Below are 57,671 nucleotides of genomic sequence, written 5' to 3'. Positions count from 1 at the left end.
AGGATGCGGGTGAGACGATCCTTCGGCGCGTGGTGATCCTTCAGCAGCAGCGCCGAGAGGGCCGGCGAGAGGGTCAGCGAGTTGATCGCCGAGATCACCGTCGAGATCGCGATGGTGAGGGCGAACTGCTTGTAGAACTGGCCCGTCAGGCCGCTGATGAAGGCCAGGGGCACGAAGACCGCGACCAGCACGAGGGCGATGGCGATGATCGGGCCCGAGACCTCGCGCATGGCCTGGTAGCTGGCGTCCCGCGGGGACAGGCCGCTCTCGATGTTGCGCTCGACGTTCTCGACGACCACGATCGCGTCGTCGACGACGATGCCGATGGCCAGCACGAGGCCGAACAGGCTCAGCGCGTTGATCGAGAATCCGAAGACGTGCATCACCGCGAAGGTGCCGACGATCGAGACCGGCACGGCGAGCAGCGGGATGATCGAGGCCCGCCACGTCTGCAGGAACAGGATCACCACGAGCACGACGAGGGCGATCGCCTCTAGCAGCGTGTGGATGACCGCCTCGATGGAGGCGCGCACGAACTGCGTCGGGTCGTAGACGATCTGGTAGTCGACGCCCTCCGGCATGGTCCGCTTGATCTCCGCCATGGTGCGGCGGACCTCGTCGGAGATCTGGATCGCGTTCGAGCCCGGCGACTGCGAGATCGGGATCGCCACCGCCGACTTGTTGTCGAGGAGCGAGCGCAGGGCGTAGTCGGAGGCGCCGAGCTCGATGCGCGCGACGTCGCGCAGGCGCGTGATCGCCCCGTCGGCGCCGGTCTTGACCACGATGTCGCCGAACTGCTCCTCGCTGCTCAGGCGCCCCTCGGCGTTGAGCGAGAGCTGCAGGTCGAGGCCCGGAACGGCCGGCGACGCGCCGATCACCCCGGCCGCGGCCTCGACGTTCTGGGCCTGGATCTCCCGCACGACGTCGCCCGCGGACAGGCCGTGCTCGGCCACCTTCTGCGGGTCGAGCCAGATCCGCATCGCGTAGTCGCCGGAGCCGAAGAGCTGGACCTGGCCGACGCCGTCGAGCCGCGCCAGCCGGTCCTTGATGTTCAGCACCGCGTAGTTGCGCAGGTAGGTCATGTCGTAGCGCCCGTTGGGCGAGACGAGATGCACGACCATGGTGAGGTCGGGGGAGCTCTTCACCGTGACGATGCCGAGCTGGCGCACCACCGCCGGTAGCCGCGGCTCGGCCTGCGAGACGCGGTTCTGGACGAGCTGCTGCGCCTTGTCGGGGTCGGTGCCCAGCCGGAAGGTGACGGTCAGCGTCATGATGCCGTCCGTCGTGGCCTGGCTCGACATGTAGAGCATGCCCTCGACGCCGTTGATCTGCTCCTCGATCGGCGTCGCCACGGTCTCGACGATGACCTTGGGGTTGGCGCCCGGGAAGGTCGCGCGGACGACGACGGAGGGCGGCACCACGTCCGGGTACTCGGAGATCGGCATCGCGAAGAGCGACAGCAGACCGCCGATGAAGATGAGCATCGAGAGCACGCCCGCGAAGATCGGGCGGTCGATGAAGAACTTGGAGAGATTCATGCCGCCCTCCGAGGGCGTGAGGCAGGGGCGTCCGGGCGGCCGCGTGCGGCCGCCGTCTCGAAGGCGTCGGGGATTTGGATCGGGCGGACGGGCGCGGCGCGCCGGCCGTCAGCGCTGGGCGAGCTTGCGCGGCCCGGGGGCGGCGTCCTGCGGGCGCGCGCCCATCGCCACCGGTTCGGGGCGCAGGAGGGTCCCGGGACGGACGCGCTGCAGGCCGTTGACCACGATGCGCTCGCCGCCCGACAGGCCGGAAGTCACGACGCGCAGACCGTCGACTGCCCGGCCGAGGGTGACGGCCCGGAACTCGGCCCGGTTGTCCGACCCCACGAGGAGCACGAACTTCTTGTCCTGATCGGTGCCGACGGCCCGCTCGTCGACGAGGACGAGGCGTTCCGGCGCGGCCTGACCGAGGCGCATCCGGGCGAACTGGCCCGGGATCAGGCGGCCGTCGCCGTTGGAGAAGGTCGCGCGCACCCGGACCGTGCCGCTGCGCGCGTCGACCTTGTTGTCGATGAACTGGAGATGCCCGGCCGCGCGGGCGCCGTCGGCGGTCGCCATCTCCACGGGGATGCGGTCGAGCTTGCCGCGCCGGCCGCCCGGCTCGGCGACCGAGGCCAGCGCCTTCAGGACCACGCCCTCGTCGGCATCGAAGCTGGCGTAGACCGGATCGACCGAGACGAGCGTGGTCAGCACGGCGGCCCCGGCGCCCGTGGCCACGAGGTTGCCCGGCGTGATCTCGCGGCGGCCGACGCGGCCGCCGACGGCCGCCCGGACCTGCGTGTAGCCGAGGTTCAGGCGCGCCGCCTCCAGGGCCGCCTTCGCCGCGTCGAGGCTCGCCTTGGCCTCCTTGAACGCATTGGCGCGGACGTCGAGGTCGCGCGCCGTGACGATGCGCTGGTCCGACAGCTTCTGCCCGCGCTCGAGGTCGCTCGCCGTCATGCCGACCCGCGCCTCGGCGCCCGCGACCTGGGCTTCCAGCCGCTGGACCTCGGCCGCGTAGGGCGCGGGATCGATGGTCACCAGCAGGTCTCCGGCCTTGACCACCTCGCCTTCCGCGAAGTGCGTGGCCAGGATCGCGCCGCCCACCCGGGCACGGACGTCGATGCGCTCGACGGCCTCCAGACGCCCCGAGAACTCGTCCCAGAGGATGACGTCGCGCGGCTCGACGGTCGCGACCGAGGCCGGCATCGCCACCTCGGTCGGCGGCGTCGCGGCGACGGCCACGGTTCCCCGGACCAGGGCGCCGGGTATGAAGGTGTAGGAGACGCCTGCGAGAAGGGCGACCGCGAGGCTTCCGGCCGCGAGGCGCCGGGCACGGAGAGGATTGCGCGAGGGATGACGCTGAGGTTCCACGAGCGACTCCAACATCTGTATAGGTCGCTACACATGTCGGCATGGACGCGGGGCGTCAAGTGACTTATCTACCACTCGATATAAAAGTTGGAGTCCGCAGGCAATGGTGATGGGGCGCCCCCGGTCCTTCGACACGGACAAGGCCCTCGACGAGGCGATGGAGGTGTTCTGGCGCCACGGCTACGACGGCGCGAGCCTCGCGATGCTCACGAAGGCGATGGGCATCAAGCCGCCGAGTCTCTACGCGGCCTTCGGCAGCAAGGAGGGGCTGCTCAAGGCCGCCCTCGACCGGTACGCGCAGCGGCGCTCCGAGCACATGCGCTTCGTCCTGGCGGGCGAGACCGCGCGCGACGTGGCCGAGCGCTTCCTGAGCAGCATCGCCGAGAGCCACACGGATCCGGCGAACCCGCCCGGCTGCCTCCTCGTTCAGGGCGGCCTCGCCTGCGGCGCGGGCTCGGAGAACATCCCGTTCGAGCTGGCGTCCCGGCGGGCGCAGGGCGAGATGGAGCTCCGCGAGCGCTTCATCCAGGCCCGACAGGACGGTGACCTGCCGGCGGATTCCGACCCGGTCGCGCTGGCGCGGTTCCTGTCCACCGTCGCCTCCGGCATGGGCGTGCTGGCCTCCTCGGGCGCCGACCGGGAGGCGCTGCGGGAGGTCGCCCGGGTCTCGCTGCGGGCCTTCGCGAGGGAACACGACGCCTGAGCCGGGCTGACCGGGCGCGATCCCGCGCCTCGGTCCACCCGGACGCCGTTCGCCTCTCCGCGACCGGCGGTTCGCCGAGGTCCAGAAACGACAAAGGCCGCAGAGCTGCGGCCTTGTAAGTCGATCGTATGGTTGGGAAAACTGGAGCGGGCGAAGGGATTCGAACCCTCGACCCCAACCTTGGCAAGGTTGCGTCAAGTCGTTTCCGTCCGTTTCCGTGCATTTCGCAACGTTTCATCAATCATGGCAATTCGTTGCATAGTTGACGGATTTCGCGTTCCGGCGTTTCATGTCGTTGCCGCCCGTTTCAGACACCGTGCTGCCTGCGTGCGTCCTGACGGAGCCGTCCATGAAACGAAGCAATGCCGTTCGTCTGACGCTCAAGGTCGTCGAGAAGGCACCGGCCCAAGCGAGCTCGTACTTTATCTGGGATCTCGATCAGCCCGGCTTCGGTCTCCGAGTTGAGCCGACGGGCGCCAAATCCTACTACATTCACTACCGTCAGGGCGGCGGTCGAGGAGCTCCTTCCAGGAAGATGAAGCTCGGCGACACGCGGACGCTGAACGTGTCCGATGCGCGAAAGGAAGCGGCGGAGAAGCTCGTGCTCGCCCGGAACGGCCAGGATCCCGCCGCCGATCGGGTCGCCGCGAGGAACTGCCTGTCCGTCCATGAACTGATCGACCTCTACGGTGCAGAAGGACTTGTCCGCCTGAAGGGCCGGCGGGAAGGGGAGGAGATGACGGAGCAGACCGCCGCGTACACGATGGCTCGGCTGCGCAACCACGTCCTGCCAGTCCTGGGCCACATCCGGCTCGTCGAACTCGACAAGACGCATGTCGAGACGCTCTTCAAGAAGGTGGGGTCGGGAGCCACTGCCGCGGATCCCGGGAAGCGGATTGGAAGGGGAGCGGTGGCCCGGGGCGGGCGCGGGGCCGCGCGGAAGGTGGTCCGCGACTTCTCCGCCGTCTGCACCTTCGCCATGGACCGCAATCTCATCCAGACGAATCCAGTCGCGTCCGCGCGGGTCAACAAGGTAGACAACGAGCGCAAGGATTATCTGACAACCGGGCATGTCCAACGCCTTGGACGGGCGCTCGTCGAGGCGGAGCGCGACCACGGAATTCCGCGCGTCGCCACGGACCAGATCCGCCTTTGGCTGCTCACCGGGCTGAGAAGGAACGAGGGAGCCGCTTTGAAATGGAGCGAGGTCAGGCTGGAACATGAACGCCTGGAACTGGAGAGCTCTAAGAGCGAGACCAAACGGCCTCTCACGCCACCTGCGGTAGCGTTTCTGCGGAAGCTAAAGGAGACGGCCGACTCCGCCTATGTCTTCCCGGCGAAAAGAGGCGATGGATGGTACACAGGTACGAAAAGGTACCTGCCTCTTATCATGCGCCTTGCCGGATTAGACCAGCTGTTTCCGCATCTCCTACGGCATACCTTCGGGTCGAACGCAGTCTCTCAAGGCCTGAGCATTCCTTTGGCCGGAGCTCTGCTGGGTCACACCAACCTGCGGTCAACTCTAATCTACGCCCACGTTCAGCACGACGTCGCCGCCAGGGCCGCAGGCTCATGCATGACCGACCTCGCTGCCGCGCTGGAAGCGCCGGCACGCGACACCACCGTCGGAAGCAATTCGAATGCGGTCGACGTCAGGGGACGGGCGTGAGGTATCCGACAACGATCCGTCCTGACTGGATCCCGCTACGCCTTGCTCCATTCGTCCTCCGCCGGACCGCTGAGGCGTCCTATCGCGATCTGGAGCTGGACGCGGATTTGGAGCGCTCATTGGCGATCGACGTACCGGAGCCCATGCTCGTTCAAATAAATTGGTCGACCGGACTGATCGAGGTGCTCGCCCGCAATCCCGTCGAAGATGACATGGAGCCGGGTGGCGGCTACTGCCTGTGCGTGAGATCGCATCCCGCACTGCTTCGGTCCGCGATGTCGCGCAGCCTGCGATCCGAAATGGCATTCATCGTCGCCGCTCTTGTCGACGATTTCTGGTCGGCACTCGTACGTCGTCACGAGGCGCTGATCGAGCTGGGTATGCTTGCCGTTCACGCGCGAGGAGGACCTAGGCCAGTCGACGGTTTCAGAAGAATGCCGCCCGACATCTGGGCGGCATCAACGGTCGACTGGGCTGCAGGGACGTGCACCACGCCCGACGGCCACGTGTACTTCTCGGTCCATGTCGCGCCGCCCGAGCAACCAAAGCCCCGAGCAACCGAGAGCTCCGAGACCATTATCGTGCGCGCCGAGCCCAAGTTGATCGCTAGGCAGCCCACCGCCAGCACCGATGGTATGGACGTCCATGCCGCGAGCCGGTTTCTAGGTGTCAGCAAAAGTTCATTGGACAAGTGGCGCCTAGACGGGAGCGGACCGCCGTTCCACAAGATCGGTTCACGGGTGAGGTATCTAGAACCCGATCTGGATGCTTGGCGAAATCGGCGTCGGAGTTCCGGCCGGCCGTCTTAGACGGACGAGCGTGATCGGTCTGCTGGCGGCGCGGCGCGCAGCTTGAAGCTGAGCAATCGGCGTAGGATTGCTGCGGCCGACGTTTATGCGTGCCGTGAGATGAGCGGAAGCGCACGCATGTCCTTCGTCCCGGTGCCCCGACTGGGCAGCAGGCGATTTCGTGGCCGGATCCGTCCCGATCAGACACTCGAGCCACACTCTCGTTCATACGATCCGGTTGAGTCCCACGCTCTTCAGGATCGAGCCGGCGGCTGGTGTGCGTTTGCGCCGATCATCCTCGTGGCGGCAGACAGACCCTGGACCTCGACCTGCATGCAGCCGCGGGAGCAGGATGCGGCACCGTCCTCGCTCGGTTTGAGCGTCGTGGTTTGTTGGTACTTGGCCATGTACAGGACGCTTGCATTGCACTGATTGGAGTAGAGCCCCCTGCCCTATGGGGCGCAGGGACGCCGATGTGGCTCTGCTCGGGAGCTACTTGCGCCACGTTCTCTCGATCCCAGGCCATTGGTCCATAGCCGAGCCACGATAGCTCGCTCTCAAGCACCGATTGATATTTTCTCTTCAACGAAATTTCGAGCGCGATTTTCGCTAAACCGAAAAGCATCCTGCGAGGGTTAGTCGATTTCTCTATAAAGCAATTTCGGTAGGAATTTTCGCTATGGAGCAAACTCACACGCGTCTTCAGTTTGGCCTGCCCCTGACCCTGACCCAGCAAACTGGTCCGCGCCGAGCGCAAGTTTTTCGGGCATCCTGAACCCTGAAGGAGGGTGGATGCCATGCCTCGCAAACGCTTTACGAACGAACAGATCGCCTTTGCCCTGCGGCAGGCGGAGAACGGTGCGACGGTGGACGAGGTCTGCCGGAAGATGGGCGTGTCCGAGCCGACGTTTTACCGCTGGAAGAAGCAGTTCGTCGGCATGGGTGTGCCGGAGATCCGGCGGTTGAAGCAGCTGGAGGACGAGAACAGCAAGCTCAAACGACTGGTGGCCGATCTGACGCTGGACCGCTCCATGCTGCAGGATGTCCTCAAGCGAAAGTGGTGAGGCCCGCCGCTCGCCGCGAGATCGCCGGTCACCTGCAGGTGGCCTACGACATCAGCGAGCGTCGGGCCTGCCAAGCCACCGATTTCGGCAGCTCGTCCCAGCGTTACAGGAAGCGCTCCGACCCGCAGGTGGCGCTGCGCATGCGGCTGAAGGAGCTCGCTGCCGCACGCGTGCGCTACGGCTACCGAAGGCTGCACATCCTGTTGCGGCGGGAAGGCTGGGAGGTGAACCACAAGCGCACCTACCGGATCTACCGGGACGAAGGACTGTCGATCCGGCCCAAGCTGCCCAAGCGCAAGCGGGCCTGGCGCTACCGGCAAGGGCGGCCGGCCATCGGTGGACCCAACGAGGTTTGGGCCATGGTCATCATGTCTGATCGCCTGTTCGACGGACGTCCGTTCCGGATCTTGACGGTGGTCGATTGCCATACGCGAGAGGCGCTCTCGCTCAAACCGAGAGCCAACTTCCGCGCCTTCCAGGTGACCGAGGCCCTGGACGCACTGGTGAAGCTCCGCGGTCGTCCAAAGAGCCTACGGGTTGACAATGGGCCGGAATTCGCCGGGCGCATGCTCGACCAATGGGCTTATCTGAACGGAGTTGAGATCGACTTCTCCCGACCGGGTAAGCCGACCGACAACGCCTACATCGAGTCGTTCAACGGCCGCCTACGGGCAGAGTGCTTGAACGGTTCGTGGTTACTATCGCTAGCCGATGCCCGTGAACGCATCGAGGACTGGAGGTGCCACTACAACGAAGATCGACCCCATACGGCCCTGGGCGGCTTGACGCCCCGAGCCTTCGCCAACCAAGCTGTCACAGCCCGAAAAATTGCATAGGTCGTGGACCACAAACCGGGTCAACTCCATGAGATCCGGAAGCTCACATTCCAGCCGGACCAAAATCCGGAGGACCCTCATCCCGCTTCGCAATCTGCTGCCGGAAGCGATGGCTGGAGTAAACTCGGCCCGTCGCCGAGGCCATCGCCTCGAATGCCCGCGCAGGCAGCGGTCCGCACACCAGACGAGCGTACCAGATCACCGGTCTTCGGTTATCCGGTGTCGCGTTTACTTTTCAGTGGCCTGGCAGATCCCAGCTCGTGCATATTAAAGCGGGATCAACGCCGGGAGCCAACATGACGGATCGAATCGACCTCTTTCGGGGAACGAAACGAGATTGCCTCGTCGTCATGATCCACGGATACGATGGATCCGGGGAGCAGATGGCTCCAATCAGGACGATCGCACGCCATCACCTGCCTGACGCAGACATCTTCATACCCACCCTGCCATATAGCCGCACACGAAGCTATCTTTGCATGGTGTCAGCCGAGACAATCATGCGTGGATTGACAGAAGCGGTCGACGATCTGGTCAGACAGCGCCGCGAAGAAGGTGGCGAATACTCTGAACTCTATATCGTGGGCTATAGCTTTGGAGCGGTTCTCGCGCGACGCCTCGTTGTCCTGGCCTTCGGCGAGCAGAAGGACATAAACGGCGCAGTCCCTGCCCCGTTCGAGACGGACTTACAACACTTCCGCGCTCCGCGATCGTGGGCGCCGCGGATCAGGCGCCTGATCCTCCTCGCAGGCATGAATCGCGGGTGGTCCGTTTCCTCGGCCATGGACTGGATCACCAGCGTGAAATGGGGCGTGAACGAGTTCATCGCGGATACTGTGTTCTCCGGAAGGCCGACGATTATGGCAATCCGTAGAGGCGCACCCTTTCTCGTCCAGACGCGGCTCCAGTGGCTCGCGCTGATGGATGCAACCTATGGCCCTCGTCCAGAGATCCTCACGGTACAGCTTCTCGGATCAATCGACGACTGGGTATCGCCGGACGACAATGTCGATTACTCGGTAGATCATACGAACCAGAGCGCGCAGAACGCCTATTTCTACATTGAAGTTCCGGCTTCGGGCCACCGCTCGATCCTGGACATGAGCCCGGAGGGCGCCGCGTGTCCGGGGCCCGCCGCCGAAAGGCGAAAGTCCTTCGCGCTCGCCCTGGTCGGGAGTTACGCACAGGTTGCGCATGCGGCCGTCCAGCGAAGCCAAATGCAAGACAACCTACCTCCGGAACCCGACCCGACGATAACGGATCTCGTATTCGTTATCCACGGCATCAGAGACAAAGGTTTCTGGACACAAAAAATTGCCAGGACGATCAAGCTCGCGTCGGATGCCTCTAATGCGGCCTCACCTATCGACCAACACAGGAAATTTGCGTCCTGGACGGAGACATACGGTTATTTCGCGATGATGCCGTTTGTCTTCCGTACGACGAGGCAGCGGAAGGTGGAATGGCTGATGGACCGTTACGTCGAGGCTCGCGCCAGATATCCTCGCGCTACGTTTCACTACGTCGGACATTCGAACGGAACATATCTCGCCGCCCAAGCCTTACAAGATTATCCCGGGGCGCGCTTCGAGAATATTGTATTCCTTGGTAGCGTCGTCCGCCGGGATTACGACTGGATTTCTCTCACAAGATCGGGGCGAGCCGGCAGAATCCTGAACTACGTCGCGACCGGCGACTGGGTCGTATCGATCTTCCCAAATGGCCTGCAGCCATTGTCGTGGTTCAATCTGGGAAGCGCGGGACACGATGGGTTCGATCAAGCGGAACCCTCAGGTCCGATCTATCAGGTTGCATACATAGAAGGGGGTCACGGCGCAGGCCTCGGGGAAGCCTATCGAAAGGACATAGCTCAGTTCATAACATCCGGCCAGCCGCCAGCAACGACATACCCGCCCTTTCGACAGGACCAGAGTAAATTTTACCGCATTTTGGGATGGATTTCCCCGGCTATCGTCGCGGCTATCGCGGCCACCATTATAGGAGCGGGAGCATTCCTCATTCAAAGAATCGTCCTCGGCCCCTCGACCCCGTCGGAAGCGACGGTCTTGTCCGCCAGCCTCGCCATTTATGTCATGACATTGTACATCGTGGCCACACGAGTGTAGATCCTCCTCGCGATGATGCGTGGCGATACCCATAAACCCGTCGCGGCTCACGAAGTTTAGTACCGAGCCAACACTTTCTTCATTACGACTCCCTTAAATCGAGTCCAACTCGATTGGGACCGGTTCGATCGACAAAGGTTCGCCCCGGCCCCGGATAGCCGTGGTGCCAGCGCACCGTTTCCGGGCGCCGCTGCGCCTGCCGGGATCAAGCTTGTCAGCTTTCGCGTCGGGCGGCGAGAGCACTCGACCAGACGGACGTCCGGCTTACCCACCGGCGCTTTGTGGCAGCTCAGCCTCCTAAACCCCAGCTTCTATAACCGGAGACCGAAATATCCGCCTCCGACCGCATCTCTAAGCTTCCGGAGTCTCCAAAATCAGGGAAGGGCCGGAAGTCGACGAAGGGCTCTTGCGAAGCCTGAATGGATCTGCATTCTTACGATTGCAACTTAGAGGTGCTTCGGCATGCCCAAAGCTATCTTGCTGTTCGCCGATGGCACTGGCAACAGCGCGGCCAAGTTGTTCAAAACGAACATTTGGCGCCTCTACCAAGCAGCGGATCTCTCTCAGACACCGCCCCAAGGTCTCCGACAGATAGCCTTTTACCATGACGGCGTCGGAACATCGACGTTCAAGCCGCTTCAACTTCTCGGGGGCGTCTTCGGAATCGGCCTGAAACGCAACATCCTTGCGATGTACGTCTTCCTTTGCCGCAACTACGAGCGCGGCGACAGGATCTACCTGTTCGGGTTCAGCCGCGGCGCATTCACGGTCCGGGTCTTTGCCGCCCTGGTCCTGACGCAGGGCCTGATACGATGCCAGACGGATGAGGACCTCTCGACCTACTCCCCCGACGCATACCGAGCCTATCGGCGGCGCTATAAGCTCCCTCTTCTTCCGCGCTCGAGCAAGGTGCGGTTCGAGGGCGCGATTCCCGGACGGGCCAGGGACGACCCGTTCACCAGCTACTTCCGGAAGACCAAGGTCGGTCTCGTGGACCGCGTGCGCGACCTGCGCGACGTCGCGTTGCGGGCAACGCGGCGCCTCGCGCGTCGGCGCCAGTACAGCGAGGTCTACAGGACACCGGTCGGGGAGATCGCATTCCTCGGAGCGTGGGACACGGTCGCAGCCTACGGGATGCCGCTAGAGGAACTGACGCGCGGCATCGACGATTGGGTCTGGCCCCTTTCCATGCCGAACACGATCCTGTCGCCACAGGTACGCCGCGCGCGCCACGCGCTGGCGCTGGACGAGGAGCGCGACAGCTTCCAGCCGTTGCTGTGGGACGAGGTGGCCGAACAGCGATTGGTCGCGCATGGACGGGTCGCCCCCGACAGGATGCGCCAGGTCTGGTTCGCGGGCGTGCACTCCAACCTCGGCGGCGGCTACGCGGACGACGCGCTCTCCCATGTCTCGCTCGAGTGGATGATGGGCGAGGCCCGCTCAGCCGGCCTGAGACTGAAGCTACCGGCGGACTGGGGCTGGTCGTTCGATCCCGACCCGTTCGGACGCCTCTACGATTCGCGCAGCGGCGTCGCCGGCTACTACCGGCCGCAATCCCGCCGCCTCGCTGCCAAGCTGCAGCACCCTCCGGCCGGCACCTTGCTCCTGCGGGATCCCCAGAGCCCGCCCAAGCTCGTCCCGCCCGTCCTCGTCCACGAGAGCGTGATCGCCCGGATCAAGGCCGGCACCGACCGCTACGCGCCAACGACGCTGCCGCCTGCCTTTGCCGTCGTCGGGCCAGGACATCCGGAGACGGGCACGTCAGAGCGCCCCGCCGCGCTTCAGTTGCGCCTCGAGGAGTGGGTGTTCGACGACGTCTGGCGCAGGCGCGTGACCTACTTCGCCACCGTCGGCGTCTCGCTCCTCCTCGCGGCATTCCCGCTGATCCAGATCGCCGCGCCGCCCTCGGCCTGCGTTGGCCCGCAATGCCTTCTCGCGCCGGTCATCCGCTCGGCGGGCGGCATCCTGCCATCGCTCCTGTCCCCCTGGATCGATGCCTACGCCCTCACGCCCGGCTGGTTCCTGCTGGTGTCGGCGGCGATCGCGGGCCTAACGCGGGTTGGCGCGACGCTCCAGCTGCGCATCCAGGACGGCATGCGAGAGCTGTGGATCAGGTCCTACCAGCTGCCCGTATCCCACCGACGGCCGGCTCCGCCCGTCGCGACGGCCGCCGGACCTCCCGACGGCTGGGTCCACCGCCTGAGGACCAGCGGCACCTACCAGCGGATCCTGCAGACCGTGAAATGGCGGGTGATCCCGACCCTGTTCGGCCTCCTGATCCTCATCGCCCTCACCGCCGTCGCGCTCCTCGCGATCGTTCGGATGGTCTACGCCGCCCGCGACCGATTTGACGCGCTCGCACCGTGCGAGTCCCGATCCGCCGCGGGTCGACTCGTCACGGCCGACCCCTGCGGAGCCTCGTTCGCCACCCTAGAACAAGGGCGGCATTACCGCGTAACGTTGACGATCGAGGAGCCGTGGTCTGACGACGCGCCGTCCGAGCTGAGGGAATCATGGCCGGTCGCCCGACTGATCGAGCGCGGATGGCTCGCCACCTCGATCCCGGCGAGCCCGAAGGGCATCCAGGCAAGCGACCGCCCATGGTGGTTCGGTCTCGGCGGCCCGTTCCGCCGCGCGCAGGCGCAGGACTGGTTCCAGCCTATCCTGCGCATCCACGCCTCCGGCGGCACCGTCCACCTCCAACCATTGACCTTCGAGGGGGCCTGCCTGCCGCAGGGCTGCGGCGCGACCGGCAACCGCTTCGCGGCCGAGTTCAACGCGGACCGCACAGGCGCAGCCTCGATCTTCGTCAATGACGCGGTCGGCGTGCCGGCCTCCTTTTTCTATCGCGACAACACGGGCACCGCCGAAGTCTCGCTGGAGGTGCGCGAGGGCACGCGTTGGGTGCCCGCAGGCCGGCCATGATGCCTCCATCCACGAAATTGCCAGTCGATGTGCCACCATGGCCCTTCGACGGGCGACGAGCGGTGGAAGCTTGGGAAGCAAGTCGATCCGGCCCAAGGCACGCTTCCGCACGTCCCGGCCGCCTAGATCGGCTGCTAGCCGGGACATCCTCGGCTCAGAGCGCTGGCGAGCCACAAGGTATGTCGCCAAGCTTCCCGAGGCGAAAGCGTTCGAATAATATCGTTTACCGAGGCATACTGATAGATCAGTAAAACCCGGATCAAACGGCTGTCTACATGCCCTCGATTGCATTATAAAAAACATTGACATTGCAGATCTAAATGGTTCATGTACATATAAATAAAAACAATCAAGTTCAAATTTTATCAAACGGTGGCCGATTCGAAGAAGCGGGAGAACGGCATGTCGGAACTTGACCTCACCGGCGGGTTGCTGCGCCGTATCGCTCGACAGAACAACTTTGTGCTGTCGGATGAGTATCTCGTCTTCGCCGGCATACGCGGCGCCATGCCCGCCGATCCGGACGATCTTGCCTTCGCCTCCGCGCGGCGCGTCAAGATCGGACCGCCCGACTACGAGTCGATGCGCTGCACCCTCGTGCAGTGGCGTCCCGGGGACGATCAGGTCGCAGTGTTCGCAGGCTCGACGGTGCCGAACCGCCGTGCCATCTCAGCGGCGCGGCGGGGCGGAGCCGCGGCCAACATGGTCATCCTGGGTTTCCACCGCTACGCCAAGGGCCAGCACAAGTCCGGGCAGCCCCGCGGCCACCAGGCGTTCCGGCAAGCCAGTTTCCTGCCGGTTTGGCGCACCCGGGACGACGACGATTACGACCTCGACGACTCGATCGACCTGGGTGCCAACAAGGACACCTTCTTCTGGGACAATCTCCACGCGGCCTTCCACGAATCGCCGCGGACGCCGGGTTTCTCGAGCAACGGCTGCCAAGTGGTCGCCGGCTTCCCGACGACCAACGACGGCAGCGTCACGGAGTCCGGACCTTGGGCGCGCTTCCGGCAGAATGCCTACGACCACGCGAACGGCCAGGCGAGCTTCGCCTACATGCTGGTCGAGGGCGCGGCGGTAGAACGGCTCGCGGACGCCTCCGACGACGAGATCTCCCAAGTGGCCCGATACGGATCGAGCGGGTCTTTGGTCGCGGATATCCAACGGGCGCTCTCGTCGCGGGGCGGCGCCAATCCCGTCGACGGGCGGTTCGGCCGCGAGACCCTGAGGGCCCTGTTCGACTTCCAAAGGGCCGCGCTCGGTGCCGACAAGGCCGACGGCGTCGTCGGCCCGACCACCGCGCTTGCGCTCGGCCTGACCATGCCGACTGTGGATGGGCGCGTGCCGACCGTCGCCGTGCCGATGGCGGCCCCACGGCCGGCGCCGCACCCCACGGACGGCGGGTCCTCGCGCATCGCGGAGGCCGTGATCGCCGCGGCGCTCGCGAGTCAGACGAAGTGGGGGGTGCCCGCCTCCGTGACCATTGCCCAGTACATTCTCGAGAGCGGCAACGGGGCACACATGCCGCCGGGCTCGAACAATCCATTCGGGATCAAGGCCAGCGGCGGCCAGCCTTACGTGGAGGTCGGCACGAGCGAGGTCCGCAACGGCGTCTGGCGACGGGAACCCGCTCGGTTCCGCAAGTTCCCGACGTTGGCGGACGCCTTCGACGCGCATGGCAAGCTGCTGGCGACCGCGCCGGCCTATCGGGCCGCGATGCGGCAGTCGAAGGATGCAGGCCGCTTCTGCGACGCGCTCACCGGCGTCTACGCGACCGATCCGGGGTATGGCGGCAAGCTCAAGCGGGTCATTGCCAGGTACGACCTGGCGCAGTTCGACGCCACCGACGAGATCGCCGACCCGCCCCCGCCGATCGTGGTCGCCGCACAGACCGAGAGTGCGGACGTCAGGGCCGTGCAGCAGCGGCTCAAGGAACTCGGGTACCCGGTCGGTCAGGTCGACGGCAAGTTCGGCAACATCACCGCTGCCGCCCTCCTCGCCTTCCAGAACGAGAATAGGCTGCCGACGACCGGGCTCATCGACGATCTCACCCGTGCCGCCCTTCCGAATGCGGGTAACCGGCAGCTCGACAACGATCGCACCGCCGCGACGGCGGAGGAACTGAAGAAGCGCGGCTCTGTCACCATCCGCGACGCATTCCGGACCAAGCTCCTCGGCAAGGTCGCCGCGGCGCTCGGCCTCCTGGGCATCGGTAACAGTGCCATCGTCAACTCCGGCACCCCGGCGGCACCTGATTCCCTCGTCGCAACGAACGTCCGCGCCCTGCTGACCGGTGCGGAACAGCTGGCCGCGCCGGGTGGGAATACGCCCGAAGCGGCTAACCGGGTGGCGGGCTTGGCGCGCGACATCGCCGGGAGTCCGGACGCCCTCTCTTTCCTTCCGAGTTTGGCGCGCGCGCTGGCTCAGCTCCGCCAGGTGCTGCCGCCGGAGATCATCGCCCGCAATCCCGACCTCGACCGGATGGTGCAGGGGTTCGCGGCGGCGCGCACGGCGGCCCAGCCGGTCATGACGACGATCTTCGATCGGTTGCCGGCCTTCTTCACGGATCAAACAAATCTACAGTTCATCGCCAAGGGCGTCGCGGCTGTTGCCGGCAGCGTCATACCTGGGTTCGGCGGCTCGCTCGCGACGCTGGCGATCGGCTTGGCTGCCAACTACTTCGGCCAGAAGGTCGTGGATGCGCGGGTGAAGGACCATCGCGAGGGGCAGAACCTCGAGCGTTGAAGTGCCGGCTGTCGCCTGGGGCTGGCTCCGCCCGGGCGGCGGCTTTGCGGCAAGGCCATGTGGCAGCGCAACGTCGATGCGTAGGCTCAGACAGCCCGTGCCCTTGGGGCGCTCCGCGGGTGCGCTGGCCGTCGGATGCAGGACAGGGAGGTGGTCGTGAGTGCGCTGACGAAGCTGCCGGAGGAATTGTACGATCCGAAGGCATTCGGTGCGTTCGGCGGGGATCGGGCCTTCCGGTTAGGTACGGCGAAGGCGATGTCCTGGCTGTGCCAACTCGCCTACGAGACCGATGAGTTCGAGAAGGTGGCCCGGATCCTAGCTGCGTGGGATCTGGCGTTCCTCGGTCCAGGGATCATCGCGAAGGGCGTGGCGTCGCCGTTGCCGATCGCGAGGACCGAGGCCTTGCTGGCCACCAGGGCGGACGTGGCCTTCCTCTCGTTCGCGGGCACGGATCCGGTCGTCCTCGAGGACTGGATCACCGATTTCCGCATACGCCCCTCCCCCGGCGGTCTTGCCCAGGGCTTTTCCACCGCGGCTCAAGCAGTGGTCCCGGAAGTGACAGCCTTGTTGAAGGCGAGCTCGAGTCGGGCTGTCTTGGTGTCCGGCCATAGCCTCGGCGGCGCGCTGGCCGTGATCGCCGCCTTGTCGCTCCTGGAAGCCGGGATCCCCGTGGCGGGCGTGTATACCTTCGGCATGCCGCGGACCGGCTCGGAGGCTTTTCAGGGCGCGTACGATGCCCGGCTCGGCGCCGTGACGTACCGCCTCGTTCATGGCGCCGACATCGTCCCGACCGTACCGCCGACGGGACTGGACTTCCGCCACGTCGGGCGCTTGCTGCGCTGCCCATCCTGGGCCAAATTCGATCCGTCGGCGCTGGCCCCCGCCCCCGGGTCGGACGAGCCGCACTTTCTGCCCCAGATCGCCGTGGGGGTCCGCCAAGCGCTCCTTCGACCGCTCGGCGCCGGGGCGCTGGTTGCCGGGGCCTATCGAAACGCCATCTCCTTGCTGCGCCCCGGGCGCCACTCTCGGCGGAACGACGCAATCGGTTGGTTCCTCGATAGCCTGCCGCCCCAGATCCGAGACCACCTGCCCGACGCCTACATCAATGCCGTCACGTAACTATGCCGAGATGGGCTGTCCTGGAACGGCGCCCGGTGAGTTCACCCTCGACGTTCCCGATTGTCGCCTGATCACAAGGCGATACCGACGTGCGTCCCGCACGCTCGGTCGGCAGATCGGACGCATGCGGAACCATCGGGCACGGCGCACTTGCCATGTGGGACAAGCGGCGCGGACAAGCAATTATGTTTTCGCCCGGATCTACGGTAGAATTCCGCTACTTGCCGTTGCGTAGATCGTCATGCCAACTTTCACACCGCTTCGAAAGGCAATGGTCGCCATCGCGGTATCAGATTATGACCCGCCCTACGAAGCACTCCCCGGCACGCTGACCAGTGCTCGGCGCATGGTGAATTGGGCGAAGGCGCCGGGTCCCGGACGGAACTACAAGGTACTCGAGATCACTGACGAACCAACTAATGGCCAGCCGGGCAGACCGGTCACCGTCGAACGACTTCGTACCGAAATTACGGATCTTCTCGACAACAATCTCATCGACCGATTGGTTATTTACTTCGCTGGCCATGGCGTCGTTCGCTCAACGGCTGAGGAATTCTGGCTGCTGACCCATGCCGGCCAAGATGATGGCGAATGCGTAGGAGTCATGCAGCTCATCAACGGCCTCAGAAACTACGGGATCGGCGCGCACAATCAAGAACTGCTGAGAGGACAGTTAGTGATATTTGCGGACGCTTGCCGCAACGTTCATCGGGACGGGCTAAATCTTGTCCCGAACGCAGTCATGACCCGCAGGGGCAATGCGCCCAACCTGCATGTCGATCTGTTCCGCGCGACGACCCTCGGCGCCTATGCGTTCCAAGTCAGAGCGGTGAAAGGCTCCAAGCCTTTCTGCCTTTTCTCGTCGGTGCTATGCGATGCGCTCGAGGGTAACGTGCCCGAGGTCATCGAGCGCGACCATCATCCTTTCAAGCCGGTTATCTCCAATCACGCGCTCGCCGACTATCTCGACAAGGAGGTACCAAGGCGCGCCATCGAGCTTAAGGAGGCAATGGAGCCGGACATTTATGCCACCATCCGCCCCAACCATAACTACTACGATATACTGACTTCCTCTGTGACGCCCCCGCTGCACCAGCAGCAGAATGAAATAGCGGTAACGCTTCCTGACGCAATCGCCGACGACGTTCTCAGACAGCTGGGAATCGAGGGTACCGTCTCCGGGCTGCCGCCTGGTCGCCATTCGCCGCTAACTGCCGACACAGTGCGAAACGCCTTCGAGAAGGCTCTCCAGGCCACCTATCTGAATGCCGCCGTCCCGATTCCGCCGATTGAACTGCCTGGCGGTCGCCTCTTGCCGGAGAGGATTGGAAGCGGACCGATCAACTTGCCGGCAGACATCGACTGGCAGGAAGTTCTTGCGCAGACGTTGAAGGACGCGCAGCTCCGCACGGATTTCACGCGCAGTCCATCACAAGGTTTTGATACGGAAGAGGAAGTAACTTCTGCAGCATCCGCTGCGCACGTTGATGGTCGCGTCGCGCGTAAGCGCTTCGAGCCAGAGCCGGATTCGGCCAGCGAATTTCGACGATCGCTCGCCCGAGCAGACGCGCTCGCAAAAAAGTTTGCAAGGAGGCACCGGAGGTACGCCTTACCTCACGTTCTGTTCGACGAAAACGGGCCAGTTGCTGTTCCAAAGCTTGAGGCGGCATCGCTCTCCCGAGTGGGTAACGGCTGGGCCTACCTACCTGAGCGACTGTGTGAACGCGCGATCTTTGTGCGCCAGGACCATGGTTGGACGCTCGCTCCCGTATTGCAGGGTTCGCAAACCGTCTTGCTTGAGGAGCTACCTGGAGAGGTTCTCCTTCATAAAGTAGACGAAACAGGGTGTTGGGACACCTCTCTCAGTTCAGGTGCACAACTCACGTCACCAACTGGGCGAGATTCGCGAGCGTCGGAGATCGGCGATCGGATCCGGATGGAAAAGCGTGCGTCTCCGAACAAAGGCATTCTAGCAGGCTACCTTTATAAACTCGCGAACGACGAGAACAACATCGTGCGTACGGCCCATTACATGGCCGAGTACGGACTGCCCTTCGATCTCGCAGCGCTTGCCGCATCATCACTGACATGGGTTAGGCACAGGAAGACCTGGCATGTTTTTGCAGATCTACCGGCTGTCCGAGCACAGCCAAATGAGACGCGTCCACATTACGCAGGCAGCGAATTTCTGGCCGCCAAGAGGGTTCCGGTCTGGGGGCTCTTTCCCGTTCACCGCCAAGGCTGGCTATTGCTGGCCGATGCCGATCGCCTCGAAATCCCTCCCGTTCTTGTCAAGGCGGCGGAAGCGCTCGTGAGCGCGCGCGCCGTTGTGCTGCCGACTAAAGCGCTGGAGAAGATCTCGGACCATTTCGGCTACGTTATCGCGTCGCCGTAGAATGCCCATCGCGATTGTTCACCGGAGGAAATTACATGCGGCGCCTCATCTTCGTGCATGGCATCAACAACCAGGGCCGCACTGCCGCGGAGATCCAATCACTATGGTCGACGGCGCTCCGTCGTTCGATGGGAGCGCTCGCCGATCCTTGGTGGGAGAGCGTCGAGTTGCGCACTGCCTACTATGCGGACGCTCTCTACCGGGAGGAGCAATCGTGGGATGGCGGCGCCGAAGCCGTAGCCGCGATGGGCATCGCGGCCTCCGATCGCGATTATGCACCGAATGAGATAGCCGCGCTTTATATCGAGCTGCAGCGCGCCCACAACGTGACCGATCTGCAGGTCGAGGCTGAACTCCGGCCGGGCGAGCAAGCGGCGGCGCGGCGCATGGCGGCCGGAATCCACAAGAGCTGGCTAAAAGCCATCGCGCGCGCACTCGAGAGGGTCGTGCCCGGAGCCGGGAACGGGCTCGCGGAGCGCTTCCTGCGACAGGCTGCGACCTACCTCAACAAGCCCGGCGTCTTCGACAGGATCAACGACCTCGTGCGCGGCCAGGTTCTCGACGACCTGGGAAACATGGAACGCACGGTCGTCATCGGCCATTCGCTCGGGACCGTCGTCAGCTACGTCCTTCTGCGTCAGCTTCCAGACAATCCAAGGCTGCCGCTCTTCGTGACGCTTGGGTCACCGCTCGGCATCCGCATCGTACGCGATCGCATCCGCGCTCCCTACGTCACGCCTCCCGTCGCTACGAGGTGGCTGAACGGCAGTGATCGGGAAGATTTCGTCGCGTTGCACCCGGAGCTCAACGCCGCCACGTTCGGACCAGCGACGGTCACTAACGTTGTCGGGATCGAAAATGGCTATGCGGATGCGCATTCGATCGAGAAGTACCTTGCGCATCAGCCGATAGCCGTGGCGATCGCGCAGGCGCTCGCTTGATCGATCTGCCAGCAGTCCAGAAGGTGCGCCGTCCTGCCTATCGCCGCGCTGCGAACAAAAGGCAAATATACCATTGTCGCAGATCGCGAGGATGATTCGAGATCGGGACGGTTGCCAGCTATCTTGAAACGCTCAACGACGCGCAACGCTGCGCAGTCGAGCACGGAATCATCAGCGGTAACACGACAGCCGCAGCCCCCCTCCTGTTCATCGCCGGCGCCAGCTCCCGCAAGGCGAATACGTTCGCGCATTGGGTCGCACACCTATTAGTCAGCGGCGGCGATCCGTGCCGGATTCTGCTCATGTCCTTCTCCCGCTGCGCGGCCGCCGAGATGACCCGCCGTGCAGCCAGATCCTGCGTCGGGTGACGGGGGACAGGGCCGATCCGATGGCGGAGGCGCTCGCCTGGGCGGGAACCTTCCACGGCGTCGGCGCTCGGCTCCTGCGTGACTATGCGGAGCAGATCGGGCTCGATCCTGCCTTCACCATCCATGACCGGGAAGATTCCGCCGACCTGATGAACCTCGCCAGGCACGAGTTCGGCTTCTCCAAGACCGAGAAGCGCTTCCCGACCAAGGGAACCTGCCTCGCGATCTACTCGCGCTGCGTCAATGCTGAGATGCCGATCGAGGCGGTGCTGACAGCTTGGTTCCCCTGGTGCACGATGTAAGCGAGCGAGCTGAAGCAGCTGTTCGCAATCTATGTCGAGGCGAAGCAGGCTCAGAACGTCCTCGATTACGACGACCTGCTGCTCTACTGGGCGCAGGCCGCGAGCGATCCCGAGCTCTCAGCGGACATGGGCAGCCGCTTCGGCCACGTCCTGATCGACGAGTACCAGGACACCAATCGGCTGCAGGCCTCGATCCTGCTCGCCTTAAGACCGGACGGGCACGGCCTGACCGTGGTCGGCGACGACGCGCAGTCGATCTACGTGTTCCGCGCCGCGACGGTGCGCAACATCCTCGATTTCCCAGGCCAGTTCACCCCCGCCGCCAAGATCGTCACCCTCGATCGCAACTATCGCTCGACACAACCGGTCCTCGACGCCGCCAACGGAGTGATCGGGCTGGCGGCGGAGCGGTTCACAAAGAACATTCGGACGGACCGGACCGCCGCGGCGCGGCCGCGGCTTGTCGGCGTCCGGAATGAGGCCGACCAGGCGCGCCACGTCGTCGAGCAGGTTCTGGAACGACGTGAGGGTGGGTCGAGGCTGAAGCAGCAGGCCGTGCTGTTCCGTGCCTCGCACCATAGCGGCCAGCTTGAGGTCGAACTGACGCGCCGTAACATCCCCTTCGTGAAGTTCGGCGGCCTCAAGTTCCTCGACGCCGCCCACGTCAAGGATCTGCTGGCGATCCTGCGGTTCGCTCAGAATCCACGCGACCGGGTCGCCGGTTTTCGCGTCCTGCTGCTGATGCCGGGTGTCGGGCCGACCTCGGCCCAGCGCGTGCTGGACCATATGGGGTCGGCGCTTGAACCGGCCGGCGATCTCGCCAGCGCCGCGGTCCCATCGAGGGAGGAAGGCTGGGGGGACTTCGTGGCCCTGATCGCGGGCCTTCGCTCGGGCCGGGTCGGATGGCCCGCCGAGCTCCAGCGCGCCCGTCTCTGGTACGAGCCCCATCTCGAGCGCAGGCACGAGGACGCCACCGTCCGGCAGCTCGACCTCGTGCAGCTCGAGCAGATTGCTGGCGGCTACCCGTCCCGCGAGCCGTTTCTGACGGAGCTCACCCTCGACCCGCCGGACGCGACGAGCGACCAAGCGGGCGTTCCGCGACTCGACGACGACTACCTGATCCTCTCCACCATCCACTCGGTCAAGGGCCAGGAGTGGAACGCGGTCTACGTGCTCAACGTCGTCAACGGCTGCATGCCGTCGGACCTCGGCACCGGCACGAGCGCAGAGATCGAGAAGGAGCGGCGCCTGCTCTACGTGGCGATGACGCGGGCCAGGGACGATCTGCACCTCGTCACGCCGCAGCGCTTCTTCACGCATGGGCAGAGCGCCATGGGCGATCGCCATGTCTATGCGCAACGGACGCGGTTCATCCCCAATGCGCTGCTGGGCTTGTTCGAGCTTTCAAGCTGGCCCGGGCCCCCGGTCAGCGCCGTGGGCCGACCGTCGCCGCAACCGGCGAGGGTCGACCTGCGCAGCCGGATGCTAACCATGTGGCGATAGATGGTGAGCGTCCTTCGCCGTGCGAACCTCTGCGGGCGCGCTGGCTAGCGAGGCTGGCGCGGCTTCCCACACATTTAAGCGCCCGAGTCCGCGGACGACCGGATGCCTTCCATGGGCGAGCCACGTACGGCGGTACCGAGCAGGTACAGCCATCGCGGCCGCTCACCGTAAGCGCGCCGCACCCGCTCCGTGCAGCCTGTCACCTTCGGCTTCTTGGCTGCGTCGTACCAGCGATGGAAGTCGCTGGTCTGCAGGGCAGCCAGCGAGCGTGTGCTGAACGCCTTCTCGATCTGCGCGAGGGTGTACGTGTCTTTGTGCTGCGTGTCGTGCTCGAGCGGCTTGAACGGGCTCGCCTCGTCGGTCTGGTAGCGACGCGAAAGACTGGGGATTGCGCCGTCGAAACGGGAGTCCGGCTGGCCGCGGTTGGCCGACCATTGCAGCATCTCGGACTGGAGTTTGCGGCAGGCGGCCTCGATCAAGAGACCGCCGGCCGATCGTCGAGGCTGTAGGGCAGCCGCACCGTTTCCGGGCGGTCGCCGGCCTTCACCAAATCGGCGCGGGCACACCAGTACAGGCACCGGCTCCAGTCGCGAACCGGTTTCGACTTGAAGCCGGCGGCGTTGAGGTCAGAAGGCATCGAGGTTCTCCAGCCCGTCGAGGCCTTCCACGATCTGGCCACGGCCATCCGCCTCATGGATCCGGAGCGCGGACACGCCCCGCTCCTCGAACTCCAGAAGGGGGCGCCAACACCTTGAAAAGCTTCGTAGCCGATCAGCCGGAAATGGCCGGTAGCCCGATTCTCCGCGAGGTGGTTTCGCGCGTCCGCACGGTGCATCGAGAGGCCGAACCTAACCGCAATCGCAGACGACCACGTCTCCGAAGCCGGCGTCCAAGATGTCAACGTCGTTCTCAATGATAGAGATCCAGACACGCTGCTCGCGAGATTTGACTTGATCGTTGGCGGCATAAAGCACGTCCTGTAGCAGTTATGAAGCTATTCTTATTATGCGATCAACCTACAGGATCGGCTTTCGACCAGCTAAGGCATCCAATTCATTTAAGGCCAGCGGCCTTATTTATCGTATGCACCGTCCATTTATGTCTTTGTCGATGGCGTTTCGGGCAAGCGGAGTGAAATTAAGACAAATTTCGGCGCTGGGCCAACCCACCGCCTTGACGGCTTTCGAGGCTCAGCATCTAAAAAGATATGATGCCGGCGTTGATCGGTCTTCGAATTCTATCTCACACGTTTGTGAAGGATGTTGCCGTGTCACTACACGCTGAAAATAGTCAGCCCGTTGTGATTACGCTGGTACATGGAACATATGCGAGAGGCGCTGCTTGGTGCAAACCAAGTTCGTCGCTCTGCACTGCGCTACAAAATTCATTGGGCAACAATGTCAGATTTGAAATATTCGATTGGTCTGGGCTGAATCTACACCGCGCAAGAGTCAAAGCTGGCAACAAACTCCAATCGTATTTAAGAACATTGCATAGAGAAACGCCGACACACAAGCACTTCATCATCGGCCATAGTCACGGCGGAAACGTCATTCGTTACGCAATGTCGGCGTCAGATATTGCGAATTCGGTTGATGGCGTGATAACGTTAGCAACACCATTCCTATCGATAGAACCGAGAAACTATCAGAGAACTCTTCGAGTAATGGCTTTTCTATTCTCGATGAACACAGCATTGATTTCAATGTTATCAGTTATTGGATTTATTCTGACCATCGTGGCCATAACTATGGAAAACGGGCTTCGTGGCGTTGATAAAATTGTGGCTAACCATCGGTTATTCACTATCTGTGGATACCGCTTATCATACTCTTTTTCAAGATGTGTCGCGTGCTCTACCTCAATCGAGTTATCATTTTCACCGAGAAGCTGGACTTATCATTTAGGCTAAGACAATACAAACTGCTATCCACCACTGCAATGCCCGTTGTTGATGGGATACCGTTACTATCACTTACCGCAATACATGATGAAGCTGGTTTCCTGCTTAGATTTGTACAAAAGTCGACCGACTGGATGCTTAAAGGGGTCACAAGTAGTATTTTACGAATAACTATTATGATACTTGTGATCCCCCTTGCTATAACTGGTTGGCTCGGACTTGGGTTATTCAGTTATGGGGATCTCAATGATTTTACCGATACATACGCCTTAGTTTTAGCCATAACACTCATCTTCGCCCCAATAGCTTATTGCTTAGCTATTTTGCCCAGTGTTTATTTTCCGAGCCTAGTGAAGAATAAGATATATGGTGAAGAGAAATATCTAGATCACCTTCTGATTTCATCTTCAGCTCATGAGCGGCCGGTCGGCTGGCAACCATATATTCACGGAACTCCAGGCATCGCACGTTGGGAAAACATCAAGACATTAATTCATAGTCGTATATACGACGACATCAGCGTATTTCTAAGTATAAATGAATGGATAGGAGGCGCTATGGTCGGTGATTATAAGAAAGATGTTCGCGTCCTGAAATTACCGGTCATAGAGGGCGCACCATCAGATACTAATAAAATCCTAGAGAACATTGACCTTCTTGTCCGGATGCAGTCAAAATGAGTGTAACAAGTTCGTCATTCGCTCATCATGGATATATTAACTTCTAAAAAAATCAAAGCTGTGGACGAGGAGATGGCTTCGACAGCTAGCGCGGCCGTATAATTCGCCGGCCTCTCGCTCCGCTACGCGATGCAGCAGCTCGGCACTGCCTGGGGCCGTGAACTGATGGGCGACGGCTTCTGGACCTCGGCCTGGTAGGAGGCCGTGCTGCGCGCAATCCAGCGCGGTGCACTCGGCATCGTCGCCGAAGATTGCCGGTCCGAGAACGAGGCCGCCGCCTTGCGCGGGCTTGGCGGGCTCGTGCTGCGCATCGAGCGCCCCGACCTGTCCGCGATCGCGGGCGGTCACTTCTCCGCGGCCGGCATCGCGCAGGCCTATCCCATCCTCAACGACGGCGACGCGGAGACGCTGTTTGCCCGCCTCGACTTCGTGGTGCGCCGGATCGAGCGCACTGCGTAATCCGAGGAGCTTGTGATCGCGAAGGGGGAACCAAATATTCCTGTTACCACCGGCTCTGAGTAAGCGCTGTCCTCAGGCCAAGGCTTTGAGGGCTGGCGTTGGCTGGTAGGCCCTTGGCAGCAGATCATCGAGGTGCCGCTGCGGATGGCCCTCGACGATGCGGGTGATGATGTCGGCCAGGTAAGCCTGCGGCTTGAGGTCGATGCCCTGCGCCCGGCCGGCCACCGCCGCATCAGGCGCGAGCCGGAAGTGGCGGTTGCCGAGTTGGGTGGCGCCGCCCCGGGAACACAGGGGTCGCTGGCGCGCCTCGCGCCACGCCTCGCGGTCGATCAGGCCCTTCCTGCGCCGCTCAAGTTGCGGCCGGCCGCCGAACACCATGCTGCCGTCCGGCCGGATGCACCTCAGGTCCATGCCTTCCAGCGTGGCGCATTGCAGGAGCCAAGCGTCGGCGATCCGCAGATGAGCGAAGCGCGCCTTGACGAAGTCGCGCAGTTCCTTCTGCCGTCCCGTCGGCGCGCCGTGCATTGGCATAGACGGTGCGCACGGCTTCCGAGCAGACGCGACGCAGCGACGTGAGGCTGACCCATGTCTCGTCCGTGCAGCGGTATAGGACGGAGATCGTTTGCATGCGGAAACGAACTTGTTCGCGATCCGTTCACGCGTCAACGGCACCGAAGCATCCATGCCACCGGATTGACGGTTCCACACCGAAATCCGGATAGCCGGGAATTCCGGGCCCCATGTCGTTGACTTGGAATCGTAGCCGCGCGCGGCCTGAAGCGGCCCTCTCAGCGGCGACGCCGAGCTCCACTCGCCCCGCCTGCTTGAACTTGATAGCGTTGTCGATCAGGTTGAGCAGCACCTGCTGCAGCCGATCCTCGCCCCCGACGAGGCCGTCAGGCAGGTCAGGGGCGAGGATGGCCCGTAGTCCCCCGCCCCTTTCGAAAACGTGTACCCCAGCCCGTGACCCGTCCCGATGGCCATCGGCCCCTTCCGGTCGCTCGCCGATCTCGCGGCACCCGGGCAACGCCGGGCGCCGGCCCGGGCTTGCGAAGATGACGCCGAGGCGTCAATCCTTGGCCATGATTGGACGTTCGGGACGAACGGCCGCCGCGGCGAGCCTTGTGGAGCCAGATGAGCGCTGACCTAGGCAAGCGCCGCGACACCGTCGATGTCGATGCCCTGTTCGTGTATTTGAACCGTGGCCTTCCAGCCCACGCTGCCCTGCAGCACCATCGGCCGTACGTGCGGAACATCGCCTACTCGCTGCAATACATCGACCACCTTCTCGGCGTGCTCGAACACGGGGACGTCACGCGCACGCTCCACAGCCAGACTTGCAAGTCGATCGTCGTGGTCGGCATGGGGGTCGTCGAAGCCATCCTGTGGTATCTGCTGCTGACCACCGGCGGCGCGCGCACCCGGTCATGGAAATCGATCAAGGACATTGCCTCCCCCGAGTTCGCGCACGGTGGCCAGACGCTGCGCATCGTCAACATGGTCGAAGAGAAGCTGGTCCAACCGGAGATCGAGGAAATGACCCTCGACGCGATGGTGAAGCGCACGGAGAAGCGCCAGCTGCTGGGACAACTCGACCATGCCGTCTATGGCCATCTCAAGGTCCTGCGCCAGCTACGCAACAGGGTTCACATCCACGCGGTCAAGCACGCGACGGACACGGACTGGCAATCCTTCACTGGCCGTGAGGTGAAACTCCTCCTGGACGCCCTCGTCAGCATCCTCGGTCTGCCGCTTTTTCAGCCGACTCCAGAACGCCGCGACTTCATGAAGTTCCTCGACTCCGGCCGCGTGGAGCGCCGCGCGTGAGCCTGCTGCGCCCAGGGTCAGGGCAAGGCCTTCGGGAGCTGCCCACGCCCCTGCTGCTGCAGACCTCGACCGACCAGATCATCGAGTCGTTCTACGAGCCTGCCCTCGGTGTTGCCGCAAGCTACGATCGCGGGGTGGGCTACTTCACGTCCGGCTGGCTGCGGATGGTATCGCGGGGCCTCTCCGCCTTCGCCGCTGGTGGCGGCATGGCGCGCTTCCTCGTCAGTCCCAACCTCAGCCCCACGGATTGGGAACTCATTCGCGCAGGAACGGAGGCGCGGCGGGACAGCGCGCTGCGTGGGGCCCTGGAACGCGAGCTGCGGGCCTTGGTGGCCGCCGGCCTCGACGCGGACGTGGCGAGCCTGGGCCTGATGGTGGCTGACGGCGTGCTGGATTTCCGCCTGGCGCTTCCCGCCGACGGTCTGGAGGGCGATTTCCACGACAAGTTTGGCGTCTTCCGCGATCGCCGGGACGACGCCATCGCCTTCCACGGGTCGCAGAATGACAGCGCCAAGGCGTTCGCCAACTTCGAGGCCATCAGCCTCTTTTATAGCTGGATGAGCCCGTCCGATGCCAAGCGGGTCGCCATCCATTCGCAGAGATTCGAGCGGCTGTGGGCTGGCCAGATGCCGCACGTTCGGGTGCTGGCCCTGCCGGAGGCCGTTCGGGAGGGCCTCGAAGCCCTGGCGCCGGCGCGCGCACCTGTCCGCGCAGGCCCGAGGCAGGTCCCGCCACCATCCGATGTGCGCTGGCGGCATCAGGACGAGGCCGTCGAAGCCTTCATGGAATCCGGCGCCGGGGTGCTGGAAATGGCCACCGGCACCGGCAAGACCCGCACGGCGCTGCGGATCCTGGGCGAATTAGCCCGGGACGGGCGGATTCTTTCGGCAATCGTCACGATGTCGGGCACGGATCTGCTCGACCAATGGTACGCGGAACTCTGCAAGGTGGCGGGCTTCGTCGTGCACCGTTCCTACGGCGACTGCCACGAGGCGCTGTCCTTCCTCAACGATCCATCCGGGGCCATCCTGCTGGCGTCGCGCCAAACCCTCGGCGCGGTCATGTTGCGCCTTCCCGCTTCGGTCGCCGCCGAGACCCTGCTGATCTGCGACGAGGTTCACGGGATGGGGTCGCCGACCCTGGTTGCCGGCCTCTCCGGCCGCCTACGGGCATGCCGCTACCGGCTGGGTCTCAGCGCCACGCCGGAGCGGGAATACGACCAGGACGGGACCGACTTCATCGAGCATGAGATCGGCCCGGTCGTCTTTCGCTTCGGCCTAGAGGATGCCATCGGGCGGGGGATCCTCTGCGAGTTCGACTATGTGCCGCTGCACTACGACTTCTCGGACAAGGACAAGGCCGCTGTCCGGCGCGCCATCTCCAGCTATCACGCCAAGGTTCGTGCCGGCCAGGCTCCCGGCAAGGAGACCATGTACCGCGACATCGCCCAGGTCGCGAAGTCCTCGCCGACCAAGCTGCCCGTCTTCGCCGACTTCCTGCGTACGCATCCGAAGATTTTGCACCGGGCGATCCTCTTCGTGGACAACGCCCGCTACGGCATGGCTGTCCAAGAGATCATTCTCCCAATCGCGCCGCGCTACCACACATACTACGCCGAGGACGACAGATCGAACCTTATCCGCTTCGCGCGTGGGGAACTCGATGCGCTCATCACCTGTCACCGCATCTCGGAAGGGATCGACATCCAGTCGGTCAATTCGGTCGTTCTGTTCGCCTCATCTCGGTCGCGGCTGGAGACGGTCCAGCGACTCGGCCGCTGCCTCCGGAAGGACGTGAGCAACCCTGCGAAACGCGCCACGGTGGTCGATTTCATCCGAAACGATGATATCGATGTGGCGGGCGGGGGACCGCCCACCGCCGATCAGGCGCGTCGCGATTGGTTGCAGGCGCTCTCGATGACGCGTGCGCGCCAATCGGACCCGGCCATCCCCTAAGGCACCGTTTGGGTTGAGGGTTCATGTCCACGCCGTCCGAACTGCTCGAAGCCGCTGACTTGGTGCTGGAGGCAACGGAGCAGCCCGAGGAGTTCAAATCGCGCCTCCGTGCCCTTATCCGCAACGCCGGCGACGGCATGGTCGAGGATCATGACGTCGCCGGCCTGGTGGCCATCGTGGACGTCGACAGCGATACCGGGGCTTGAGTCGATGCGGCTTCGAATTACCGGATGGAAATGCCGCAACATCCGCGGAAACCTGCGCGACATCGATATCGACCTGTCGAGCAGTCCCCCGCGATGGACATTGATCCAGATGAACAACGGCGGTGGAAAGACCACCACGATGTCGCTCATCCGCGCGGCCCTCACCGGCCGCAAGCTGGATGCGGACGCCGTGCGGGGCCTACGGCCTGAGGATGGCGAGTCGGTGGGCCTCTTCCAACTCCGGTTCCTCATTGACGAGCGGCTTCATGTCGTCACCATGAATTTCGATTATCAATCCGGCGAGCACAGCTTTAGCACCGCTCGGGCGAGCGAAGCCGATGGCGGGCTGCTCGACGCCCATGCGCTGCCGAGGGAAGTGCGAAGCCTGATGACCCCGGACTTCGCCGAACTCTTCGTGTTCGACGGCGAACTCGCGCGGAAGATCCGCAGCCACAGCTCGGATCGAGCCAGCCATGCGATCCGTACGCTCTACGGACTCGACCGGCTCAAGGCACTGCGCGAGACGATCGAGCGGCTTCTGAATGATCAGCAGAAGCGGGTCGCCGCCGTCACCCAGGCTAGGGACAAGCGGCATGTCGAGCGGCTGCACAAAGGACTCCAGGCGGCTCGGCAGAAGCTCCAGGCGCTCGAGGCCCGGCGTGCGATGATCATCGGCGACAGGGACGACGCGATCGCCGAGCGCGATAGGATCATCAAGGAGATCGGCGACCGCATCGGGGAGAACGAGGAGGCCGCCAGGGAACTTGGCGCCTTGGAGGAAGCTCTGCGCAACGCCAACATCGTCATCCTCACCGAGACCAACGAGATCAAGGTCTCCGTCCAGTCGCCATTCCTGTCCTGCCCAAGGGCGCTTGCCAGGCTGCGCACCCTCGCCGCCAACCTCCAGGCCTTGCAGCTGCCGGAGACCGCCACCGCCGAGTTCTTCCAGGAGCTGGCGGACGGGGAACGCTGCGTCTGCAACGAGGAGATCACCCCGGAGATCCGGGAAAGGATCCTCGCGAAGGCCGCCACCTACATGGCGGCTGAGGAATCCGGCCTGATAAATCACATGAAGACCTTGATCCGCACCACCGAGGAGGAGCCCGCCCGGTTGGACCAACCCGTGGCCACGCTCGTGGCGCGCATCCGCGAACGGCGCCGGATCAAGCAGGAGCTGGACGCCAAGCACGCATCCTACCTAGCCGCGGGCGGCCAGGAGCTTGCCGACATGAAGGCGCGGGCCGATGACCGACAACGCGACATAGGCAGCTTGGAAAGCCAGTTGGAGCGGCTCGACACGAACGATCCGGCAGTCCAGCTGCACCACGGTCTCGGCTGGGAGCACAACATCCCGAAGTGCCGGGCACACACCGCGGAATGTGAGGAGCGCTACAACACCGCCACCGACACCCACAAGCTGCTGCTTCAGTCGCGCATTGCACAGAAGGTTCTCGACAACATCGAGGCCGAGGCGTTGAACCTCTTGCGCGAGAAGATTCGCACCGCGACCAATGTCAAGCTCGCCCAACTGGTCCCGGCTGAACGTCTCGAGGTCGTCCGCATCGGTAGCGCGCTGGAACTCAGCGCTCGCAACCTGGCGCGGAAGGACAACGTGAGCGAAGGCCAAAGCCTCTCGATCGCCTACGCCTTCCTGGCGTCGCTGTTCGAGAGCGCCAATCACCGCCTCCCCTTCATCGTCGACAGTCCGGCCCTCCCCCTCGACGCCGAGATGCGGCGCGAGGTGATCAAGGTCGTGCCCGAGCTCTTTGAGCAGACCATCATGTTCGTCATCTCGACCGAGCGGCAGGAATTCGCCGAGGCCTTCTACGGCCGCCACGAGGCGCGGTTCATCACCCTCGTGCGCGGACCTCATGGCATGGCGGAGCAGCGCGAGGGGGAGGAAGCCTTCCGCACGTTCCAGGACGAGGACGACGCAGCGCCTGCCGCCGGGGTAGCGGCATGACCCTCCGGCGCCCCAAGGGCATGCGCGAATACTTCAAGAAGATCCAGGGCCGTGTTGACGGTGGCGCGCGCTTCGACACGGACTTCGATCAATTCTACCTCTGCCTGATGGTCGGGTTCGATGACGGTCGGCTCGCGCCGGAGACGGACCTGGAACCCACCGAGTTCGTGAAAGGCTACACCGCGGCCCACAAGCCCTACGCCTCCATCATCGCCGGCCTTCTCGTCGAAGCCGAGATGCGCCGCCAGGGCGTACCGATCACCAAAGAGACCCTCCAACGCGAGTTCCGCGGCTTGATCGACATGGGCGACGGCGGCACGCACCTGAAGGAGGAGGGCACGAAGCTTCTCAGCCGCTATGCGGCGAGGGGCTTCGAACTCATCCGGGAGAGCATCGACGCCCCGCGCACGCTGGAGGATTTCCTGGTTGCGTATCATAAGCGCTGGACTGCGCAGGCGGAGGAGCCGGATCTGCAGCGCCCAGGGGGACAGGCTGCCCCGACGGGATCTTAATCGGGTTGCCACCGTCGAGCCGGCCTCTTGCCGCCGCGATACCTCTCGCGAAGTGAACGGGCGCACACGATCGTCGTAGGTCAGTTCGGCTCCTGGCCTATTGTTGTTGCCCCCTAAAAACCGGACAGGGTCTCCTGGGTTGATCGGGTGATGAACTCGCGCGGCGAGCGGTAGCCGAGCGCGCGATGAGGATGAAGGTCGTTGTAGTGCGCCAGCCAAACGGGGAGCTGGCGCAGCACGCTCTCGGCATCCGGTAGCACCGAGACACGCACGTAGTCGCGTTTCAAGGTTCGCACGAACGCTTCGGCCATGCCGTTGCTCTGCGGGCTCTCCAGCGGCGTCGTCTTCGGTATCAAGCCGAGCTCGCGGGCGAAGCGGCGAGTGTCGCGGGCGACGTAGCAACTGCCGTTGTCAGTCAGCCACTCGATCAGGCTCGGTAGCTGGTTGACCGCCCCGAAGCGATGCTCGACGGCCGCCACCATCAGGTCGCGGACGTCCTCGCCCGTGATGCCCGCCGTGGTCGCCACGTAGCTCATCGCTTCCCGATCGCAGCAATCGAGCGCGAAGGCGACCCGCACACGCTCACCGTTCTCTGCTGCGATCTCTAGCCCGTCCGAGCACCAGCGCGTGTTGCGCGTGGCCACCGCCACCTTGCCCTCGTGACGGCGCGTCTCGGCTCCGCCCACATGTCGCTGCAGCAGGAGACCGTGCACCTTCATGACCCGGTAGACCCGCTTGGCGTTCGGTGCAGGCCGACCGTCCCGCTCGGCCTGCCGGCGCAGAAGGGCATGGACGCGCCGATAGCCGTAGGTCGGCAGATCGGCGATGAGCGCCTGGATCGCGCCGAGCAACGCGGCGTCGGGTGCAGGCGGACGGCCGCGTCGGCCCCTGGGCTTCCAGGCGGGGGAGGCCTGCCTGGACGAGGCGAGGTGCGGGCGTGACACGCTCAAAGCTGCGGCCACAGCGCTCACCGGCCGTCCTCCGGCCACGAGGTCACGCGCGAGGGCAACTTTTTGGGGGCGACGACCCGCTCCATCGCCTCGCGCAGGATCTCGGTCTCGAGCGTCTTCTTGCCCAGGAGCCGCTGCAGTTCGCGGATCTGTGGCTCAGGCAGCCCACAGCTCGGAGGCTGGCACCACCTCTTCACCGGCACCGGCGGCCGTGAACGCGCCGCGCTCCATCAGCCGACGCCACGTGAACAGCTGGTTGGCGTTCAGCCCGTGGCGGCGGGCGAGGAGCGAGACGGACTGACCGGGCAGATAGGTCTCCTCGACGAGGCGCACCTTCTCCTGCGTGGTCCAATGCCGACGCCGCTGGACGGAGGTGATCACCTCGACGCGTTCGGCGCGGGGCGGGTCGTTAGAACTCACCATACGGTCGGTCATAGGCACACACTTCCATAAGCGTGAGCCCCTGTCCGGTCATTTTGGGGGCTACTTCACCTATCGACGCCATGGGGGCTGCATAGGCAAGTGCAAGCACGTTTTACGGCACGAGGCGGAGATGGTGCGACGGTGTGCGCTCCCTGCCCATGTCTGACATAAACGACATGGTAGCGGCCAAGCGTCCTGGTTGGATGCGGCTTGGGAGGATGCATCAACATGCGCCGAATCTACCTTCGGCTCCTTAAAGGGCAATAGAATTCCTCGCTCGCTTCCTGAGCCGCACCCGTTTTGACCGGACAGGCGGCATGGCACACGAAGGCATAGGCGTTGGCCTATGATTAAGGCTATGTCATCCGATCCGACCGCTCCACCGGTGCATTGCGAGATCCTGACCGACGTTCAGCGTCGCCGGCGCTGATCCACCACCGATCCTTCGACAAGCTCAGGATGAGGAGATCCGCCTCGTCGAGGAGAGCCAGCAGCCCGGCTCGTCCGTGTCGTTCGACGCTCGTCGCTACGGCCTCTCGCCCAGCCTGCTGTTCTCGTGGAAGCGGCGCATGCTGGAGGGCGGCCATCAGGCCGTGCACGCCGACGAGGAGGTCGTCGGCACCAGCCGGTTTCGCGAGCTGGAGCGGCGCGTGCGCGACCTCGAACGCCTGCTCGGGCGCAAGACCATGGAGGTCGAGATCCTGAAGGAGGCGCTCGACCTCGCCCGCACAAAAAAAACGACCTCGCCGCTCAGCTCCTGGGGCGGTTCGACGGGCGGTTCGCGGTGAAAGCGGTCGCCGACACGCTCGGTGTAGCCCGCTCCCACTTGGCCGAGCTCCTAAGTCGACCTGCTCGGCCGCGCGGCCTCTACCACAAGCCCGAGGATGCGCAGCTGCTGCCGACGATCCGCGCGATCGTGCATGCCTGCCCGAGCTACGGCTATCGCCGCGTCACCGCACTGGTGAACCGCGCCCTACGGTCGCGCGGCGAAGCGAGCGTCAATGCCAAGCGGGTGCTGCGCATCCTGCAGGCGAACGGGCTCACCCTCGCGCCGTACACCGCCCGCCGGCCAGGCCGCACCCACGACGGCATCGTGGTGGCGCTGCGCTCGAACGTGCGCTGGTGCTCTCACCCTCGAACTGCGCTGCCGGGACGGTGCGGTCGTCCGCGTGCTGTTTGCCATCGACGCGTGCGACCGCGAGATCATGGCGTGGTCGGCGACCACGACAGGCGTCTCGGCCGAGATGGTCTGCGACCTGATGATCGCCTGCTGCAAGCGCCGGCTCGGCGCGACGAAGACCCCGCACCCAGTCGAGGGGCTGTCCGACAACGGCTCCGCCTACATCGCCAAGGAGACTGCTCAGGCGTCCGCCGCGCTTGGCCTACGGCTGCTATTCACCCCGGTGCGTTAGCCGCAGAGCAACGGCATCGCGGAGGCGTTCGTGAAGACGCTCAAGCGCGACTATGACCAGCATGGCAAGCCGTCGCGACAGGCGGGCGCCGGCCTCGCCGCCGAGCGCCATGCCGATATCGGTCTGCGCCTCGGCCAAGCGATCGCCGCGCTGTGCCCTCGCACGGGCGAGGCAGGGAACAGGCTCGGCAAAGATTCGGCCCGGACAATGGCTGCAGCGGAAGCGGCGCACCTTCACTCGCCACGTAACCGAGCGATCCTGACAAGGCAGGTCCTTCAGGGTTCGCCAGTACGAGCTATGCACCCGGGCCGACCATCGCCCACAATGCGGGGTAGTCTGCGCGGGCTGCGGTAGTCCTGGCCGTGATCGTTAGCGCATCGGCGTCCAGCGCAAGCTCGTCGACCTGCACACCTTCTGAAACCGAGGGCGACAACGGGATCGAGATCCGCATCGCGCTCTCCCCCGCCCCCCAGAGATCAACGCTTCACAAAGTGCTCAGCACCGAACCTGCGGGAGAACCGAAGTTTCACGCCGAAACACACGTAGTGGCGCTTCGCCGGATCCTTGCGGTACCGGAACCGCTTGCATCGTAAGTGGGTGTGACAGGCGGGCTGCTCCCACGTACGATGACATCGCACGTCCGGCCTTCGGCTCGGGATCATCGTCCCGAAGCCGGCCGATCGCTCCTCGCGCTGTGCCTTATCGTTGCTACCGAAAGCCCGCCCTCAGGTTAACCTGACCTTACGGTGCGACGACCAGCGAACCCGATAGTTGGGCTTTGTTGTCGTCGCAGCGCTGGACGAACGTGGCGGCGAGCTCCCGCACCTGCCCGTCCGTACGGCGGCGGAGCTTGGTGACCGTGAAATCCCCGACGATCTCGTTGCAGCCCCGGCCTGCTCCGGACAACGACAGGCCGGGCTTGTCGGCCGCCTGGAACGGATAGCGGGTGGCCCCGCGGTACGTTCCTAGCCGAAGCTCGCTTCCCTCGGCGGCCGAGAGCTCGAGTTCCCAACCGTCATCCGTCGCGAATCGAAGCTCGACGCTCCGGAAATTCGGCTGGATTAGGTCGACCGGCGTGCCCGGCGGGAGCGCGATTTCCTTGCCGTCCGAGACGTATTCCCCGGGCGGCCCCTGGAAGGTTAGGCTGCCGCGGAGGCGAACCGGCCCCTGCCCCGACGCTCTGGGACCCGTAGCCTCGCAGCAAGGGGCTTCCGCCGTGGCCGTGCCAGTCCGGTTCTCCACCGAAACGGAATCCTCGACGGATCCGAGCAGGACGGCATCAGCCGCCGGCACCGTGGCATGCGTCACCGGAGGCGTGGTCGCGTGATCCAGGGTCGCGGACGTAAGCTCGGCGACCACTTCGGAGAGGCGGAGGGCCTCGCCGGAGGCGGACAGCCGCGAGGCGAGAAGGACCAGCCTGCGGCCGATCGGACCCAGAGACGCCTGCTCCGGGTTGCGCGGATCCGGCGCCAGCGGCACCGTCCGCCCAGGCACGGCCGAGAAGATGACCGGATTGGGTCCGTGGAACTCATTGACGTACCGAAGGATGCCGGCGACCGATTTCAGGCTACTCGTGGCCCCGGCGGTCAGCACAGGCGAACGGAACGACGCCTCCCGCCCCTCGTAGCAGTTATCCAGAAGGAGCAGGTACGGCAGGCCGGTCTTGTCCAGCCGATCCGCCAGCGCGGCGGTGTGGATCGTGCTGCGGCCGAGCGCCTCGATGTCGAGCCGATCCAGCGGCTTGCCATATGCGAAGTCGCCCGGCACCGAGAAGTGGTTCCAGGCGACGCCTTCGGAGATGCCGTGGCCGGCGAAGTAGATCACCAGGATCGGGTTCGTCGCCCGCTCCGCCTGCGCGCGCTTGGTCACGTCGGCGAGGGCACGCTCGAAATCGGTCTTGCTCACGTACCGGTTCGCCGCGGAGGTAAGCGTGATGCCGGCGACCGCTCCCTTCCTCGACAGGATCCCGGCGACGGTGCGCGCGCTCGAGTTCGCCCCTGCCAGATCCGGGAAGCCGTGGAGGGTCGGCGCAGCCGGGGTGACGTAATTCGAGTTGCCGACGGAAAGGAAGAACGTCCGGTAGCGCGGCAGTGCCCACGCCGCGCTCGACGCCAGCAGGCCCAAGGCCAACAGCGTGAGCAGCGCGGCGCGGCGCCGTGTCGGGCTCACTTCGGCGCGCCCTGCGGCGCGCTTCGCCGAATGGCTCCCCGGCAGGCCTCGGCCAACGCATCGGCCTTCATCTTGACCTTGTTCGTGTCGGCCCAGTTGTCCCTGAAGTCCCGCACGGTGTCGTAGAAATCGCGCAGGCCTTTGGCGACGTCGTCGTCTTCCAGGAGGAGCTTCTGTCCCCAATAGGCGCCGGTGAGATCGCGCCAGAGCCCGTCGATGGCGGGCTTCCCGGCTGCGGCCTGCCCGCTGCCTTCCTTCGGTTGGTCCGCGGCTGCGGCGATCTTGCCGGCAAGCGCCACGATGGCCTTGTAGGCCTCGAGCTTCTCGAGCCAGAGCTTCCTCTGAAACTCGATGATGTCCTTGCGGGATTGAAGCTCGCTTTCCAGTCTGACCTTGTTGCGCTCCCCGGCGGAGAACTGCCACACCCCGGTGAGAAGGCCCAGCACGGTCAAGACGGGGGCGGCGACCCCGAGGGCTACGTCCCAATACCGTTTCCTCGCCTCGTCCACGGTTCTCAATCCTCGCTGAGACGGAATTCCTTGTCGACGGTGGGTTGCGTCGGTGCCTGGCCCTGGCTCCGCAGCCGCAAGAAGTGGCTTCCGTCGGCCGCGTCGCGGAATAGGAGGACGAACGTTCCCAACCCCTCGATCACGAGCGACGTGTCGCCCGCGCCGGCGTTCGCCAGACGCCAAGAATGTCGTGACACGGCGAGTTCGCCGTTCTTGCATTCGCGGATGGCCAAGCCATGGTTGGCCTGCTCGAAGGTGTAGGTCTCGCCGGACGTGCAACGGCCGCTCGCGCCCATCGCAACCACGATGCGCTTGAACACCCATTCCCGCGAGGCGCCGCCGGTGAGCTGCGTCGCGAGCCCTTGCCCGGCGACGGGGCTTACTTGAGGGCAGGCAAGGGCGAAGACCACGCCGGCCAAGCCGACCAGAAAAGTTCCTCGCCCCATCGAATCCTCCCGCGCCAGCGTTACCGAGTTTTCCAGTTCGCGTCACGCGAACTGGCGCCTTGCCGAGTGAGTGGGCGGGGTGAGGGTCCTCCGGATTATGGTCCGGCCGGAAGGTGAGTTTCCGGATCTCATTCGGCGGCCTGCGGGGCCGCCGCCAGGGCGAATTCTTGGGGCGTCAGCCACCCCAGGGCGGTGTGACGATGGCTCTCGTCGTAGTGCCGCCGCCACGTCTCGATCTTGCTCTTCGCGTCGGCCACCCCGGCCCGGGCAAACAGGCGCTGCTTCAGCACCGCGTCGGGACCTCGGGACCGAGCGGCCAGGTCATGCCGGCAGCGCTCGCTCGGAAGAGGTTGTCCTGCACGATCGGGCGGGCGATGCCCAGCGTTCGTCCGATCTCTTGCGAACTCACCCCGTCGCGGGCGAGACGCAGCATCTGTTTGATCTGTCGCATGGTCAGCTATCTCCTGTCAGGCATCCCGCGTTCCTCGTGGTCGAGGACAGGGATGCCGCGGTAGCTGACCCGCGGGGATGATCCGTCGCCGATATCGGCTACGGGGTGGCCGGCTTCATCTCGGAATGGTGGCGGACATCAAATCGGAACGCTGGCCGGCTTCCGTCGGAATCCGCAGCGGGATCAGGTTGGTATGCAGAATCGCTTTCATGCGTCCCTTGATCCGGACAACCTGCGCCAGGACGCCGGCGTGCTCGGCGATCTGGCGTCGGCGGCTGTAGGTGTCCTCGTCAGCGACCCAAACCTCCGGCAGGAAGCCGGCAGCGTGCAGCCTCGCGAGCGTCGCGGCATCCACCTTGTCGGTCTTCACGCGAGCGTAGGTGATCGCGCGAACGAGCCGTGGGTTGGCCACGGCGACGTGTTTGACGTGTGGGCGCGGCAGGCGTTCGACCGCGGCGCTGTTGCCGGTCACCTCGATGACGACCTCATCGTCGAGGCTGAGCGTCTTGGCGGAGGCAACGAGCGGCTCGTGGACGAGCTCGACGCGCAACTACCCGGCATGCCACCGATGCGTGATGATCCACGGAATCTCAGCGGCCCGGGAATCTGGAGTACCTCGTCGCACCGCAAGTCACACGGTGGCCGTCCTCTCAGGCCTGAGACGTACGCGGGAGGCCGTCGCCCCATCGCCAGATGCTCGCCTGAGGGCGATCCGAGCGAGTGTGGCAGGCAGCGCGACGAAGCAGATCGCGTGGTATGCCCGCCAATCGACCCGCCGACGGCACGGTCGAGCGTATGTTCTTTAAACGAGCTTCGCAGCGGGACGACCGCCATTCTACGCTGAGGACCTCGCGAGGCGAGGCCGACGAGCAGATCTCGGCCGCTAGGAACCGCTTGTGCGCAACCGACGGGCATCGAAGACCTCGGCGTACCTGTACCGGATGTGCCAAGCCTGATCCCATAGGCCGGTGCATTGCGGGAGCGCCCTGCACACCCCTACGCTCATCCCGCCGAGTTCCTTGAAGGGGTAGACGTACGTCGTCGCGTCATAGGGTGCGGCGACCGCGTGCGTCAAAGGCTGGCGGTGCGTGTCGGACCCCGGCAGCCGAACGAAGACCCTCCGGCCCTGCATCTCCTTCCGCACGAGGCCGCTGCTCGCCATGATCGTAAGGACACGGGACAGATTCGCCTGCCCGAGCCCGAAGCGGCGGCGCAGATCCTCGCGGGACAGGACTCCATCGGGGGTCGCGCGCAACGCCCCCAGGATCGCACCCACATGCTCGCGCCTGACCACGTCCTCGAGGGCGTTGGCATCGGTGAACCGTATGGATGTGTAGATCATCTCACTGAGCACGCGCAGGCGCTCGGACAGCGCAGCGCTGCGCGACGCGATGCGCGCCGCCACGCCCCGGATCAGGGCATGCCATCCTTCCATATCGTCGCAACTCAGATGGCCCGTCAAAGTCTTCCAGGTCCAATCGCGCAGCGCGACGTAGACGCGTTGATCCGAGTCGCCGGCCTGCAAGGCGGCCTCAAGCGCGGTCCGGGCGTCTTCCAGCGCCACGTCGCCAGAACGCAGAGCCTCGAGGGTGATCGCATTGTCCATCGGGCTACTCGAGAGAATACCAGCTGGCTTGAGAACATTTTACAACGTTTCATCCCGCCGTCCAGATCCCGCCCCGTCACCTTCTCGGGGGATGCACGGCGAACTCGTTCGATTGCTCCGACACGGCCCCGGCCCCGTCGAGGACCCAACCCAACCGTCCCGCCGACAGGGGGTACTCCTGCTGGACGACGAAGGCCCGGGTGTTGAACCGGGTGGCCATGTCGCCGGCCGTGTGGCGATGCCCGTCCAGCGTCTTCCCGTCACCGAGAGAGGGGACGATCACGAGGTCGACGTCGAGATCCGCGACCGTGGCCGGCTCGTCCCGCTCGCAAAAGTCGCGGCAGATCGCGAAGCCCACGAGGCAGTCGTCGAGCACGAGCACGGGCAACTCGTCGCCCGGCTCGATGCCCTCTCGATCGCCGTCGACCTGCCGGTACCGGAGGATCTTGCGGTAGCGCAGGACGATCTCCCCGAAACCGTCGAGAACGGCCATCACGTTCCCGGTGCCTGACGCGTCCTCCTCGTGCCATGATCCGGCCACGACCAGGCGCAGGTCGCCCATCTCCGCCAGGGGGCAGGCGGCCATCCCGGCCTGGATGTGCGCGAGGAGGGTCGGGGGCACGCAGAGCTCGGCCCAGACGAGCGCATGGCACCCCGACCGGCGGGCCTCGGCGAGCTGCCGCAGGACGGTGTCCCCGGCATCGAGGCACCGGACCTCTCGCACGACGATCGGCCGTTCGTCGTATGTCAGGTCGAGGTCCCGGAACATGGCGGCCCCGAACACCATGGACGCCGCCGTCACCTCGTCCGTCACGGCGTCGGGCACGTGGAGACGGACCCGGTAGCCGCCGGACATCGTGGGCAGGATCCGGTGGTAAAGCACCGCGCGCCGGCGGAACGCCTGGTTGGCGAGCGCGCGCTTGTTCGCCCGCTGCCGCCGGCGGGGGATCACGAAGTGGCCGCCATCGGCGCTGAGCCACTCGACGTTGGGATCGGCCGGCAGCCCGTGCTCTCGCTCCTCGTGAAGCAACGCGTCGGCCGCCCGGGCCCGGGCGGCCGCCCACACCATCGCCTCGGCTGGGTCTCGCGGGACCGGGGTCCAGGCGAGGTCGTCATTCTCCAAGGCACGGCGGAACACCTGCGCGATGGCGACGAAATCGGCCTCGTCGATGTCCTGGAACACTTGGCGCAGCGAGGACGTCGCCCCGAGGATCAGGACGTAGGTCTCGACCAGGATGCGCACGAGCATCGGGATGCGATCACGCGGGTCGTAAGCGGCCTGTACGCCGCACAGGGCACGGAACGCGGCCGCCCACTCGGCATCGGGCAGGATCTGGTCTCGCGGCATCGGATGACCTCTCGTCCCGGCTTTGCCGAGGAGAGGCCGGATGGGCGACGCACGACCGGCTCGTCCCGGACCCGATCCGGCACGATCGCGAGTACGACGCTCGACCACCCAGCCCTCCGGCGGGTTTCACACTGCGCCCCATCCAGGGCGACTTGATTCCTCCATCCGGAGGCACCGAATAAATCGTCGAATTGAGACTTCGAGTCAATTCGATCTGCCGTCCAGGCATCCGGAACCAAATTGGAGCGGCGCGCGTTCTCAGGACGTCTCCACTCGTTCCGTCCATTGGCAGCGATACGTCTACCTATATTTGCCTTAACGCTGAAATATTCATGTGCGTCACGCGCCAAATATGATGCCGCGCGACACGATTGGCGGGGCGATCGACAGACATAGTTTATCAATCGCGCCCGGTCGCGTCAAAAAACATCGCTCTATGAGCGTTTTTTCCGCTCACTCAGAAGTTTATTCAATAGAACGCTGTTGTATGCCGATGTAAATACCTGTGCTGCTAATTGATATGCGCCTTTCGACTTTCCAACTTTGGCTGGATCGAAGTTCTGGCCCTCGATGATCGCCCAATAAGATTGAAGGACCTCAGCTATGTTTGCTCGCAGGAACTCGTCGGGATCGGTCTTCCAGCTTACCTTTCCGCCGTCGTGCGACATTATCGATGTGAGACCGAACAGGATCGGGTAAACGAAGCCATCGGGATAATCGTGCTTGGTCTCATTTTCATAAAATTTCGTCTTTGCGGGCTTTGGTAAGTATTTGTTGAATTTGAAACCCTTGTTTTCTGTGTATTTTTTTGTCCCAGCCCAAATTCGAACACATCGCATGCCCCCGAACCGCTGGCTAGTCTTGTTGTAGGCTGCAGGAAGCAATTCATATACCAAATCGTATAGCCGAGGCATGTCGCGCATGAGTTTGAGCGCACTTTTCATGCCCTGATGTTTCATTTCGACGATCTGCCCTTTGACGGAACTGACGACTTCCTCGTCACCGTCCAGTTTGTTGAAAAGCGCGACGCACTGCCCCTTCTGAGCGAAGATCATTTGAGGATTCTCCGCAGCCTGTCGCGTCGGCAGCTTATCGGGGAGAACGGACAGAGGAATCAGGGACAACGCGATCAGATCGCGCGCCTTGATCCGCCCACCTTCGTTAGCTTTCCACTCGACGTCGCCCGCGATAACCGGATCGATGTTTGCCTTGATCTCTTCGTAGAACCCCCGTTTGTGGAACTTTGTCTCTTCAGTCAGCTGAGCATTGTTATTGCGGGCGGCATTTATGCGCAAAATCTTATCTTGAAATTGCTCTTCGGCGTAGTCTCCGTTGCCGGGATAAATAATTTCGACTGGGATCCTGATATCGGGGAGCTCTTTCTTGAAAGCCTCGATCTCGTCAATATTCTCGTCCCAAATTTCCTTCAGATCTTCCCATCGACGCCCGCGGCTCAGCAATTCTTTCCCATCGTCGCAGCTGAGGCCGATGATGAAGCGCGCGATGGCCAGGCAGTTATGTCCACCATCGAGGATGCCCTCCAGCTGCGGATCCTCGAAGGCGATGCGGAAGCGCCCCCGTTCCAGGGCGTCCACTTTCCTCGCCCCGATCAGGATCCCCTTCGACATGAACTGGAACGTCTCGGGCTCGTTCTCGAGGGTCTCCTCGATGCTGTCGGTGAGCGAGCTCCTCTTGGCCGCGCGGGGATTGGCGTCCAGGTCCGCCACGGAGAACAGATCCACGAAGCTCGCAAGGTTGATGTTCCCGATGAGCTTGTTCAGCTCATAGGTTCGCACGACGGCGTCGTGCATTCGCATAATGACGAAGTCTTTCACTGTGTTCGCCTCATCTCGACGGCGCCGAGAATGCGGGCGTGGACGATCCTTGCCGCAGGGCACCGCGGGCTGACATCCCTCCGGGGCCTGAAACGGAACGTCCGAACACTTCGCCTTCCGGCAGATTTCATCGCGCGTCCAATCCTGGACCGTGGCCTCCGTCCGGAGGCGGCGCGATCAAAAGGTGATGCACGCGGCCATGTCAAATCGGCCGCGCGCCGATGGCCTCTGCGACCGGGATGCCGGACCGTCGCGCCAAGAACCGGGACCGGCGCTTGTTCCGACGGCGGCCGCCCTCTCGCGAGCAACCCGCGGCCGGCGGAGCGCCGTGGCCTACCGGTCCCGCGGGGTCGAAAGCGCGGTCGCGCCCGGGACGCGCTTCGTCTACACCGGCCGGCCCCACCTCCGGGTCGTGCTCCCGAGCAGCCGCGCGACGGTCGATAATGTCGGACTCCTTCAATGCCGGCCCGCGGCTTGCCGATCCCCAAGGCGACGCCACCCGCCAAGCTGTCGATGCACTGAGGGGCTACGCCTTCCAACTCTACGCCAGCGTCCTGGCGTGGCTCGTGCTCGGCGCCGGCGAGGATCTCCACCTGGAGGTCGCGGAGGACTACGCCTCCGTCACCAGAGACGCCATGAACGCCGTGCAGGCGAAGGACACGGGCGGTTCGGGCACGGCCACCCTGCGGACCGACGGCGTGCGCCAGGCGATCGAGACGTTCGTCGACCTGACAAGGCGCAATCCGGGACGTCAGGTTCACCTCCGGTATCTGACCACGTCGAAGATCGGGATCGAGAGGGCGGGATCCGATCGCATCGCGGGGGGCGCCGCCCTGCATTACTGGGAGCGGGTGGCCCAGGGGCGCGCCGAGGTGGCGCCGCTCCGGGCCCGCCTCCTCGCGTCCGACCTCGATTCGAGCGTCGCCGATTTCCTGTCCGGCCGCAGCGACGACGCGATGCGCGACGAGTTCGTTCGGCGAATCGTCTGGGACTGCGGTCGCGGGGGCGTGCAAGACCTGAGGGCCGAGATCGAGGCCGTCCTCGCGACCGACGGGCGCCACGGCCCCGCTCTCGACATCGACGAACTCCCGAGGGCAGCGTCCAGTCTCGTCGAGGCCGTGCTCGAGAAGGCGATCGCGCCCCTCCCGCGGAAGCTGACGGTCGCCGATCGGGCGCGGGTGCTTCGTCGGGTGACGCATACGTCGCTTCCGACGGCCGACCTGCGACGCCTGCTTAGCACGGTGGCACGGGCCGGCGCCGCTCCTAACACGCCCGAAGCTGCCGAGGCCCCGAACTGGGATTGGGTGTATCCCGTCTCGGCGATCGGAGATCCTCATCCCGTGGTCGTCCGTCGTGGCCTCGTCGACGACGTTGCAGCGGCGGCTTCTCACGGCGCTGCCGTCGTCGTGGGCGGGACCGGCTTCGGGAAGAGCCTGCTCGCGCGACAGGCCGCGCGCGCGACCGGCGGGGATTGGCTCGTGGCAGATCTGAGGGATCTGCCAGCCAACGTCGTGCGGGAGCGGCTCTCGCTGCTTCTGGCCCGCTCCGGGCAGTCCTCGGGCGGAGGTCTCATCCTAGACGACTTCGATGAATGGGACGATGCGGGCGTGGCGCGCGGCCTTGCCCTTCTCCTCTCCGCGGTCGCGCGTCGAGGCGCCGCGCTCGTCGCGACCACCCATCGGGAGCCGACCGCGCGCGTCTTGGCGAGCCTCGGGATTGCCTCCAGCGCCCCGATCGCCGCCACGCCGATGACTTCGGACGAGGTGGCGGCCCTCATCGCGATGGCCGGCGGCGACGGCGATCGATGGGGCAAGGTCGTCCACCTCGGAAGCGGCGGGGGGCATCCGCAGCTTGCCCAAGCCGCGGTGCTTGGCTTGGCGGCCCGCGGCTGGCCTGAAGACGCGCTCGTCGAGCATCTGGTCGGACGGAACCCGGACGTGCTTCGGGAGAGGGAGGCGGTGCGCGCACGTCTGAGGGAGGCAGTGCCGCCGGAAGCGCGCAGCATCCTGTATCGCAGCAGCCTCGTGCTTGGGCGCCTCCCGCGTCGGGTGGCCCTTGCGCTGGGCTGCGTCTTGCCCGCCGTCGACCGGCCCGGCGAGGCCCTCGATCGTCTCGTGGGCCCCTGGATCGACGCCGTCGGCCCAGAGGAGTACCGGGTGTCGCCCCTGGTGGGCGACGCGGGCCGGGCCATGCTGTCCCGGGACGAGCAGACCGCGGTCCATCGGGCCGTCGTCGATGCCCTGCTGGCGGAGGAAGGGCTCGCGACCGACGTCGCCGACGCAGTATTCTTCCACGCGCTCGAGGGGGAGAGGCCGGAGAGCCTTGCCGGGCTCTGCACGTCCATCATCTCGGCCGATGACCGAGTCCGGCGGGTGATCGCCGCGCAGTCCGTCATGCTGCGCCACCTGCGAACTGATCGACTGGCCTATCCGAAGGCGCCGGTAATCTCGAAGCTGCTGAGACTGGCCCAAGTGGTCCTGCTGCTCGCGAAGGGCGACGACGAGACCACCCTGGAGGGCATCGAGGCGCTGTTGCGCGAGATTAATCAGGGCGTGACGGTGGCCGCCGTGGACCGGGCCTTCGAGGGCATGGCGCTCTGCAAGTTGCTGCTTGAGCGACGCCTCGGGACCCTCTTGCGTGATCGCTGGGTCGACCTGTTTCTTCGGTTCGACGAAGTCGCCTCCGGCCGGCCAGAATGGCAAGAGGCGGAACGGTCGTTTGCCGACGCGCACCAAAGCCGATTGGGCCTCCGCAGCTTGATCATCGCGGCGCAATGCTCCGCCCTCACGACCGTCGCCGACCTGGAGGCACTGTTCGAACGGCTCGGCAGCGTCGCGCCGGATCGCCGGGACGGGATCCTCTCGGGCATCGCCGCGCTTCCCGGGGGCAACGCCCTCATGGTTAGCCGCTCGTGGCTGGCCGAGGCCGAGGCCGGGGCGATCGACTGGCCCGACGCCGCGTCGCGCTATCTCGGGATGGCCCAGCGTGCCGCGGACTGGGGCGCTCGGGACCTCGCCCTGCGATGTCACGCCGCCCGCGCGGTCATGTTGGACGAATACGGCCGAGAGCCGGATGCCGCCCTGCGCGCGCTCGACGAGGCGGCGGGTATGGTCGGGCCGGATCCCGTCCTGGCCCGCGCCCGCGCGAAAGTGCTATGGCGCCGGCGGGAACACGCGGCCGCGCTCCCGCTCCTCGAGGAGGCGGTCGCGGCTTCCTCGTCGCAGGCGCCGGTCGAGCGGGCGTTCCTCCTGCGCGAGGCGGCGATAAGTGCCGCCGAACTGGGCGACTGGGCCAAGGCCGCCGCGTGGTTCGCGCAGGGTCGCGACGCCGCGTACAAGGTCGGGGGCGTGATGACGCCGATGGCCATCGGCCTCGAAGCGGACATCGCCACAGCGGCCTGGCACCTCGCCAGGGCAGACGCCGCCGTCCGGGGCATGGCCGAATGTCTCCGCCGCCTTGCGGGCGTCGACCCGCAGGGCGAGGTCAAGAATGCCTATGTCCATCGCATCGTCCGGCACGCAATCCTCTGGATGCACGACGCGACGATCGCCCGCCGCACGCGTCTCGACGACGGGGGCGAGCTGGCCATGCCGCCCGGCGCTGGCAGCAACCCCGAGCCCGACGAAGCCGTTCGCGACCTCCCGCTCGCCGAGATCGACGTGGCTTGGTACCTCCTCGCCCAGGTCGACCTAGCGACCGGCGGCGGGGGCGGCGTCGCCGCAACCTTGCATGCGCACCTTGCCGGCGGTCCCGTCCCCGGCCAGGAGATCAGGATTCGGCAGATGCGGGTCGCGATGGCGATCCGCAGCTCGGACCCGGCCGCGTTCGCGGAGGCCCTGGTGGATTGGGTGGCGGCCAGCCTCTATCTTTACGCCAACGAGGAGGCGTTGCTTGCGGACGACGTCCTGGCACCCGCCCGCGGGCCGATGCCGGATCCCACGCCGTCCGAACTCTCGAGGCCGCCGGCCGTAAATGCCGCCGTTAGGGCGGCGGTCGCCTTCGGGATCGCGGCAGTGCTTGCCGGACGGACCCTGCCCGCCGACACGCTCGCGGCCGGGATCTCCGCGCGCCTCGGTCCGTCGCACCCGGCCGTCGCCCTCGTGGCGCGAATGGCCGCCGGTAGCCCTCCCATGGAAAAGGTCCGCGATGGGGCCGACGCGGTCGCCCTTCTGCGGTCGAGAGGCGGGAACGACCCCTCGGACCTGTTCGTTGTGACGCTCCGCTTGGTCGAGGAGGTCGGGCGGTCGGACTTCAGGAACGCTATCGAAAGCCCGCTATGGGCATGGATCGGGCAGCGTTGGACCCATGCCGCCACGCAGCAGCGTTTCGCCTTGCGGGATCCTCGGACCAACGGGCCCGCGATCTTGAGCGCGATCGAGACTGGCACCGCAAACCTGGCGTCGGCCGTCCGAGTGACGCTCGCCGCGCTGCCAGCGGTACGAGTTCGCCTCCACCACGCGGTCATGGAGGATCTCCGGCGCATGATCGCATAGCGCGCGTCGATCAATTTCGAGGTAATGCCGCCAATCGCCGTCCCGTTGGCGAAGGCTGCTCCCACCGCCTAATTCGATGAACCCGGCCTTGTCGGGAGCCTGCGCCGTGGCCGTGCATGTCCGGCAATCATCGCGGCCGCCGGAAGGCAGCTGTGCGTAACGGAGAGAGAATGAGCCGGCACTCTATGACAACAGGCTGGAAGTGAGTAAACTCACTTCCTATAGCATGTTCCTTCACTTCCAGCGACGATCTGACGGCGAGCGACGACCGAGGGTGTAAATGCTTGAGAACAGCCTCGATTTCACGGCGATCCGCGGCGTGCAGGCCGGGAGCGCCTATTACGTGATCATGGTCCCCCTCAAGGTTGTTCCCACCTTTTTCAAGTTCGACGACGCGTCGATGCCGAGTGCGCTGCGGGCGCAGCGTACCTTGAACAAGGCGAGAGTACCCGAGATCGCGAATTACATCACGCGAAACCCGACCGAGTACATTCTGTCGGCCCTGTGCGCGTCCGTAGATGGGGAGATCGAGTTCGAGCCGATCGCGGCCGAGGGACACCTGCGCGGGGTCGGTCGGCTGCGCGTCTCGATGAGCGCGACCATCCTGATCAATGACGGACAACATCGTCGCGCGGCCATCGAGGAGGCGTTACGGGAACGGCCGCTCATCGGGGACGAGACGATCCCGGTGGTCGTGTTCGCGGACAGGGGCCTGCAGCGCTGCCAACAGATGTTCGCCGATCTCAACATCCACGCGGTGCGGCCAACCCGATCAATCCAGCTCCTCTACAACCACCGCGACGCACTCGCCGGGCTGGCCCGGCACGTGGTTGGCGCGGTCCCCCTCTTCCGCGACTTCACCTGCATGGAGAGTTCGAGCATCTCGAACAGGTCGTTGAAGCTATTCACCCTCAGCAGCATCCACCAAGCGACGGCCGAGCTCGTCGGCAAGGCGCGCAACGGCTCGATCGACGAGGGCGACTGCAGCACCGCGGTCCGGTTCTGGACCGCGGTGATCGAGAACATGCCAGATTGGCGGCGTGTCGGCTCGCGCGAGGTGTCGTCGGCCGAGCTCCGGCGGGACTACATCCACGCCCACGGCGTCGCGATGCAGGCGATCGCGACCAGCGGCAATTGCCTGCTGGCCGAAGTCCCCGACGGTTGGGAGGCACGCCTCGAGGCGTTGCGGGAAATCGATTGGTCGCGCGCCAACCGTGCCTTGTGGGACGGCCGCGCGCTCGTCGCCGGCAAGGTCAATCGCTCCCGCAACAACGTCGTGCTCGTCGGCAACGTGATTTCCGCCGCGCTCGGCATCCCCCTGTCCGCCGAGGCGCGCCGCATCGAGGACCTGCACGCGCCGACTGGCGCCTATCGGATGGCGAGTTGACATGGCCGGGAATGTCACGCTCGACCGGGCTGCGCTCTCTGCCCGGATCCGGGAGATCCAGGACGTCTACAGGTCCGACGCGCGCCCCTGGGTGATCGGCTTCTCCGGCGGCAAGGATTCGACGTGCACCCTCCAGCTGGTCTGGAACGCGCTGTCCGCCCTGCCGGAGGCCGAGCGCACCAAGCCGGTCTACGTCATCAGCTCAGATACGTTGGTCGAGACCCCCGTCATCTCGCGCTACATCGACGAGACGCTCGCGCGCATCTCGGCTGCCGCCCTCGAGCAGGGCCTTCCCGTCACGACCCACAAGGTATCGCCCAACACTGACCGAAGCTTCTGGGTCAACCTGATCGGGCGCGGGTACCCCGCACCGACGCGGCGGTTCCGCTGGTGCACGGAGCGGCTGAAGATCGAGCCCGCCAACGACTTCATCCGCAGCCGCGTCGCGGAATTCGGCGAGGTCGTGATGGTGTTGGGCGTCCGCTCCGGGGAGAGCGCGACCCGGGCCCAGGTCATGAGCCTCCACCGCATGAAAGATTCCCCGCTTTCGCGGCATTCGTCATTGCTGAACGCATTCGTCTACGCCCCCATCGAGGCTTTCACCACCGACGACGTGTGGACCTACCTGCTCCAGAACGCTTCGCCTTGGGGTAACGACAACCGGCAGCTCTCGCAGATGTACCGCAACGCCGCCGGCGGGGAGTGCCCGCTCGTGGTCGACACGACCACGCCGTCGTGCGGCAACTCCCGCTTCGGTTGCTGGGTCTGCACCGTGGTGGTGCGCGACAAATCCATGGAGGCGATGATCGACGCAGGCGAGGAGTGGATGCAGCCGCTCCTCGACTTCCGCGACCTGCTCGCCGAGACCCAGGACCCGGAGGCGAAGCTCCGGTACCGCGAGTTCAAGCGACGATCCGGCCACGTGTCCTTCATCGACGGGACCGACAGGCCGGCGCCGGGGCCCTACACGCTCGATTTCTGCAAGACGCTCCTCGAGCGTCTCCTGACGACGCAGGTCGAGTTGCAGCGGAGCGCGCCTCCGGGCGAGGACACGCTCCTGATTCACGACGCGGAACTGCACGAGATTCGCCGCCTGTGGCGCACCGAGCGCGGTGACTGGTCCGACAGCGTGCCCGCGATCGTCAAGGGAGCCCTGGGGAGGGACCTCGACTGGGTCGCCGAGGACGAGGTCGCACTCGGCGCCGAGGCAGGAGCGCTGCTGAAGGAGGTCTGCGCGGAGCACGGCGTGCCGGTGGACCTCGTCGTACAGCTTCTCGACGTCGAGCGGGCTTCCCACGGCCTCAAGCGTCGCACCGCGGTGCATGCCCGGATCGAGGAGGTGCTGCGGCGCGAATGGCGTCCGCTCGACGTCGTCGTCGAGGAGCGCCGCCGGAGACTCGGCGAGGCGGCCCTGACGGCGACCGATGAACCGGTCGGGAAGGAGCGCGACGATCGCGCGCCCCGGCTGCCTTTCCCGGAGACGGAGGACGCCGCGCCATGATGCTGCGCACGGTGAGGCTGCATGACTTCGGTCTCTACGGCGGCGAGAACAGCTTCGACTTGGCGCCGCGCCGCGGGCCCGGCGGCGCGGCTGCGCCGATCGTGCTCGTCGGCGGCCGCAACGGCGCCGGCAAGACGACGCTGCTCGAAGCCGTGCGGCTGGCGCTGTATGGCCGGCGAGCGCTGGGCCCGCGCGTCTCGCAGTCGGACTACGACGCCTACCTGCGCGGTCGGATCCATGCCGGCCGTGGGGCCACGTCGGCCCGGGTCGAGCTGGACTTCGACTATGCCGAAGCCGGCGTTGTACATCGCTACCATGTAGGCAGGGGGTGGTCCGTCCGCGGCAAGACACTGAACGAGTACCTCCAGGTCGAGAAGGACGGCGCCACGATCTCGTCGGTTCCGCGCGAGGAGTGGCACCAGTTCCTCCAGGAGCTGGTGCCGCCCGGCGTATCCCAGCTGTTCTTCTTCGACGGCGAGAAGATCCAGGACATCGCGGACGGAGCCGAACGCGATGACGGCCAACTCGCGGAGGCGGTCCGCGGTCTCCTCGGCATCGAGCTCGTCGGCCGGCTGCGCGACGATCTCGGGCTGCTCATCGCGCGGCACGGCCGCGCGGCCGCGCAAGACGCGATCCCACGCCTCCAGGCCTGCGACCGCGAAAGTGCGGAGGTCGGCGCGCGCGCCGCCACGCTCTCCGACGAGGTCGCGGAGCTCGCTTCCGCGCGGGATTCCCAGATTCGCGCCGCCGAGCACGTCCGCCTCCGTTTCGTGGCGGAGGGCGGGGACGAGGCGGCGCGGCGTGGGCAGGTCGAGGCCGCCCTCGACGAGGCCCGGCGCGACGTCGCGCGCTGCGAAAACGAGCTGAGGGGCTTGGCGAACAAGCTGCTGCCGTTCACCGTGGCCCCGCGCCTCACCGCCGCCTTCCGCGATGCGCTCGCGCAATCTGGGGCCGGGGGGGAGCGGGGGAACGCGGCGCGAGCGCTCGGCGCGGCGATGCTGGCCTGGCGCGCGACCGGCCATCCGGCTCGGCAGGCGCGTTGGGACGCACCGCACTGGCAGGACGTCGAGCGCTTCCTCAAGGACTGGACGGAAGGGGGCGAGGCACCCAGCTCCGCCGCGTTGCGCGAGGTGGGCGACGGCAGGGCCGCGCTGGAACGCCTCGAGGAAGCCGAGGTGGTCGCGCGGCCGCGCGCGCTATCCCTGGCACGGGATCTCGACGCCGGGCTGAAGCGGCTCGCGGGCGCGGAACGGGCGCTGGCCCGGGCGGACAACGCCGCGGCCGGGCTGCTGCTGGAGGAGCTGCGGGCCGCCGAGCAGAAGGTGGGGGCCACGGAAGCGACGCTCCGCGCGCGGAGATCGGACCTGGAGCTCGCGCGGGGCCGCCTGTCCTCCCTCGCCCGCGAGCGCAGGAACATCCTCTCGGCCGACGACGAGGGACGGGTCGCTGCGAGCCGGGCCGACCTGGCCGCGCGAGTGGCCAAGGCCCTGGTCGTCTACGAGGAGCGGCTCCTGCTGCAGAAGCTCGCGCGGCTCGAGCGGGAGTTCACCGCGTGCTTCAACCGCCTCGCGCGGAAGAAGAGCCTCGTGGCCGCCGTCCACATCGATCGGACGACCTTCGCCGCGACCCTGATCGATGCGGCCGGCGGGGAGCTTCCCAAGTCCCAGCTCTCGGCCGGCGAGAAGCAGATCTACGCCGTCGCCATGCTCTGGGCCCTGGCGCGGACGAGCGGGCGGCCGCTGCCGATGATCATCGACACGCCGCTCGGACGCCTCGACAGCGAACACCGGCGCAACCTCGTGCGCCACTACTTCCCGGAGGCGAGCCACCAGGTCGTGCTGCTCTCCACGGACACCGAGGTCGACGGTGAGCTGGCACAAGAGCTCGCCGGCGCCGTGTCGCACACCTACACGCTCGAGTTCGCGGACGGTCGGACGCGGGCGGTGCCGGGATTCTTCGAGGAGGCCGCGGGCGGGGAGGACGACCGTGCACTACAGCAAGCTTAGGATCTCGAAGGACGCGACCTCGAAGCTCAGGTTCCTGCGCCAGCGCACCGGCCTTACACCGAACCTCCTGTGCCGGATCGCCCTGATGACCTCCCTCGAGAAGGGCGCGTTGCGCGACGCCCAGGCGCCGGACGAGGACGGGTCGGAGTTCAACGCGTACACGTTGACGGGCGAGTACGGGGCGCTCTTCGCGGGCATGCTCCGGTTCGTCGAGGAGGCCGCGGCGGAGCGCGAACTCGACGACGGCGTCCTGCTCGCGCTCCTGCGGAGCCACATTCACCGAGGCGTCGGGATGCTGTCGGTGCGGGTCAAGTCGTCCCTCGACGTGTTGACGCTCATTCCCGGGGAGGCCGCCGCGTGAGGGACGCCGAACGGGACGGGGGACGCGTATACCTCGACCACAACGCCACGACGCCGGTCGATCCGGCGGTGCTGGCGGCGATGGAACCGTACCTGCGAGAGCTGTTCGGCAACCCGTCAAGCGCCGAGACCATCGAGGGATCCGTGGCCGCGGCGGCGGTGGAGCGGGCCCGGGAACAGGTCGCGGCCTCGATCGGAGCGCGTCCGAACGAGATCGTCTTCACCGGCAGCTGCACGGAGGCGGACAACATCGCGATCCTCGGGGTGGCACGGGCCCACCCCGACAAGCGCCACCTGATCACCACCCAGGTCGAGCACGCAGCCGTACTCGGCCCGGCACGCGCCCTCGAACGCGACGGCTGGCGGGTCACGCTGCTCGACGTCGACGAGTGCGGCGTTGTCGCGCCCGAGGCGGTGGCCGCCGCCATCGGGCCCGACACCTGCCTCGTTTCGGTAATGGGTGCCAACAACGAGGTGGGCGCGCTGCAACCGATCCGGCAAATCGGGGGGATCTGCGCGGAGCGCGGCGTGCTCTTCCACAGCGACCTCGCGCAGCGCGCGACCTACGTCGCGGTCGACGTCGAGCGGGACGGGCTGCACCTAGCGAGCCTGTCCGCGCACAAGGCTTACGGGCCCAAGGGGATAGGCGCACTGTACGTGCGGTCACGCCGCCCGCGCGCCAAGGTCGCCCCGATCATGTTTGGGGGCGGCCAGGAACGGGGGCTGCGTCCCGGGACGGTGCCGACGGCGCTGGCGGTCGGCATGGGCGAGGCCTTCGAGATCGCCGCACGCACCCGACGGACGGAGGCGCCGCGGCTGAGGGCGCTGTGCGACCTGTTTCACACGCGGCTGCGATCGTCGCTCGATGGCGTCCTCCTGAACGGCCCCGACATGGACCGCCTGCCGAACAACCTATCCCTCTCCATCGCGGGCGTGGAGCCGTACGCCCTGATCCGGCACTTGGCCGATCGATGCACCTTCTCGGCCTCGAGCGCCTGCGGGAGCGCACGGGTCGAGACCTCCCACGTGCTCGTCGCGATGTTCGGCGACGGCCCCCGGGCGCGCGGGGCGTTCCGCGTCGCTCCGGGGCGTTTCACCGGCGAGGAGGACGTCGCGGCCGCGGCGGCCTGGATGGTGGAGGCCGTCGGCCGCCTCAGGGGGGCCGCCCACGCGGCTTGAGCAGGTTCCAGGCAGCAGAAGCGTGAGACCCCGCACACGGCCTCCGACAGCCGCCTCGTCTACATACCGGCGCCGCGCGGAATCGACGACCCCGGACGGGAGGGCGGCGGCCCCAGCGGTCGCTCTTGCGAGCGAGCGCGTCGCCGTGCAAGTTGCCGGATACGGTCGCAGGTAGGTCGGTGACATGGCGTGCGCGCTCGGCGCGGATGGGACGCGTTCCTTTTACGAGACGAACGCGGAAGCATACGCCGCATCGACGTTGCTCGCCCGGATGGACAACCATCACGACAGCTTCCTCGCGGTCCTGCCGACGGACGCGGCGATACTCGATCTCGGTTGCGGGTCGGGGCGTGACTTGCTCGCGCTGGCCGGCGCCGGCCTCGAGCCGATCGGCGTCGACTATTCTCGGCCGATGGCCTCGATCGCCCGGCGCACGTCCGGATGCCCGGTCCTCGTCGCGGACTTGCGCGACCTTCCGTTCCGCACCGGTGCGGTCGACGGGATCTGGGCCGCGGCCTCCATGCTGCACCTCTCCGGTAGCGACCTGCACCGGGCATTGGGCGAATGTCGTCGAGTGCTACGCTGCGGCGGCATCCTTTACGCCTCCGTCAAAGCCGGGGCCGGCTCAGGGCCGGACCGGGATGGCCGCTTTTTCGCCTTCCATTCACGGAGGGGTTGGCGGCGATCCCTGGCCGAGGTCGGCTTCGACCCGATCAGCGTCGACCTGAGCCACGAGCGGCGCGTCATCGATGGCCGGCACCGTGCGATACGGTGGCTGAACTCGCTGTCTCGCGCCGTCTGAGCCGAGGAACGATGTCCCCCCACGTGTACCGTTCGCGTCTGGCCCTGCTCGGGCTCGGGTGGCTGGTCACCGCGGCCTCCGCGGCGCCCGCACCGGACAAGCCATCGGTCCCGGCGCACTCGCAAGCCGCTCCAGCGGTGCCGGTGCCCGCCCAACCTCAAGACGAGCTAGCATCTGTCGCCCCCGGACGCGGAACCACCGGAGCTGCCCGTGAGATCGCTTCGACAGCGGGTGTGGAAGCGCCGCGCCACCCTCCCGCTGCACCGTCGGTTTCCGATGGCTCTTGGACGGGACGGGACTGGGCGCCCATCGTCGCGGCCGGCTTCGCCGGCACGGGCGGAATCCTCGCCTTCTTCGCCGCCATCCGATCGACTCATTTGGCGCAGCGCGCCAATCGCGCGGCACTGGCGCAGAAGGCCAACGAGACCGAACTCGATGCGATCGAGCGTAAGCTGGACGACTTCCTGGGGCCTTACCTACAGCTGTCGCACACGAACCGGCTCCTCCAGCGCGATCTCCGCGAACGGCAACCGGATCCGGAGGCGTTCCGGACCATGATCCTGCTGTTGGATCCTGCCTGGCGCGACAGGCTGTCGATCGGCGACCGCACCCTCGTGGAGGAGATCATCAAGATCGACGGACAGCTAGAGTTGCTGATCAGGAGGAGCGCTGGCCTCGTCGACGCGACCATCCAGCCATACCTGGCCCGCGCCTCGGCGCATTTCCGGATGATCCGGCTCGCCTTCAAGGGCAAGCTGGACAACGATCCAGACCGCTACGCCAAGTACGTTTACCCGCGCAGCCTGGACGCGGTGCTCAATCTCGAGGTCGCCCGCCTGCAGGGGCGTCGCGACCGGATTCTGGCGAGTCCGGACGTGCCTTATTCGCCGCCTCCCCCACTCGCCATCCCTTCGGATCTAGCCCTGGAAGCGTGATTGACGCGAGAGCATCGGCTCGCGGGCGAACGGCCACGAGCGGCGGCCGCACGCTCGTCCGGCAGGCTCAAGAGACCATGCATCCGGCGACCGGTCAGGTAACGCCGGGCAGCCGCTCAAGCAGAGCTCTGAGATATGCGGCCGCGGCGGCGGCGGCGTAGCCCTGCCACTCGTCGCCCTTATGCTTGTCACAGTAATCGCAGATCCCGCGAACGATCAGATAGCCTTTGCCCTCGAACCAGGCCGCGTCAGCGATACCGGAAGCCTCCATCTCGGCAGCCTTCACGTCGAACTTGGCCCGAAGCTCGTCCCTGAGCTCAGAATTTTTCAGCAGGACGTTCGCGGAGGCGATGATGCCGAAGTGAACGACCGGAACATCGGAACTTCGCCTCGGGTCAGCCGTGACATCGTACGTCCGAGCCTTGAGGTTGCCGTCCTTGTCCTGGGAAGGGCGCTGCCCGTTCTCTATCCGCGTCGAGAGGGGGAGGAAGGCCAACCATGGCTGGCTTCCATTCGAGACCCGGTCCGCTTCCATAAAGTCGGCCACGCGGGCGAGCCGTGAGGACGGCTTCGGGGCCTCGCTCCTGACGAGAATGCGGTTGTCCTCGATCTTGGTCAGGTCGTACTGAACTAGACCGCTGCCCCGAGACACCACGATGTCGCCGAGCCAGACGTCCTTCTCGAGGCTGTCGAGCCGGGGGATCCCGCCAGCGATGCCGACCATGACGACTTCCCTGATCGCAGGAAAGTCCTTGAGCATCGCCGTCGCCGCGATCGCGCTGCTGCTGTTTCCCATGCTGGGGCACAGGGTCAGTATGATCCTGTGTTTGCCGTGACCTCCAACGCAATCGATCTCGATCGAGTGATACTCAACTTCCGATAGGTAATGGTAAAGACGCTGAGGCGGCTCGTCGAACACTCGCACCACTGCTGCCAGCTCTTTCGGCAGAGCGGTGACAACGCCGAGCTTGTACCGCCCATAGAAACGGTCGTTGAGCGCTTTGAAATCGCGGATCAATGCCTCGACGTCTTTCTCGGCGACGGGTTGCGCCTCCACGTCGAGCACGGACAAGTCGGCGTCGACGGCCTCCCTTATGGGATCCTTCATTTTCTTGGCTCGCTGACGGCAGTTCTAATGGGCGGTCTCTTCGTAGGCCAGGGTTCTTTGCATGAGCGCCTTTGCAGCTTTCGTCTGACGGCTTGCAATTGCCGCCTCGATCGCAGCCAGGAAATAGCTCTGTGCGCTTTCCCGTCTACTTTCAGCGACTGACATCTCCGCCATCCTGTACAAGGTAAACACTCGCAAGTCTGCCAGATCATCCCTAGCCGATGAGGACTTGTCGAGCCTATCCAGCAAGCTGACCCCCTCGCCGCTGGACGACTTGCTCTCGATCATATGCAGCGCGGTCAGCCAATTGCGGCTTCGAACCTTGCCCTCCAGCAGGCCGGCCCGGCTCATTTCCTCTATGAGCCGCCTTGCATCTCCGTTGCTGGCGTAAGCGTCGCTGAGCATTGCGATCCTGCTCTGAACGTTCTGTGGCACCAAGTTTCCAACGATGGCTGTCTCTGCCGCCACTTCTGAGGAATCGGCCGCTAGATCGAACCGTCCCCCTGTCTCGTAAGCATGGCCGAACCCGGCAGTTCGTCCGGCCCCGTGGTCATACATGGAGGCCGAGGCGCGATTTTGGAACGCCGCGCCGAGGATGTCGCCGAGCGAGGCGCCCGAATCGGAAGAGCCGAACCGGGCCATGGCCTCCTTCTCCTCGGCGATCTCGAGGGCCTTGATCGAGACCTGCACGCGGCGGGCCTTCCGGTCGAACTGGACGACGCGGGCGTCAAACTTCTCGCCGGTAGCGAAGCGCTCGGGGCGCTGGTCGCCGCGGTCGCGGGCGAGCTCGGCGCGACGGATGAAGGTCTGCATGTCGGTGTCGACGATCTTCACCTCGACGCCGGCATCCTTCACCTCGACCACCTCA

General features: G+C 65.4%; 40 protein-coding genes and 7 pseudogenes (1 of these 47 running past the window's edge). 28 read left to right on the top strand and 19 right to left on the bottom strand.

The annotated features are described in order from the left end of the window. Both ACLBYG_RS25405 and ACLBYG_RS25400 read right to left on the bottom strand, forming a co-directional pair. Nucleotides 1–1,538: the 5' portion of an efflux RND transporter permease subunit gene (locus tag ACLBYG_RS25405; protein ID WP_447683321.1), read on the bottom strand. The gene continues 1,702 nt to the left of window position 1, outside the view; 1,538 of the gene's 3,240 nt are visible here — the first part of the coding sequence; it begins with the start codon at nt 1,536–1,538; the stop codon falls past the left edge of the window. A gap of 108 nt (nt 1,539–1,646) precedes the next feature. Continuing rightward, nucleotides 1,647–2,906: an efflux RND transporter periplasmic adaptor subunit gene (locus ACLBYG_RS25400; RefSeq protein WP_447683320.1), complete on the bottom strand. Its 1,260-nt coding sequence runs from the start codon at nt 2,904–2,906 to the stop codon at nt 1,647–1,649. Nucleotides 2,907–2,994: 88 nt separating this feature from the next. Here ACLBYG_RS25400 and ACLBYG_RS25395 point away from each other — a divergent pair, with 88 nt between their 5' ends. The 11 genes and pseudogenes from ACLBYG_RS25395 to ACLBYG_RS25345 all read left to right on the top strand — a co-directional run bounded on the left by ACLBYG_RS25395 (nt 2,995) and on the right by ACLBYG_RS25345 (nt 22,378). Then, nucleotides 2,995–3,594, top strand: coding sequence for a TetR/AcrR family transcriptional regulator (locus ACLBYG_RS25395; RefSeq protein WP_020094569.1), 600 nt, complete (start codon nt 2,995–2,997; stop codon nt 3,592–3,594). Between the two features lie 349 nt (nt 3,595–3,943). Then, nucleotides 3,944–5,263 (top strand): tyrosine-type recombinase/integrase, encoded by a 1,320-nt coding sequence (locus ACLBYG_RS25390; protein ID WP_447683319.1) that lies wholly within the window; start codon nt 3,944–3,946, stop codon nt 5,261–5,263. Nucleotides 5,264–5,382: 119 nt separating this feature from the next. Then, a complete protein-coding gene (locus ACLBYG_RS25385) occupies nt 5,383–6,072 on the top strand; it encodes a helix-turn-helix transcriptional regulator (RefSeq protein WP_447683318.1) in 690 nt (229 codons plus the stop codon). Between the two features lie 776 nt (nt 6,073–6,848). Further along, a protein-coding gene (locus ACLBYG_RS25380; RefSeq protein ID WP_447683317.1) for an IS3 family transposase occupies nt 6,849–7,951 on the top strand; the annotation gives its coding sequence in 2 pieces (ribosomal slippage) (nt 6,849–7,110 and nt 7,110–7,951; 1,104 coding nt in all). A gap of 296 nt (nt 7,952–8,247) precedes the next feature. Beyond that, nucleotides 8,248–10,077, top strand: a complete 1,830-nt coding sequence (locus ACLBYG_RS25375) for an alpha/beta fold hydrolase (protein ID WP_447683316.1) — start codon at nt 8,248–8,250, stop codon at nt 10,075–10,077. A 462-nt stretch (nt 10,078–10,539) separates the two neighbouring features. Then, nucleotides 10,540–13,002, top strand: coding sequence for a DUF2235 domain-containing protein (locus ACLBYG_RS25370; RefSeq protein WP_447683315.1), 2,463 nt, complete (start codon nt 10,540–10,542; stop codon nt 13,000–13,002). A gap of 402 nt (nt 13,003–13,404) precedes the next feature. After that, the gene (locus ACLBYG_RS25365; RefSeq protein ID WP_447683314.1) at nt 13,405–15,750 is read left to right on the top strand and encodes a peptidoglycan-binding protein; all 2,346 of its coding nucleotides are present in this window, start codon (nt 13,405–13,407) and stop codon (nt 15,748–15,750) included. Between the two features lie 156 nt (nt 15,751–15,906). Next, nucleotides 15,907–16,869 carry a lipase family protein gene (locus ACLBYG_RS25360; protein ID WP_447683313.1) on the top strand — a complete coding sequence of 321 codons (963 nt, stop codon included), beginning with the start codon at nt 15,907–15,909 and terminating at the stop codon, nt 16,867–16,869. 271 nt (nt 16,870–17,140) lie between these two features. Further along, a complete protein-coding gene (locus ACLBYG_RS25355) occupies nt 17,141–19,264 on the top strand; it encodes a hypothetical protein (RefSeq protein ID WP_447683312.1) in 2,124 nt (707 codons plus the stop codon). Between the two features lie 35 nt (nt 19,265–19,299). Continuing rightward, entirely contained in the window at nt 19,300–20,205 is a 906-nt protein-coding gene (locus ACLBYG_RS25350) for a hypothetical protein (protein WP_447683311.1), read from the top strand. Nucleotides 20,206–20,306: 101 nt separating this feature from the next. Beyond that, a pseudogene (locus ACLBYG_RS25345) lies at nt 20,307–22,378 on the top strand (ATP-dependent helicase). A gap of 74 nt (nt 22,379–22,452) precedes the next feature. On the opposite strand, the gene ACLBYG_RS25340 reads toward ACLBYG_RS25345, so the two are convergent. Together ACLBYG_RS25340 and ACLBYG_RS25335 are read right to left on the bottom strand one after the other, a co-directional pair. Beyond that, the gene (locus ACLBYG_RS25340) at nt 22,453–22,857 is read right to left on the bottom strand and encodes a hypothetical protein (protein ID WP_447683310.1); all 405 of its coding nucleotides are present in this window, start codon (nt 22,855–22,857) and stop codon (nt 22,453–22,455) included. Then, entirely contained in the window at nt 22,854–23,015 is a 162-nt protein-coding gene (locus ACLBYG_RS25335) for a hypothetical protein (RefSeq protein ID WP_447683309.1), read from the bottom strand. The genes ACLBYG_RS25340 and ACLBYG_RS25335 overlap by 4 nt, the downstream gene beginning before the upstream one ends. 570 nt (nt 23,016–23,585) lie before the next feature. Between ACLBYG_RS25335 and ACLBYG_RS25330 the strand changes: the two genes are divergently transcribed. The 3 genes from ACLBYG_RS25330 (at nt 23,586) to ACLBYG_RS25320 (ending at nt 25,420) form a co-directional block, all read left to right on the top strand. Further along, on the top strand, nt 23,586–24,290 hold the full coding sequence (locus ACLBYG_RS25330) for an esterase/lipase family protein (protein WP_447683308.1): 705 nt from the start codon (nt 23,586–23,588) through the stop codon (nt 24,288–24,290). Beyond that, complete coding sequence (locus ACLBYG_RS25325; protein ID WP_447683307.1) at nt 24,230–24,961, top strand: hypothetical protein; 732 nt, start codon at nt 24,230–24,232, stop codon at nt 24,959–24,961. Before ACLBYG_RS25330 ends, ACLBYG_RS25325 begins: the two co-directional genes overlap by 61 nt. A 204-nt stretch (nt 24,962–25,165) precedes the next feature. Next, complete coding sequence (locus ACLBYG_RS25320; RefSeq protein ID WP_447683306.1) at nt 25,166–25,420, top strand: hypothetical protein; 255 nt, start codon at nt 25,166–25,168, stop codon at nt 25,418–25,420. Between the two features lie 72 nt (nt 25,421–25,492). On the opposite strand, the pseudogene ACLBYG_RS25315 reads toward ACLBYG_RS25320, so the two are convergent. Together ACLBYG_RS25315 and ACLBYG_RS25310 are read right to left on the bottom strand one after the other, a co-directional pair. Beyond that, nucleotides 25,493–25,618, bottom strand: a pseudogene (locus ACLBYG_RS25315) (transposase domain-containing protein); the annotation flags it as partial. A 457-nt stretch (nt 25,619–26,075) separates the two neighbouring features. After that, nucleotides 26,076–26,447, bottom strand: a complete 372-nt coding sequence (locus ACLBYG_RS25310; RefSeq protein ID WP_447683305.1) for an ATP-binding protein — start codon at nt 26,445–26,447, stop codon at nt 26,076–26,078. A 107-nt stretch (nt 26,448–26,554) separates the two neighbouring features. Between ACLBYG_RS25310 and ACLBYG_RS25305 the strand changes: the two genes are divergently transcribed. From ACLBYG_RS25305 to ACLBYG_RS25285, 5 genes are read left to right on the top strand one after another with little or no spacing between them, the layout of a single operon-like run. Further along, nucleotides 26,555–27,247, top strand: coding sequence for a hypothetical protein (locus ACLBYG_RS25305; protein WP_447683304.1), 693 nt, complete (start codon nt 26,555–26,557; stop codon nt 27,245–27,247). Beyond that, the gene (locus tag ACLBYG_RS25300) at nt 27,244–29,202 is read left to right on the top strand and encodes a DEAD/DEAH box helicase family protein (RefSeq protein ID WP_447683303.1); all 1,959 of its coding nucleotides are present in this window, start codon (nt 27,244–27,246) and stop codon (nt 29,200–29,202) included. The genes ACLBYG_RS25305 and ACLBYG_RS25300 overlap by 4 nt, the downstream gene beginning before the upstream one ends. 23 nt (nt 29,203–29,225) lie before the next feature. Further along, nucleotides 29,226–29,408 carry a hypothetical protein gene (locus ACLBYG_RS25295; protein ID WP_447683302.1) on the top strand — a complete coding sequence of 61 codons (183 nt, stop codon included), beginning with the start codon at nt 29,226–29,228 and terminating at the stop codon, nt 29,406–29,408. Between the two features lie 4 nt (nt 29,409–29,412). Further along, on the top strand, nt 29,413–31,371 hold the full coding sequence (locus ACLBYG_RS25290; RefSeq protein ID WP_447683301.1) for an AAA family ATPase: 1,959 nt from the start codon (nt 29,413–29,415) through the stop codon (nt 31,369–31,371). Then, on the top strand, nt 31,368–31,883 hold the full coding sequence (locus ACLBYG_RS25285; RefSeq protein ID WP_447683300.1) for a hypothetical protein: 516 nt from the start codon (nt 31,368–31,370) through the stop codon (nt 31,881–31,883). The genes ACLBYG_RS25290 and ACLBYG_RS25285 overlap by 4 nt, the downstream gene beginning before the upstream one ends. 113 nt (nt 31,884–31,996) lie before the next feature. On the opposite strand, the pseudogene ACLBYG_RS25280 reads toward ACLBYG_RS25285, so the two are convergent. Beyond that, a pseudogene (locus ACLBYG_RS25280) lies at nt 31,997–33,256 on the bottom strand (IS3 family transposase). A gap of 346 nt (nt 33,257–33,602) precedes the next feature. Between ACLBYG_RS25280 and ACLBYG_RS25275 the strand changes: the two are divergent. Continuing rightward, a pseudogene (locus ACLBYG_RS25275) lies at nt 33,603–34,665 on the top strand (IS3 family transposase); the annotation flags it as partial. 57 nt (nt 34,666–34,722) lie between these two features. On the opposite strand, the pseudogene ACLBYG_RS25270 reads toward ACLBYG_RS25275, so the two are convergent. The 10 genes and pseudogenes from ACLBYG_RS25270 to ACLBYG_RS25225 form a co-directional block, all read right to left on the bottom strand. Then, a pseudogene (locus ACLBYG_RS25270) lies at nt 34,723–35,119 on the bottom strand (transposase family protein); the annotation flags it as partial. Nucleotides 35,120–35,409: 290 nt separating this feature from the next. After that, complete coding sequence (locus ACLBYG_RS25265; RefSeq protein WP_447683299.1) at nt 35,410–36,837, bottom strand: hypothetical protein; 1,428 nt, start codon at nt 36,835–36,837, stop codon at nt 35,410–35,412. Continuing rightward, nucleotides 36,834–37,346: a hypothetical protein gene (locus ACLBYG_RS25260; protein ID WP_447683298.1), complete on the bottom strand. Its 513-nt coding sequence runs from the start codon at nt 37,344–37,346 to the stop codon at nt 36,834–36,836. The genes ACLBYG_RS25265 and ACLBYG_RS25260 overlap by 4 nt, the downstream gene beginning before the upstream one ends. Before the next feature lie 5 nt (nt 37,347–37,351). Next, nucleotides 37,352–37,792, bottom strand: a complete 441-nt coding sequence (locus ACLBYG_RS25255) for a hypothetical protein (RefSeq protein ID WP_447683297.1) — start codon at nt 37,790–37,792, stop codon at nt 37,352–37,354. Nucleotides 37,793–37,920: 128 nt separating this feature from the next. After that, a pseudogene (locus tag ACLBYG_RS25250) lies at nt 37,921–38,049 on the bottom strand (integrase core domain-containing protein); the annotation flags it as partial. A 26-nt stretch (nt 38,050–38,075) separates the two neighbouring features. After that, a complete protein-coding gene (locus ACLBYG_RS25245) occupies nt 38,076–38,243 on the bottom strand; it encodes a hypothetical protein (RefSeq protein ID WP_447683296.1) in 168 nt (55 codons plus the stop codon). A 115-nt stretch (nt 38,244–38,358) separates the two neighbouring features. Then, complete coding sequence (locus ACLBYG_RS25240) at nt 38,359–38,793, bottom strand: hypothetical protein (protein WP_447683295.1); 435 nt, start codon at nt 38,791–38,793, stop codon at nt 38,359–38,361. A gap of 333 nt (nt 38,794–39,126) precedes the next feature. Beyond that, nucleotides 39,127–39,849: a winged helix-turn-helix domain-containing protein gene (locus ACLBYG_RS25235; protein ID WP_447683294.1), complete on the bottom strand. Its 723-nt coding sequence runs from the start codon at nt 39,847–39,849 to the stop codon at nt 39,127–39,129. Between the two features lie 76 nt (nt 39,850–39,925). Further along, entirely contained in the window at nt 39,926–41,197 is a 1,272-nt protein-coding gene (locus ACLBYG_RS25230) for a hypothetical protein (RefSeq protein ID WP_447683293.1), read from the bottom strand. 434 nt (nt 41,198–41,631) lie between these two features. Beyond that, complete coding sequence (locus ACLBYG_RS25225; protein ID WP_447683292.1) at nt 41,632–43,032, bottom strand: AIPR family protein; 1,401 nt, start codon at nt 43,030–43,032, stop codon at nt 41,632–41,634. A 443-nt stretch (nt 43,033–43,475) separates the two neighbouring features. On the opposite strand from ACLBYG_RS25225, the gene ACLBYG_RS25220 reads away from it, so the two are divergent. From ACLBYG_RS25220 to ACLBYG_RS25185, 8 genes are all read left to right on the top strand, one after another. Beyond that, nucleotides 43,476–47,525, top strand: coding sequence for a hypothetical protein (locus ACLBYG_RS25220; protein WP_447683291.1), 4,050 nt, complete (start codon nt 43,476–43,478; stop codon nt 47,523–47,525). 280 nt (nt 47,526–47,805) lie between these two features. Next, entirely contained in the window at nt 47,806–48,912 is a 1,107-nt protein-coding gene (gene dndB, locus ACLBYG_RS25215) for a DNA sulfur modification protein DndB (RefSeq protein ID WP_447683290.1), read from the top strand. Nucleotides 48,913–49,003: 91 nt separating this feature from the next. Then, nucleotides 49,004–50,413, top strand: a complete 1,410-nt coding sequence (dndC, locus tag ACLBYG_RS25210; RefSeq protein ID WP_447683289.1) for a DNA phosphorothioation system sulfurtransferase DndC — start codon at nt 49,004–49,006, stop codon at nt 50,411–50,413. Next, entirely contained in the window at nt 50,410–52,419 is a 2,010-nt protein-coding gene (gene dndD / locus ACLBYG_RS25205; protein ID WP_447683288.1) for a DNA sulfur modification protein DndD, read from the top strand. Before dndC ends, dndD begins: the two co-directional genes overlap by 4 nt. Further along, on the top strand, nt 52,400–52,780 hold the full coding sequence (dndE, locus tag ACLBYG_RS25200) for a DNA sulfur modification protein DndE (RefSeq protein ID WP_447683287.1): 381 nt from the start codon (nt 52,400–52,402) through the stop codon (nt 52,778–52,780). Before dndD ends, dndE begins: the two co-directional genes overlap by 20 nt. Further along, nucleotides 52,777–53,958, top strand: coding sequence for a cysteine desulfurase family protein (locus ACLBYG_RS25195; protein ID WP_447683286.1), 1,182 nt, complete (start codon nt 52,777–52,779; stop codon nt 53,956–53,958). The genes dndE and ACLBYG_RS25195 overlap by 4 nt, the downstream gene beginning before the upstream one ends. 184 nt (nt 53,959–54,142) lie before the next feature. Next, entirely contained in the window at nt 54,143–54,760 is a 618-nt protein-coding gene (locus tag ACLBYG_RS25190) for a class I SAM-dependent DNA methyltransferase (protein WP_447683285.1), read from the top strand. 11 nt (nt 54,761–54,771) lie between these two features. Continuing rightward, nucleotides 54,772–55,695, top strand: a complete 924-nt coding sequence (locus tag ACLBYG_RS25185) for a hypothetical protein (protein WP_447683284.1) — start codon at nt 54,772–54,774, stop codon at nt 55,693–55,695. Nucleotides 55,696–55,789: 94 nt separating this feature from the next. Here ACLBYG_RS25185 and ACLBYG_RS25180 read toward each other — a convergent pair whose 3' ends face one another. Beyond that, nucleotides 55,790–56,803: a phosphorylase family protein gene (locus tag ACLBYG_RS25180; RefSeq protein ID WP_447683283.1), complete on the bottom strand. Its 1,014-nt coding sequence runs from the start codon at nt 56,801–56,803 to the stop codon at nt 55,790–55,792. 570 nt (nt 56,804–57,373) lie between these two features. Then, nucleotides 57,374–57,671: pseudogene (locus tag ACLBYG_RS25175) on the bottom strand (S1 RNA-binding domain-containing protein); the annotation flags it as partial.

It is taken from the genome of Methylobacterium sp. D53M, assembly GCF_053345625.1.
The sequence above is the reverse complement of the archived record's forward strand: the minus strand, read 5'-3'. Positions and strand labels throughout refer to the sequence as shown.

Excerpts from the sequence above, each read along its gene's own strand:
- dndD (WP_447683288.1), top strand. The coding sequence starts at position 50,410 with ATGATGCTGCGCACGGTGAGGCTGCATGACTTCGGTCTCTACGGCGGC.
- ACLBYG_RS25295 (WP_447683302.1), top strand. The coding sequence starts at position 29,226 with ATGTCCACGCCGTCCGAACTGCTCGAAGCCGCTGACTTGGTGCTGGAG.
- ACLBYG_RS25305 (WP_447683304.1), top strand. The coding sequence starts at position 26,555 with ATGAGCGCTGACCTAGGCAAGCGCCGCGACACCGTCGATGTCGATGCC.
- ACLBYG_RS25355 (WP_447683312.1), top strand. The coding sequence starts at position 17,141 with ATGGTCGCCATCGCGGTATCAGATTATGACCCGCCCTACGAAGCACTC.
- ACLBYG_RS25290 (WP_447683301.1), top strand. The coding sequence starts at position 29,413 with ATGCGGCTTCGAATTACCGGATGGAAATGCCGCAACATCCGCGGAAAC.
- ACLBYG_RS25230 (WP_447683293.1), bottom strand. The coding sequence starts at position 41,197 with ATGCCGCGAGACCAGATCCTGCCCGATGCCGAGTGGGCGGCCGCGTTC.
- ACLBYG_RS25220 (WP_447683291.1), top strand. The coding sequence starts at position 43,476 with ATGTCGGACTCCTTCAATGCCGGCCCGCGGCTTGCCGATCCCCAAGGC.
- ACLBYG_RS25335 (WP_447683309.1), bottom strand. The coding sequence starts at position 23,015 with ATGCCTTCTGACCTCAACGCCGCCGGCTTCAAGTCGAAACCGGTTCGC.
- dndB (WP_447683290.1), top strand. The coding sequence starts at position 47,806 with ATGCTTGAGAACAGCCTCGATTTCACGGCGATCCGCGGCGTGCAGGCC.
- ACLBYG_RS25370 (WP_447683315.1), top strand. The coding sequence starts at position 10,540 with ATGCCCAAAGCTATCTTGCTGTTCGCCGATGGCACTGGCAACAGCGCG.
- ACLBYG_RS25185 (WP_447683284.1), top strand. The coding sequence starts at position 54,772 with ATGTCCCCCCACGTGTACCGTTCGCGTCTGGCCCTGCTCGGGCTCGGG.
- ACLBYG_RS25235 (WP_447683294.1), bottom strand. The coding sequence starts at position 39,849 with ATGGACAATGCGATCACCCTCGAGGCTCTGCGTTCTGGCGACGTGGCG.
- ACLBYG_RS25375 (WP_447683316.1), top strand. The coding sequence starts at position 8,248 with ATGACGGATCGAATCGACCTCTTTCGGGGAACGAAACGAGATTGCCTC.
- ACLBYG_RS25190 (WP_447683285.1), top strand. The coding sequence starts at position 54,143 with ATGGCGTGCGCGCTCGGCGCGGATGGGACGCGTTCCTTTTACGAGACG.
- ACLBYG_RS25285 (WP_447683300.1), top strand. The coding sequence starts at position 31,368 with ATGACCCTCCGGCGCCCCAAGGGCATGCGCGAATACTTCAAGAAGATC.
- ACLBYG_RS25330 (WP_447683308.1), top strand. The coding sequence starts at position 23,586 with ATGATGCCGGCGTTGATCGGTCTTCGAATTCTATCTCACACGTTTGTG.
- ACLBYG_RS25365 (WP_447683314.1), top strand. The coding sequence starts at position 13,405 with ATGTCGGAACTTGACCTCACCGGCGGGTTGCTGCGCCGTATCGCTCGA.
- ACLBYG_RS25395 (WP_020094569.1), top strand. The coding sequence starts at position 2,995 with ATGGTGATGGGGCGCCCCCGGTCCTTCGACACGGACAAGGCCCTCGAC.
- ACLBYG_RS25390 (WP_447683319.1), top strand. The coding sequence starts at position 3,944 with ATGAAACGAAGCAATGCCGTTCGTCTGACGCTCAAGGTCGTCGAGAAG.
- ACLBYG_RS25350 (WP_447683311.1), top strand. The coding sequence starts at position 19,300 with ATGCGGCGCCTCATCTTCGTGCATGGCATCAACAACCAGGGCCGCACT.
- ACLBYG_RS25245 (WP_447683296.1), bottom strand. The coding sequence starts at position 38,243 with ATGCGACAGATCAAACAGATGCTGCGTCTCGCCCGCGACGGGGTGAGT.
- ACLBYG_RS25400 (WP_447683320.1), bottom strand. The coding sequence starts at position 2,906 with ATGTTGGAGTCGCTCGTGGAACCTCAGCGTCATCCCTCGCGCAATCCT.
- ACLBYG_RS25180 (WP_447683283.1), bottom strand. The coding sequence starts at position 56,803 with ATGAAGGATCCCATAAGGGAGGCCGTCGACGCCGACTTGTCCGTGCTC.
- ACLBYG_RS25255 (WP_447683297.1), bottom strand. The coding sequence starts at position 37,792 with ATGGGGCGAGGAACTTTTCTGGTCGGCTTGGCCGGCGTGGTCTTCGCC.